This is a genomic window from Paraburkholderia fungorum (genome assembly GCF_046026025.1).
In the GTDB taxonomy this organism is placed as follows: Bacteria; Pseudomonadota; Gammaproteobacteria; order Burkholderiales; family Burkholderiaceae; genus Paraburkholderia; species Paraburkholderia fungorum_E.
In genome coordinates, this window is sequence record NZ_JAQQFL010000016.1 from 114,312 (window position 1) to 170,453 (window position 56,142).

Annotated in this window: 51 protein-coding genes and 1 riboswitch; of the genes, 26 read left to right on the forward strand and 25 right to left on the reverse strand. The window is 63.3% G+C overall.

Translation table 11 applies throughout. The annotated features are described in order from the left end of the window. Window positions 1-297: 297 nt before the first annotated feature. On the forward strand, window positions 298-1,257 hold the full coding sequence (locus PQR67_RS19015) for a peptidoglycan DD-metalloendopeptidase family protein (RefSeq protein ID WP_408462555.1): 960 nt from the start codon (window positions 298-300) through the stop codon (window positions 1,255-1,257). On the opposite strand, the gene PQR67_RS19020 is transcribed toward PQR67_RS19015, so the two are convergent. Further along, on the reverse strand, window positions 1,254-2,075 hold the full coding sequence (locus PQR67_RS19020; RefSeq protein WP_408462558.1) for an alpha/beta fold hydrolase: 822 nt from the start codon (window positions 2,073-2,075) through the stop codon (window positions 1,254-1,256). The genes PQR67_RS19015 and PQR67_RS19020 overlap by 4 nt on opposite strands. A 457-nt stretch (window positions 2,076-2,532) precedes the next feature. After that, window positions 2,533-2,931: a hypothetical protein gene (locus PQR67_RS19025; protein ID WP_408462430.1), complete on the reverse strand. Its 399-nt coding sequence runs from the start codon at window positions 2,929-2,931 to the stop codon at window positions 2,533-2,535. 298 nt (window positions 2,932-3,229) lie between these two features. Here PQR67_RS19025 and PQR67_RS19030 point away from each other — a divergent pair, with 298 nt between their 5' ends. Genes PQR67_RS19030 through PQR67_RS19040 form a run of 3 tightly spaced genes read left to right on the forward strand, consistent with a single transcriptional unit; the run spans window position 3,230 to window position 7,229 of the window. Continuing rightward, window positions 3,230-3,685 (forward strand): (2Fe-2S)-binding protein, encoded by a 456-nt coding sequence (locus tag PQR67_RS19030; RefSeq protein WP_408462432.1) that lies wholly within the window; start codon window positions 3,230-3,232, stop codon window positions 3,683-3,685. 1 nt (window position 3,686) lies between these two features. After that, complete coding sequence (locus tag PQR67_RS19035; protein ID WP_408462433.1) at window positions 3,687-5,930, forward strand: xanthine dehydrogenase family protein molybdopterin-binding subunit; 2,244 nt, start codon at window positions 3,687-3,689, stop codon at window positions 5,928-5,930. An 18-nt stretch (window positions 5,931-5,948) separates the two neighbouring features. Next, the gene (locus tag PQR67_RS19040; RefSeq protein ID WP_408462435.1) at window positions 5,949-7,229 is read left to right on the forward strand and encodes a c-type cytochrome; all 1,281 of its coding nucleotides are present in this window, start codon (window positions 5,949-5,951) and stop codon (window positions 7,227-7,229) included. 126 nt (window positions 7,230-7,355) lie between these two features. On the opposite strand, the gene PQR67_RS19045 is transcribed toward PQR67_RS19040, so the two are convergent. The 7 genes from PQR67_RS19045 to PQR67_RS19075 all read right to left on the reverse strand — a co-directional run bounded on the left by PQR67_RS19045 (window position 7,356) and on the right by PQR67_RS19075 (window position 13,888). Further along, window positions 7,356-8,012, reverse strand: coding sequence for an amino acid ABC transporter permease (locus tag PQR67_RS19045; RefSeq protein ID WP_408462437.1), 657 nt, complete (start codon window positions 8,010-8,012; stop codon window positions 7,356-7,358). Window positions 8,013-8,014: 2 nt separating this feature from the next. Then, a complete protein-coding gene (locus PQR67_RS19050) occupies window positions 8,015-8,764 on the reverse strand; it encodes an amino acid ABC transporter permease (RefSeq protein WP_408462439.1) in 750 nt (249 codons plus the stop codon). A 119-nt stretch (window positions 8,765-8,883) separates the two neighbouring features. Then, on the reverse strand, window positions 8,884-9,711 hold the full coding sequence (locus PQR67_RS19055; protein WP_408462441.1) for a transporter substrate-binding domain-containing protein: 828 nt from the start codon (window positions 9,709-9,711) through the stop codon (window positions 8,884-8,886). 53 nt (window positions 9,712-9,764) lie between these two features. Next, a complete protein-coding gene (locus PQR67_RS19060) occupies window positions 9,765-10,838 on the reverse strand; it encodes an ABC transporter ATP-binding protein (RefSeq protein WP_408462443.1) in 1,074 nt (357 codons plus the stop codon). A 49-nt stretch (window positions 10,839-10,887) separates the two neighbouring features. Continuing rightward, window positions 10,888-11,787: an ABC transporter permease gene (locus tag PQR67_RS19065; RefSeq protein ID WP_408462445.1), complete on the reverse strand. Its 900-nt coding sequence runs from the start codon at window positions 11,785-11,787 to the stop codon at window positions 10,888-10,890. Further along, a complete protein-coding gene (locus PQR67_RS19070) occupies window positions 11,784-12,797 on the reverse strand; it encodes an ABC transporter permease (protein ID WP_408462447.1) in 1,014 nt (337 codons plus the stop codon). Before PQR67_RS19070 ends, PQR67_RS19065 begins: the two co-directional genes overlap by 4 nt. Further along, window positions 12,794-13,888, reverse strand: coding sequence for an ABC transporter substrate-binding protein (locus tag PQR67_RS19075; protein WP_408462450.1), 1,095 nt, complete (start codon window positions 13,886-13,888; stop codon window positions 12,794-12,796). Before PQR67_RS19075 ends, PQR67_RS19070 begins: the two co-directional genes overlap by 4 nt. 560 nt (window positions 13,889-14,448) lie before the next feature. On the opposite strand from PQR67_RS19075, the gene PQR67_RS19080 reads away from it, so the two are divergent. Next, window positions 14,449-15,342, forward strand: coding sequence for a LysR substrate-binding domain-containing protein (locus PQR67_RS19080; protein ID WP_408462452.1), 894 nt, complete (start codon window positions 14,449-14,451; stop codon window positions 15,340-15,342). A 56-nt stretch (window positions 15,343-15,398) separates the two neighbouring features. Here PQR67_RS19080 and PQR67_RS19085 read toward each other — a convergent pair whose 3' ends face one another. Both PQR67_RS19085 and PQR67_RS19090 read right to left on the reverse strand, forming a co-directional pair. Continuing rightward, window positions 15,399-16,481 (reverse strand): calcium:cation antiporter, encoded by a 1,083-nt coding sequence (locus PQR67_RS19085; RefSeq protein WP_408462455.1) that lies wholly within the window; start codon window positions 16,479-16,481, stop codon window positions 15,399-15,401. A 345-nt stretch (window positions 16,482-16,826) separates the two neighbouring features. After that, complete coding sequence (locus tag PQR67_RS19090) at window positions 16,827-17,192, reverse strand: BON domain-containing protein (RefSeq protein ID WP_408462458.1); 366 nt, start codon at window positions 17,190-17,192, stop codon at window positions 16,827-16,829. Window positions 17,193-17,584: 392 nt separating this feature from the next. On the opposite strand from PQR67_RS19090, the gene PQR67_RS19095 reads away from it, so the two are divergent. Both PQR67_RS19095 and PQR67_RS19100 read left to right on the forward strand, forming a co-directional pair. After that, window positions 17,585-18,232, forward strand: a complete 648-nt coding sequence (locus PQR67_RS19095; RefSeq protein WP_408462561.1) for a DNA-3-methyladenine glycosylase — start codon at window positions 17,585-17,587, stop codon at window positions 18,230-18,232. Between the two features lie 274 nt (window positions 18,233-18,506). Beyond that, window positions 18,507-18,851 (forward strand): DUF4148 domain-containing protein, encoded by a 345-nt coding sequence (locus PQR67_RS19100; protein ID WP_408462461.1) that lies wholly within the window; start codon window positions 18,507-18,509, stop codon window positions 18,849-18,851. Between the two features lie 311 nt (window positions 18,852-19,162). Here PQR67_RS19100 and PQR67_RS19105 read toward each other — a convergent pair whose 3' ends face one another. Beyond that, the gene (locus tag PQR67_RS19105) at window positions 19,163-19,606 is read right to left on the reverse strand and encodes a CBS domain-containing protein (protein WP_408462463.1); all 444 of its coding nucleotides are present in this window, start codon (window positions 19,604-19,606) and stop codon (window positions 19,163-19,165) included. 289 nt (window positions 19,607-19,895) lie between these two features. On the opposite strand from PQR67_RS19105, the gene ribA reads away from it, so the two are divergent. Next, a complete protein-coding gene (gene ribA, locus PQR67_RS19110) occupies window positions 19,896-20,546 on the forward strand; it encodes a GTP cyclohydrolase II (protein WP_153142376.1) in 651 nt (216 codons plus the stop codon). Between the two features lie 57 nt (window positions 20,547-20,603). Here ribA and PQR67_RS19115 read toward each other — a convergent pair whose 3' ends face one another. The 3 genes from PQR67_RS19115 to PQR67_RS19125 all read right to left on the reverse strand — a co-directional run bounded on the left by PQR67_RS19115 (window position 20,604) and on the right by PQR67_RS19125 (window position 22,362). Then, on the reverse strand, window positions 20,604-21,017 hold the full coding sequence (locus tag PQR67_RS19115; protein ID WP_408462466.1) for an SRPBCC family protein: 414 nt from the start codon (window positions 21,015-21,017) through the stop codon (window positions 20,604-20,606). A 194-nt stretch (window positions 21,018-21,211) separates the two neighbouring features. Next, entirely contained in the window at window positions 21,212-21,421 is a 210-nt protein-coding gene (locus PQR67_RS19120; RefSeq protein WP_408462469.1) for a hypothetical protein, read from the reverse strand. Window positions 21,422-21,447: 26 nt separating this feature from the next. Beyond that, complete coding sequence (locus PQR67_RS19125) at window positions 21,448-22,362, reverse strand: NAD(P)H-binding protein (RefSeq protein WP_408462471.1); 915 nt, start codon at window positions 22,360-22,362, stop codon at window positions 21,448-21,450. Window positions 22,363-22,568: 206 nt separating this feature from the next. Between PQR67_RS19125 and PQR67_RS19130 the strand changes: the two genes are divergently transcribed. The 3 genes from PQR67_RS19130 (at window position 22,569) to PQR67_RS19140 (ending at window position 25,775) form a co-directional block, all read left to right on the forward strand. Then, entirely contained in the window at window positions 22,569-23,504 is a 936-nt protein-coding gene (locus tag PQR67_RS19130) for an AraC family transcriptional regulator (protein ID WP_408462473.1), read from the forward strand. Between the two features lie 101 nt (window positions 23,505-23,605). Beyond that, window positions 23,606-24,700, forward strand: coding sequence for a triacylglycerol lipase (locus tag PQR67_RS19135; RefSeq protein ID WP_408462475.1), 1,095 nt, complete (start codon window positions 23,606-23,608; stop codon window positions 24,698-24,700). 4 nt (window positions 24,701-24,704) lie between these two features. Continuing rightward, entirely contained in the window at window positions 24,705-25,775 is a 1,071-nt protein-coding gene (locus tag PQR67_RS19140) for a lipase secretion chaperone (RefSeq protein ID WP_408462477.1), read from the forward strand. 23 nt (window positions 25,776-25,798) lie between these two features. Here the strand turns inward: PQR67_RS19140 and PQR67_RS19145 are convergent, their stop codons facing one another. The 3 genes from PQR67_RS19145 to PQR67_RS19155 all read right to left on the reverse strand — a co-directional run bounded on the left by PQR67_RS19145 (window position 25,799) and on the right by PQR67_RS19155 (window position 28,013). After that, window positions 25,799-26,626 carry an anti-sigma factor family protein gene (locus PQR67_RS19145; protein WP_408462480.1) on the reverse strand — a complete coding sequence of 276 codons (828 nt, stop codon included), beginning with the start codon at window positions 26,624-26,626 and terminating at the stop codon, window positions 25,799-25,801. Beyond that, a complete protein-coding gene (locus PQR67_RS19150) occupies window positions 26,623-27,141 on the reverse strand; it encodes a sigma-70 family RNA polymerase sigma factor (RefSeq protein WP_408462482.1) in 519 nt (172 codons plus the stop codon). The genes PQR67_RS19145 and PQR67_RS19150 overlap by 4 nt, the downstream gene beginning before the upstream one ends. Window positions 27,142-27,287: 146 nt before the next feature. Continuing rightward, a complete protein-coding gene (locus PQR67_RS19155; RefSeq protein WP_408462485.1) occupies window positions 27,288-28,013 on the reverse strand; it encodes an anti-sigma factor family protein in 726 nt (241 codons plus the stop codon). A 181-nt stretch (window positions 28,014-28,194) separates the two neighbouring features. On the opposite strand from PQR67_RS19155, the gene PQR67_RS19160 reads away from it, so the two are divergent. From PQR67_RS19160 to PQR67_RS19170, 3 genes are all read left to right on the forward strand, one after another. Continuing rightward, window positions 28,195-28,464, forward strand: a complete 270-nt coding sequence (locus tag PQR67_RS19160) for a DUF4148 domain-containing protein (protein WP_408462487.1) — start codon at window positions 28,195-28,197, stop codon at window positions 28,462-28,464. 114 nt (window positions 28,465-28,578) lie between these two features. Next, the gene (locus tag PQR67_RS19165; protein ID WP_408462490.1) at window positions 28,579-29,670 is read left to right on the forward strand and encodes a catalase family peroxidase; all 1,092 of its coding nucleotides are present in this window, start codon (window positions 28,579-28,581) and stop codon (window positions 29,668-29,670) included. Continuing rightward, window positions 29,667-30,206, forward strand: a complete 540-nt coding sequence (locus tag PQR67_RS19170) for a cytochrome b (RefSeq protein ID WP_408462492.1) — start codon at window positions 29,667-29,669, stop codon at window positions 30,204-30,206. Before PQR67_RS19165 ends, PQR67_RS19170 begins: the two co-directional genes overlap by 4 nt. Here the strand turns inward: PQR67_RS19170 and PQR67_RS19175 are convergent. Further along, on the reverse strand, window positions 30,203-32,707 hold the full coding sequence (locus PQR67_RS19175) for a GcvT family protein (RefSeq protein WP_408462494.1): 2,505 nt from the start codon (window positions 32,705-32,707) through the stop codon (window positions 30,203-30,205). The genes PQR67_RS19170 and PQR67_RS19175 overlap by 4 nt on opposite strands. A 166-nt stretch (window positions 32,708-32,873) precedes the next feature. Between PQR67_RS19175 and PQR67_RS19180 the strand changes: the two genes are divergently transcribed. From PQR67_RS19180 to PQR67_RS19215, 8 genes are all read left to right on the forward strand, one after another. Beyond that, window positions 32,874-33,170 (forward strand): type II toxin-antitoxin system MqsR family toxin, encoded by a 297-nt coding sequence (locus PQR67_RS19180; RefSeq protein ID WP_408462497.1) that lies wholly within the window; start codon window positions 32,874-32,876, stop codon window positions 33,168-33,170. Between the two features lie 2 nt (window positions 33,171-33,172). Further along, window positions 33,173-33,574, forward strand: coding sequence for a type II toxin-antitoxin system MqsA family antitoxin (locus PQR67_RS19185; protein ID WP_408462564.1), 402 nt, complete (start codon window positions 33,173-33,175; stop codon window positions 33,572-33,574). A gap of 104 nt (window positions 33,575-33,678) precedes the next feature. Further along, entirely contained in the window at window positions 33,679-34,458 is a 780-nt protein-coding gene (locus PQR67_RS19190) for a DeoR/GlpR family DNA-binding transcription regulator (RefSeq protein ID WP_408462499.1), read from the forward strand. 200 nt (window positions 34,459-34,658) lie between these two features. Beyond that, window positions 34,659-38,168, forward strand: a complete 3,510-nt coding sequence (locus PQR67_RS19195; protein ID WP_408462502.1) for a DEAD/DEAH box helicase — start codon at window positions 34,659-34,661, stop codon at window positions 38,166-38,168. A 604-nt stretch (window positions 38,169-38,772) separates the two neighbouring features. Further along, window positions 38,773-39,510, forward strand: coding sequence for a response regulator transcription factor (locus PQR67_RS19200; protein WP_408462505.1), 738 nt, complete (start codon window positions 38,773-38,775; stop codon window positions 39,508-39,510). Next, window positions 39,507-40,961, forward strand: coding sequence for a FecR domain-containing protein (locus PQR67_RS19205; protein ID WP_408462508.1), 1,455 nt, complete (start codon window positions 39,507-39,509; stop codon window positions 40,959-40,961). Before PQR67_RS19200 ends, PQR67_RS19205 begins: the two co-directional genes overlap by 4 nt. A 66-nt stretch (window positions 40,962-41,027) precedes the next feature. Further along, entirely contained in the window at window positions 41,028-43,550 is a 2,523-nt protein-coding gene (locus PQR67_RS19210; RefSeq protein WP_408462511.1) for a CHASE2 domain-containing protein, read from the forward strand. A gap of 35 nt (window positions 43,551-43,585) precedes the next feature. Further along, complete coding sequence (locus PQR67_RS19215; protein ID WP_408462566.1) at window positions 43,586-44,194, forward strand: DUF4136 domain-containing protein; 609 nt, start codon at window positions 43,586-43,588, stop codon at window positions 44,192-44,194. 49 nt (window positions 44,195-44,243) lie between these two features. On the opposite strand, the gene bluB is transcribed toward PQR67_RS19215, so the two are convergent. The 4 genes from bluB to PQR67_RS19235 are packed head-to-tail and all read right to left on the reverse strand — an operon-like array spanning window position 44,244 to window position 47,237. Further along, complete coding sequence (gene bluB / locus PQR67_RS19220; RefSeq protein ID WP_408462514.1) at window positions 44,244-44,903, reverse strand: 5,6-dimethylbenzimidazole synthase; 660 nt, start codon at window positions 44,901-44,903, stop codon at window positions 44,244-44,246. Continuing rightward, window positions 44,887-46,185: a cobyrinic acid a,c-diamide synthase CobB gene (locus PQR67_RS19225; protein ID WP_408462517.1), complete on the reverse strand. Its 1,299-nt coding sequence runs from the start codon at window positions 46,183-46,185 to the stop codon at window positions 44,887-44,889. The genes bluB and PQR67_RS19225 overlap by 17 nt, the downstream gene beginning before the upstream one ends. A 3-nt stretch (window positions 46,186-46,188) precedes the next feature. Then, a complete protein-coding gene (gene cobO, locus PQR67_RS19230) occupies window positions 46,189-46,791 on the reverse strand; it encodes a cob(I)yrinic acid a,c-diamide adenosyltransferase (protein ID WP_408462520.1) in 603 nt (200 codons plus the stop codon). 47 nt (window positions 46,792-46,838) lie between these two features. After that, window positions 46,839-47,237: a cobalamin biosynthesis protein gene (locus PQR67_RS19235; RefSeq protein ID WP_408462523.1), complete on the reverse strand. Its 399-nt coding sequence runs from the start codon at window positions 47,235-47,237 to the stop codon at window positions 46,839-46,841. Between the two features lie 150 nt (window positions 47,238-47,387). Continuing rightward, window positions 47,388-47,667, forward strand: a riboswitch (cobalamin riboswitch). Window positions 47,668-47,865: 198 nt separating this feature from the next. On the opposite strand from PQR67_RS19235, the gene cobW reads away from it, so the two are divergent. The 4 genes from cobW to PQR67_RS19255 all read left to right on the forward strand — a co-directional run bounded on the left by cobW (window position 47,866) and on the right by PQR67_RS19255 (window position 54,523). Next, on the forward strand, window positions 47,866-48,966 hold the full coding sequence (gene cobW / locus PQR67_RS19240; RefSeq protein WP_408462526.1) for a cobalamin biosynthesis protein CobW: 1,101 nt from the start codon (window positions 47,866-47,868) through the stop codon (window positions 48,964-48,966). A 6-nt stretch (window positions 48,967-48,972) separates the two neighbouring features. After that, a complete protein-coding gene (gene cobN, locus PQR67_RS19245) occupies window positions 48,973-52,773 on the forward strand; it encodes a cobaltochelatase subunit CobN (RefSeq protein ID WP_408462529.1) in 3,801 nt (1,266 codons plus the stop codon). Continuing rightward, a complete protein-coding gene (locus PQR67_RS19250; protein ID WP_408462532.1) occupies window positions 52,770-53,852 on the forward strand; it encodes a magnesium chelatase ATPase subunit I in 1,083 nt (360 codons plus the stop codon). The genes cobN and PQR67_RS19250 overlap by 4 nt, the downstream gene beginning before the upstream one ends. 80 nt (window positions 53,853-53,932) lie before the next feature. Continuing rightward, entirely contained in the window at window positions 53,933-54,523 is a 591-nt protein-coding gene (locus PQR67_RS19255; protein ID WP_408462535.1) for a vWA domain-containing protein, read from the forward strand. A gap of 35 nt (window positions 54,524-54,558) precedes the next feature. Here the strand turns inward: PQR67_RS19255 and PQR67_RS19260 are convergent, their stop codons facing one another. After that, on the reverse strand, window positions 54,559-55,527 hold the full coding sequence (locus tag PQR67_RS19260) for a flagellar brake protein (protein ID WP_408462537.1): 969 nt from the start codon (window positions 55,525-55,527) through the stop codon (window positions 54,559-54,561). A 419-nt stretch (window positions 55,528-55,946) separates the two neighbouring features. Then, the coding region (locus PQR67_RS19265; protein WP_408462540.1) for a hypothetical protein at window positions 55,947-56,142 on the reverse strand (196 nt) is incomplete at its 5' end.

The following is a 56,142-nucleotide window of genomic DNA, read 5'->3' on the forward strand; positions in this document are numbered from 1 at the left end:
GTACGTAATGTTTGTATCAGAGTGTGTGAGGCGGGGCGTTTTTTGCAAAACGCACTTTACAATTCCGCGTGAATCTTAATCGGCAATCTGGCCCTTTTCGCGGAAGATCGCCTGTTTATCGAGCATCGGGCAGTCGGCAAGGCGAAAGGGATTGGGTTGCATGGCAGGGCATGAGTGAGCGCCGCACGAGGCGGCCTCGCTGTGTCGCGAGAGAAAGCAGCGCTTCGTCAGAACGCGCGCATCGCACGCGATAGGGCGGCACCTGGTCTGCCAATAAAAAAGCAGGAGTCGAATATGTTGGGATTGCGTTTCGACAGAACAATGATGGCCAGTCTGGCCGGCGTGTCGGTTGCGCTGGTGGTCAGCGGTTGTGCGAATGTGGGGCAGCAGGGCGCGGCATCGGCTGCGCCGGTTGCCTCGGCAGCGTCCGGTGTGCCGGCCGTGGCGGCCGCGCCTGGTTCCGATGCGCTCGCGGGCTCGCCGGTCACGCTGGCTGCCGACGGCAGCGTGCCGCTTAAGAAGACCCCGCCGCTGGTTTATCGCGTCAGGCGTGGCGATACCCTGGCGCGCGTCGCCCAGCATCATCATTGCAGTGTCAGGCAGTTGCAGGCGTGGAATGGTCTGAAGTCTTCCGCGCGGTTGAAGCCGGGGCAGGTGCTGCACGTCGCTTCGCCGGAAACGGTGCGGGCGGTTAATCTGGCCAACGCGGCGGCCGCCGCAGCAGCGAAGGCTGCGGCGTCCGCGCCGGCTGCTTCGCTCGCCGCGCAGTCAGCGTCGGCGGGCGCGACAACCGCGCAAGTCGCGGCGCAGTCCGACGCACAATCACCCGCACCCAGCGCGGCCGAGGTGCGCGAAGTCGCGCAGCAGACTTCGCGGCATGCGAACGGCGTATCGCTCGCGTGGCCTGCGGGTGGCCGCGTGGTCGAGGCTTTCCAGCCGGGCGAAACGCGCGGCATCGAAATCGGTGGCAAGCCCGGCGATCCGGTGCGGGCCGCGGCCGACGGCAAGGTGATGTACGCCGGCACGGGTCTGAACAGCTACGGCAGTCTGATCATCGTTCAGCACAACAAGGACTTTCTGACTGCCTACTCGCATAACCGCAAGCTGCTGGTGAAAATTGGCGACATCGTGCGGCAGGGGCAGCAGATTGCCGAAATGGGCGACGAAAATAACTCACGGGTCTCCGTGGGCTTCGAGTTGCGCCGCGACGGCAAGCCGGTCGATCCGATGCCGTACTTGCCGCAAGGCCGCGGTTAGGCGGCGAGCCAGCGCAACGCCGCCGCGACGATCGCTTCGGGCGCGTCTTCCTGCATCAGATGGCCGGCCCGCGGCACCGGCTGAAAGCGCGCGTCGGGTATGACCGCCGCCAGTTGCCGGCCACGTTCGGGCGGAATCCACTGATCGTCTTCGCCCCACAGGATTTGCGTCGGGCAGCGCATCTGCGAATAGCGTGCTTCGACCTCGTCGGTGTAGCGCTGGTCCATTTGGGCGATCTGGCGATAGAACGCGGGTTGTCCGGTTGCGCCGAGCCACGGCGTCACATAAGGCGCGAGTTCCTCGTCCGGAATATCGCGGGCGATCGCGCCACGCACGTACGCCTTCACCACCGCTTCGTGAATATACGCCGGCAGCCCGGCGAAAGCCGCGCCGTGCTCGCGCACGTGCCGCACGAACGGTGACCCCCATGGCGCGACGGCGACCGGATCGATCAGCGTGAGACTGCGATAGTCGCATCCATCGATCAGATGCGCGCGCAAGGAAGTCGCGCCGCCGAAATCGTGCGCGATGACGTCCGGACTCTTCAGTTGCCAATGCGTGAGCAATTCCGCCAGCAGCACGTTCTGCACGCCGAGTGAGACGTCCTCGCCATCACGTTGCTCGGATTGGCCGTAGCCAAGCAGATCGTAGTAATAGACGGTGCGAATTTGCGCGAGATGGGGCGCGATGCGATGCCACACATATGAAGAAAACGGTGTGCCATGAACCAGCACCAGCGGCGGACCGTTGCCGGACACGCGAAAGCGCACGGTTTGATCACGGAACGTATAGCTTTCGGGGAGTGGCCAGTTTTGCATGGCGGTGAGCATCGGGAGAAAGTCTGCTTACCTTAGCAGGGCCCACCCAAGTGTGCTGACCGGCTTGTCGTCGCATCGTCTGACGTGCTTCCTGCAAAAGCTCACCTTTGTTTTATTCAGCAAAGCCAGGCAAATTCAAAAAATTGTGATTCACGGCGTCGCCGGATTGACCGGTGAGCGATGCACTGTTACGAAGCACGCATGAATCACCTTGAAACAAGGGGTTTTTGTATTGGCTGGGTTCGGAAAGCCTGGTAATCGTCGAGCGTACGTCGATTCGCTATTTCATCAGACGACGACTGATCGACCGGAATGCGCGCCTGCCAATGGTGAGCCAATTCGGGAGCCGAAGGCGTAACGCTCACCGGACGTCGTGCTGCCGCACTCAATCACAGCGACGACGTCCAGCCGATTCCGGCGAAAGCCAACGAAACCCCGCAAGGCGCCACGCCGCCGGCTATTTCGATTCAATCCCGCGCAGCAGTTGCGAAACCTGGCCGTGGTGATGCAGGATCGCCGGGTCGGCTTGCAGCAACGGCAAATAGCGCGGCAGGAACGCGTTGTTGGGCTGGTCGGGGGAAAAGAGGCCGGTGACGGCTTCGGCGGCGGCGAGCCGGTCGGCGGCATCCGCTTCCTTGTCGTCGAGAATCTCGTCGACGTTCGCGATGACCGTGGAAAGCGGCGTCAGCCAGCGGAACCCCGAGCCGTTGATGAGCACTTGCAGGAAGGCCGCCGGCGTCGCGGGGCCGAATTCCTTTTCGTAGGCTGCGCGTTCGTGATCGAGAATCGACTTATGCAACGCCAATAGCGGCTTGCGAATCTCCGAAAGGAATTGAATGCATTGCTGGTCGTTCATCTTGCCGCTCCTTCGGGTAGTCATGCCCGATCAAGCCGGGCGATCGTGTCAAGTCGGATCCATGCTATCAAAATCGCCTTGTCTGCGAACTTCTTTATACAAGGCTACAATTTCCAGGCCCCTCCCAGCGCGCTCGCGCTTCGCATCATCTGCTGCGCCCATTGAACTATCGCCGCATCGCGTATTAGCACGGCCTGTCGAATAAACACGGCAAGTCTTTGCGTTTTGGTTCGACGTCTCTGTCCAAACAGTCTGAATGAGCAGTCTGACAAACAATAAACCCCACCCGGAGCCGCCCATGACAACGTTCAATATCAACGGCCAGACTCATACTGTCGACGCACCGCCCGACATGCCCCTGTTATGGGTGTTGCGCGATCTCGTCGGCTTGACCGGCACCAAGTTCGGCTGCGGCATCGCGCAATGCGGCGCGTGCACCGTGCATCTCGATGGCGTCGCGGTGCGCTCGTGCGTGCTGCCGGCAGCGGCTGTCGGCGACCGGAAAATCACCACCATTGAAGCAGTCGGCAGCACGCCGGCCGGGCAAAAGGTGCAGCAGGCCTGGCGTCAACTGGACGTTGTGCAATGCGGCTACTGTCAGTCGGGGCAGGTGATGTCGGCGGCCTCGCTGATCGCGGGCAACCCTGATCCGAGCGATGCGGATATCGACGCCGCCATGGCCGGCAACATCTGCCGCTGTGGGACGTACAACCGCATCCGCGCGGCGATCAAGCAAGCCGCGAAGGGGGCCTGACATGTCCCGGGGATTGCTCGATGCACAAAATGGCGCGCCACCGCCGAAGGGCGGCACGGGCGGCATCACACGCCGTACGTTCCTGAAATTCAGCGTCACGGTAGGCGCGGCAACGGGTGGAGGCTTGCTGCTCGGCTTCAGCATGCCGGCCGTCAGTCAGGACCAGAAGGCCGGCAAAACGGTGATCGGCGGCGATGGCGACGAAGCGCCGCAAAACGGCGTGTTCGCGCCGAACGCCTTTATCCAGATCGACACGGCGGGCAAGGTCACGCTGGTGATTCCGAAGGTCGAAATGGGACAAGGCGTCTACACGTCGATCCCAATGCTCATTGCTGAAGAGCTCGAGGTGCCGCTCGATTCGGTCACGCTCGACCACGCGCCGCCAAACGAAAAACTCTTCATGGACCCGTTGCTCGGCGGCCAGCTCACCGGCGGTTCGACGTCGATCCGTTATGCGTGGGAGCCGATGCGCCGTGCCGGCGCGGCCGCGCGCACCGTCCTGATCAGTGCTGCCGCGCAACAATGGCAAGTCGATCCCGCAAGCTGTCACGCGCAGGCCGGTCAGGTGATTCATACGGCGAGCAACCGCAGCATCGGTTACGGACAGTTGGTGGAAGCCGCGGCGAAGCTGCCCGCGCCGCAGAACGTGCCGTTGAAAGATCCGAAAGATTTCAAGGTGATCGGCACGCCGGTGAAGCGTCTCGATTCGCCGGAAAAGGTCGACGGCACCGCCATGTTCGGACTGGACGTGCGGGTGCCCGACATGGTCTACGCGGCCATTGCGAATTGCCCGGTGTTCGGCGGCACGCTCGCCAGCGTCGACGACACCAACGCGAAGAAGATTCCCGGCGTGCGCCAGGTCGTCAAGCTGGATAACGCGGTCGCCGTGATCGGCGATCACACGTGGGCGGCCAAACGCGGTTTGCAGGCGCTGGATATCAAATGGAACGAAGGCGCGGGCGCGCAGATCGGCATGAAGCAGATCGTCGACGATCTCGCCAGTGCCTCGCAGCGCAATGGCGCGGTGGCGCGTAAAGAGGGCGATGTGAACAACGCGTTTTCAAACGCGAAGACACGCGTCGACGCCGTATACCAGCAACCGTTCCTTGCGCACGCCACGATGGAACCGATCAACTGCACGGTGCACGTGCGGCCCGACGGCTGCGAAATCTGGCTCGGCTCGCAAGTGCCGACGCGGGTGGTGGACGCGGCGGTTGCCGTCACCGGCCTGCCCGCGGACAAGATTGTCGTGCACAACCATCTGATCGGCGGCGGCTTTGGGCGGCGGCTCGAATTCGACATGGTCACGCAGTCGGTCAAGATCGGCAAACAGGTGTCGACGCCGGTGAAGGTGCTGTGGACGCGCGAAGAAGATATTCAGCATGACATGTACCGGCCGTACTACTACGACAAGATTTCCGCCGGGCTCGATGCGAACGGCAAACCGATCGCGTGGCAGCACCGGATTGTCGGCTCGTCGATCATGGCGCGTTTCGCGCCGCCCGCGTTCCAGCACGGACTCGATCCCGATGCCGTGGAAGTCGCGGCTGACCTGCCCTACGACCTGCCGAATCAACTGGTCGACTATGTGCGCCAGGAACCGCATGCCGTTCCCACCGCATTCTGGCGCGGCGTGGGACCAACGCGCGGCACCTTCGTGGTCGAGAGTTTTATCGACGAACTCGCCGCGCAGGCGAAAGTCGATCCGGTCAAGTACCGCCAGGATCTGCTGGGCAAAACGCCGCGCGCGCTGAACGTGCTCAATACCGCCACGCAGGCGGCGAACTGGGGCAGTACGGTGCCGAAGGGACAAGGGCGCGGCGTGTCGGTGATGCATGCGTTTGGCAGCTTCTTTTCGATCGTCGTCGACGTTGCCGTCGACCAGGGCGAGGTGGCGGTCAAGCGCGTCGTGTGCGCGGTCGATTGCGGGATGGTGGTGAATCCGAACACGATCGAAGCACAGGTGCAAGGCGGCATCATCTTCGGCATCACGGCCGCGCTCTATAGCCAGATCACGATCAAGGACGGCCGTGTGGAGCAGAACAACTTCACCGACTACCGGATGCTGCGGATCGATCAAACGCCGCCTATCGAGGTGCATATCGTGAAGAGCAGCGAGGCGCCGGGCGGCATCGGCGAGCCGGGCACGGCGGCGCTCGCGCCCGCTCTGACGAACGCGATTTACGCGGCCACCGGCAAGCGGCTGCGGCAATTGCCGGTCGGCAGTCAACTGCAAACCGCCTGAGCCTGACTGGAGCCCAACATGAACAACACACTCAAGGGTTTCGGCGCGGCGCTGTGCGTGACGTTGCCGTTCCTGACGCAAAGCCCGGCGCAAGCGGCCGATCAGGCATTGGTGCAGCGCGGCGCCTATCTGGCGAAGGTCGGCGATTGCGTTGCGTGCCATACGGCGCCGAAGGGCAAACCGTTCGCGGGCGGCCTGGCGATGACCACGCCAATGGGCCAGATCTACACCACCAACATCACGCCCGACCAGCAAACCGGCATCGGCAACTACACGGAAGAGGATTTTGCGAATGCGATGCGCGAAGGCGTCGCGAAAGATGGTCACAACCTGTATCCGGCCATGCCGTATCCGTCCTATGCAAAGGTCAACGACGACGACATGAAAGCGCTGTACGCGTACTTCATGAGCGGGGTCGCGCCGGTGCAGCAGGCGAACCGCGAGCCGGACATCAAATGGCCGTTGAACATGCGCTGGCCGTTGAAGTTCTGGAACATGGTGTTCCTGGAGAAAGGTGTCTATCAGGACAAACCGGGCAAGGATGTGGCGTGGAATCGTGGCGCGTATCTCATCCAGGGCCTGGGGCACTGCGGCTCGTGCCATACGCCGCGCGGCATCGCGTTCCAGGAGAAGGCGCTGGATGAAACGGGCAGCATGTTCCTGACCGGCGGCCTGCTCGACGGCTGGTTCGCGGCGAATCTGACGGGCGAACACAACGTCGGCCTCGGCCGCTGGAACGATCAGGATCTGCAGGCGTTCCTGAAGACCGGCGCCAATCGCCATGCCTCGGCGTTCGGTTCGATGACCAGTGTCATCAACAACAGCACGCAGGGCATGAACGACACCGACATCGCCGCGATGTCCGCGTACCTGAAATCGCTGCCGCCGGCAGGCGGTAATGGTGCGCCGCCTTATACGTACGATCCGCAAGCGACGAAGGTGTCGTTGAACCGTCCCGCGAACAATGCCGGCGCGCGCGTTTATACGGCGTATTGCATGCATTGCCATGGCGTCGATGGACGCGGCTTTGCGCCGATGCTGGCGCCGTTGGCGGGGAATCCGAACGTGCTGGAGAAGGACCCGTCCTCGCTGATCAACGTGACGTTGAACGGCACCGGGGATCTGGTGATCGGCGGCATTCCCGCGCCGTATCCCATGCCGAACTACGCGCCGGTGCTCAACGACCAGCAGATCGCCGACGTGCTGAGCTTTGTGCGCGCCGGGTGGAATAACGGTGGACCGGCGGTCACGGCGGCCGACGTGGCAAAGCTGCGCAAGTCGACCCAGGCGGCGAAGTAGTCAAATCGCTGTGGCAATGAAAAAAGCGGCAACCGTGCAAAACGGTTGCCGCTTTTCATGAATACGCGTGAGGGCCGCTAAGCGCTCTGCGCGGCGCTCAATGAAGCAAAAACATCCAACGGCAAATCAGCGGTGCTGCCCCACCTTCTGCCGCCTCTCCAGCACGCGCGCGTACCACGTCAACGGGAAACACATGGCGAAGTAAATCATTGCGACCATGCCGTAGATCGGAAACGGGCGAAAGGCGGCGTTGGTGATCATCGTGCCGGTCTTGGTCAATTCCGTGAAGCCGATGATCGACGCGAGCGCCGTGCTCTTTACCACCTGCACGAGGAAGCCGACCGTCGGCGCCACGGCGATCTTCAACGCCTGCGGCCAGATGATGTAGCGCAGTTGCTGGCTGAACGTCATGCCGAGACTCGCCCCCGCGGACCACTGGCCACGCGGCACCGCTTCCACGCAGCCACGCCAGATATCGACCAGATACGCGCTGGTATACAGCGTCAGCGTGACGGTTGCCGCGACCCAGGGCGAGACGTCGACGCCCAGCAAAGGCAGGCCGAAGAACGCCAGAAACAGTTGCATCAGGAGCGGCGTGCCCTGAAACACTTCGACGTACACCACCACGATCCGCCGCAGCCACGGCAGAGGCGATACGCGCATCGCGAGCAGGATCAGCCCGACCATGCCGCCGCCGACAAACGCGATCAGCGACAGCAACACCGTCCAGCGGGCGGCGAGCAACAGATTGCGGGCGATGTCCCACAGCGTGAAGTCGACCATGATCAACGCTCCGTTGGCAGAGTGCGGGCGCCGCGCCACATCAGGCGGCTGCGCCAGTTACGCGGCGCGCTGTCACCGCCGCCGCGCGCCACGCGGCCCGCAAAGAGGTTGCGGCCGAGCCGGTTCATGAGTTGCCGCAACAGGATCGACAACACCAGATACGTCGCGGTGATGATCACGTAGCTTTCGAACGAGCGGAAATTGCGCGACTGGATGAAGTTGGCCGCGTAGGTCAGATCGGGCACGGAGATCTGCGAGACCACCGCCGAGCCGAGCATCACGATCAGCACCTGGCTCAACAAGGAAGGAAACACGTTGGCGAGCGCCTGGGGCAGCACGACGTAGCGAAACACCTGGCGCCCATGCAGGCCGAGCGCCTGCGCCGCCTGCACCTGGCCGCGCGAGATCGAATCGATCCCGGCGCGCACGATTTCGATTGCGTAGGCGCCGAGGTTGACGGTCATCGCCAGAATCGCAGCCTGCACTTCGTCGATATGAATACCGAGGCTCGGCAGGCCGAAGAAAATGAAGAACAACTGCACGATGAAGGGCGTATTGCGGATCAACTCGACATAGGTCGCGATCACCGCGCGCGCCCACTTCGGGCCGGCCACCGCGATGCTCGCGCCGCCAATGCCGACGAGGCCGCCGAGCACGGTGGAGACGGCGGTCAGCCCCAGCGTGACAGCGACGCCGCGCGCGAGCAGCCCCGCATACAGGCCGAAGCCGCTGAAATCGAACGCATAGGTCATGGCGTGGCGCTCATCCTGAGGTCAAACTCCGGCACGAACGTCCGAAGGAAGTCCCCTTGGAGGATGCCCCGAAGGATCCCCCTTTGGGGACCGGCTCGGCCAGTCCGCGCAATAAAGGTTTAGAGGTCGGCCGGCAGCGGCGCACGCAGCCATTTCTGCGAAATCGCATTCATGGTGCCGTCCTTGCGGGCCTTGGCAATCGTTTCGTCGACTTTCTGCTTCAGACGCGGCTCGTTCTTGTTCAAACCGACGTGATCCGGCGAGCTGAACAGCGAGAACTTCTGCTCGGGATCGTTCGCGGGATGACGCGCAAGAATGGTGGCGCCGACGTCGTTGCCGACTACCATCAACTGTACCTGACCAGAAAGAAACGCCGAAATTGCGCCGTTAGGATCGTCGAATCTTTTTATGGTCGCGCTGGCCGGCGCGATCTTGCTGACGCTCAGGTCTTCCAGGGTGCCGCGCGCAACCGAAATCGTTTTGCCGGCGAGGTCGGCGGCGTTCTTCACGGGCAGCGACTTGGGACCGAAGACGGCGAGGTAGTAGGGCGCGTAAGGCTGCGAGAAATCGATCACCTTTTCGCGCTCGGGTGTCTGGCCGACTGAAAGCAGCATGTCAGCCTTGTGGTCAGCCAGATAGGCCATCCGGTTGTCGCCCGTCACCTGCACGAGTTCGACCTTCGCGTTGAGCGCCTTGCCGATCAGGTTGGCCACGTCGATGTCATAGCCCATCGGCTTCATGTCCGGGCCGATCGAGCCGAACGGCGGGTAGTCCTCGAATACGCCGATGCGCACGGTCCCCGACTTGGCAATGTTGTCGAGCGCGTCGGCATGCGCGGCCGGCGACGCAAAGGCGCACAGCGCGCCGAGGCCGGTGAAGGCGAGCGTCGCGGCAAGGGTGGCGAAGACGCGGCGCGTGTTCGATTGGGCAACTTGGGGCTGATTCATGGTCTTTCCTCTGTCGAAAACTCGTTATTGGAATGGGCTTCAGGGTGAGCGTTTCAATGCGCCGCGCGGGCCGCGATCAGTTTGCACGCGTGCGGTGGCAGTTCCGCGAAGACCGGCATGCCGAGCATCAGTCCCGGCGTTTCGCGCGGCGTGGTCGCGGCAGTCAGGGTGAAACCCGCACAGTCGATCGTGGCCTCAAGCGACGCCCCCACATCGCGAATAAATGTCACCGTGCCCGCGAGGCGGTTCGGCCCGGCCTCGGCGGACGCCGATTTGACGCACACGTCTTCCGGCCGGATCAGCAGGCGGATATCGTTGCCGGACTCCGGCACGCGCGCCGGTTGCGCAACCGCAATGCGCCTTCCGCCCGGCAGGCTGACACCGCCCGCGCCGTCGTAGCTGACCGGCAGGATATTACCGAGCCCGATGAAGTCAGCGACAAATTCGCTCACCGGGTCGCGATAAATATCGAGCGGTTTGCCGACTTGCGCAATCCGGCCTTTCTCCATCACCACGATTTCGTCGGCCATGGTCATCGCTTCGCGCTGGTCGTGCGTCACCATGATCGTCGTGATGCCGAGACGCTGTTGCAGCAGGCGGATTTCGACCTGCATTGCTTCGCGCAGCTTGGCGTCGAGCGCGGAAAGCGGTTCGTCGAGCAGCAGCAGTTTCGGCTGCGACGCGATCGCGCGCGCAATCGCCACGCGTTGCCGCTGGCCGCCGGAGAGCTGCGTGACCGGCCGGTTCGCCATATGCGGCAACTGGATCAGCTCCAGCAATTCGGCCACACGGCGCGCTTGCGCGTCTTTCGCGGTCTTGCGCAGCTTGAGCGGATAGGCGACGTTCTGCGCGACCGTCATATGCGGAAACAGCGCGAGCGACTGGAACACCATGCCGAAGTCGCGCTGGTTGGCGGGCAGATGCGTGATGTCTCGGCCGGCAAAATCGATGCGGCCCGAGCTCGGCGTTTCCAGCCCGGCGATCATCCGCAACAGCGTGGTCTTGCCGCAGCCGGACGGCCCGAGAAAGCACACCAGCTTGCCGTCGGGCACGCTCAGATCGACACGGTCGACGGCGTGGGCTGCGTTAAAACGCTTGGTCACGGCCTGCAAGGTCAGATGGGTCATCGAATGCTCCAGCAAAAAGGCATCGTCGCAGCGCGAATCGGAAGGATGGTCAAAGCGCCACGCCTTCGTCGCCGATCAGTTTCTCGAGCAGCCAGATCAGCGCGAAGTCGATCGCGACGATGAATACGGCGAAACAGAACACGGTCGGATCGAGCGACGACACCGTGCGGCTGTAGAGCCACACCGGCAGCGTCATCGTGTCGATGCCGTACAGAAAGAAGGTCACCGTGAATTCGTTGAACGAGACGATGAACGCGAACAGCATGCCGGCAAGAATGCCGGGGCGCATGAGCGGCAGGATCACGTCGATCAGCGCGCGGCTCGGGCTCGCGCCCATCACGCAGGCCGCTTCCTCGAACTCCGGGCCGATCGAGGCCACCGATGCCGCGCAATTTTTCACGGTGAACGGCAGCGCCAGAATCACGTGCGCGATGATCAGGCGGAATACGCCGAGTTCGACCGGCAGCACGTTGAATACCAGCAACAGCGACAAGCCGAGCATCACCAGCGGATAGACGAGCGGCAGCGCCACCAGTTGTTCGACCGCGGGTTTGCCGCGAAAGCGGTAGCGGCTCAGTGCGTAGGCGGCGGGCACCGAGACGAGCGTGGCGATGAGCATCGTCGAGAGCGCGACGATCAGGCTCGTGCTGAGCGCGGCGCCCATCGAGAGCGAGTCGCTCGCGTCCGGCGAGACGAAGCTGTGCCACGCCGCGCGGTACCAATGCAGGCCGTAGGCGTGTGGTGGAAATTCGAGCGTGTCGGCCGCGCTGAACGACATCGTGATCATCGTCAGGATCGGCAGCGCGGCGAGGAACAGCACGACGGCGGCGAGCAGCGCGGTGGCCTTGCCGAGCTGGCCAGGCATGGTGGTTGGCAAACGCGGCAAACCCGGCAGAAGCGGTGAACGCGGTGGACGCGTCAGGCGCGGAGTCTGGATCGGCGTGCTCATGCGTGAGGCTCCTCGGCAAGACGTTGTGTACGGCGCACGAGGCGCTGCGACAGCGCCATGACGGTGAGCGTCGCGATCATCAAGACGACACCCGATGCGGACGCGGCGGGCCAGTTCAGCAAGGGTGCGACCTGATCGTGGACCAGCACGGCGAGCATCGGCACACGGCGTCCGCCGAGCAGCAGAGGCACGGCGAATGCGCTCGCGTTGTACGCGAACACCAGCAGGGCGCCGGACACGAGACCCGGCATGGCGAGCGGCAGCAACACGTGTCGCAGCGTTTGCCAACGCGTCGCGCCGAGCGTGGCCGCGGCTTCTTCGTACGAGCTCGAGACCGCGCGCATCGCGCTCGACAAGGGCAGCACGGCCAGCGGAAACGCCGTCTGAATCAAACCGAGCAACACGCCGTGTTCGCGATACAGCCACATCACCGGACGCTCGACGAGACCGCTGCCGAGCAATGCGTGATTGAGCAGGCCTGCCGGACCGAGAATGATCAACCAGCCATAACCTTGCAACAGCAGATTGACGAGCAAGGGCAGCAGCACGCCCGCCAGCAACAGCCGCCGCGCGAGCCGCGACTGGGTGCGGGCCATTGCCAACGCGACGGGAATCGCCAGCAGCACGGCGCAGACCATGCTCTGGAACGCGAGCTTCAGCGTGAGCCACAACGACTTCAGGAAATAGCCGTCGAGAAGATCGGCATAGTTCTGCAGCGTGAAGCCGTGCCATTCGTTGCCCTGGGTGCCAAAGCTCATCCGCAGCACGACGAGCGCTGCCGCGCCGAGTAGGGCGAGAAATAGCAGGATCGGCGCGAGCAGAAGCCAGGGGCGCGCCTTCGCGAGCGCGGTGGACGCCGCTTCGTGCGGTTGGTCCGCTTCCTCCGGTGCGCCGGACGAAGCGCCGGGCGAGCCGGAGGCCGCGCCCGGCGTATCGCCCGACGCCGCGTCGGAGGCCGCGTCCGCCGCAGGCGAAGCACGCCGCGAAAAGCGCGCGAGCATCGCGGTCATGCCGAGAAAATTTCGGTGTAGCGCTTGATCCACGCGGGCTGCACGACAGCGAGCGCCTTGTCGTCATGCAGGATCGCTTTCTCGGCGATCTGTTGCGGGCTCGGTACGAACGCACGGCTCTCGGCGGGAATCACGGCTTTCGAATTGACCGGCCCGTTCAGCACGTCGGCCGCCATGCGGCCTTGCACGCCGGCGTCGAGCGAGTGGTTGATGAAGGCGTGGATCAGATCGCTGTCGGCGGGATGCGACTTCGGGATCACCGTGAACATCAGTTGCGTGGCGAAGCCTTCCTTCATGCCGTAGGTCACGCCCATTTTGTATTCGGGCTTGCGGATCTGGTCGGGGAAAAAGGCCGGCGAATAGATGCCGCCGATATCGAGCGAACCGGTGCGGAACAGATCGGCCACCTGATTCGGGTTCTCGCCGAGCGTCATCACGCGGTCTTTCAGTTGCATCAGCTTCCTGAAACCGGGTTCGATGTTCTGCTGCGAGCCGCCATTCATTTTCGCGGTGATGATCGCGAGGTCCACCGCTTCGGCCCATTCGGGCGGCGGCAGGAACAGGCGTCCGGCGTACTTCGGGTCCCACAGTGCTTCGTACGAAGACGGCGCGGTCTTGACCGTCGACGTGTTGTAGATCAACCCGTCCGACCACAGCAGATAGCCCACGCCAAAGCCATTCGCGCCCGTGCGGTATTGCGCCGCGACGTCCTTCAAATTCGGCAGCTTGTCGAGATCTGGCTTCATCAACAGGCCCGCGTCACCGAGACCCGCCGCGCCGACGCCGGCCAGCGTGATGACGTCGTACGTGGGGCGATCGCCCGCGGCCTTGACCTTGGCGACCATGCCCGAGGTGCCGTCGGCGCGGTCGGCGATGACCTTCGCGCCGGTCTTCGCCATAAACGTGGCGGCAATGTTACGCAACGCGGCGGCGCCGGTGTCGTCCGACCAGGTCAGCAGACGCAGCGTCTTGCCGGAGAAGTTATGCTCCTGGGCGCGCAGATTGATGAACGGCATCGGCAAGGTGGACGCCGCGAGTGCCGCGCCGATCGTCTTGATGGCCTGCCTTCTACCCCGTTTGATTTCCTGCATGGCGGTCTCCTGTGTTGAACGCCGGTTGCCTGGTGATATTCGCTCTGCCCACTGCCACTGCATCGCCTATTTGCGCTGCGTGTCATACCCAAATCAGTGCCCAACCTCACGCGATACCGGATGCGCTGCGTGTTGATGCACTCTAGGTTTGCCAAAATCCCCCAACAAACGAAATATGCGCATGGAGGGCATGACGGAATCTCATGGGCCGTGTCGCGCGATGCTAGCGGTGGCTCTGCTGCGATCCGTGGGAACGCCAATCCAGTGGCGTATCGGGGTTAACGTCCATGATTTTTCTGCGCAAATGGGTTGGCAGGAGGTATGAGGAAAGCTCGGTTCTGGTGCGGTGCCCGGCGGGATATGCCCTGAGTCGGTGCAAACGATCGCGCTTACGCCACAATTGATCGTCGCGCCATGAGGGAAATGCATGTGCGTTTGCTTGTGCGCAACTCGTGCGAGAACTTCTGATCGCGTATCCTGTGGACTCAACGGGCGTGATGGCGCCTATCGCGTGCATGCGCACGCAATGATTTTTTCTGATCCCGGACAGGACTACTCCGATGCGACGTCTCCCGCCGCTCAACGCGCTGCAGATCTTCGAAACCGTCGCGCGGCATCGCAGCTTTACGCGTGCCGCGGATCACTTATGCCTGACGCAAGGCGCGGTGAGCCGGCAAATCATCGCGCTCGAGGACTATTACAAGTTTCCGCTCTTCAAACGTCACGCCAAAGGCCTGACGCTGACCGCCGAAGGTGAATTGCTGCTGCCCGCCGTGAAGGAGAGCTTCGCGCGTATCGAGGAGATTTCGCTGCGCCTGACCCGGCAACGCACCGATCTCGCGCTGAAGGTGCCGACCTGCGTGATGCGCTGGATGTTGCCGAAGATCATGCGCTTCCAGGCCGAATATCCCGAGTTGCACGTTCAGATCACCACGACCTGGCAGCACGATGTCGACTTCCAGCTCGAGCCGTTCGATGCGGCGATCATCTATGGTTCGTCGCCGGGCGTGGGCGTGCAGGCGGTGTCCTTGTTCGAGGAGCGTCTGACGCCGGTGTGTGCGCCCGATCTGCTGAAAGACAAACCGCTCGACGAGATCGCGGACCTGGCGCGCCACACGCTGCTGCATCCGACGCGCGACCATCGCGACTGGAAGATGTGGCTCGCCAAGGTGAGCGAGGTGGATACCGTGAAGGCGCAAGCTATCGACGCGGAGCACGGCCCGAGCTTCGACACGCTCGACATGGCGACCAACGCGGCTTTGCAGGGTTTCGGCGTCGCCATCAGCGACCTTGCCTTGATCGACGAAGACGTTGCGGCGAGGCGCCTCGTGCGGCCGTTCGATACGGTGCTCAAGACCGGCTGGCGCTATTACTTCGTGTATCCGGATTCAGTCGCGCATCAGCAGAAGCTGAATCTGTTTCGCGACTGGATTGCGGCGCATTGGGAAGAATAAGAGAAGTAGGACGCGTGCGTTGTCCGGGGGAGAACGCCGCTCACTTGAACCCGCCATCAGGGCGCGAAAGACAGAAACAGATACGCCGCGAACAACGACAGATGGACGGCGCCTTGCAGGATCGTCGTGCGTCCGGAACTCAGCGTCAGGGTGCCGACCACCAGGGTGAGCATCAGCAAGACGGTTTCCTTGCCGTCGATACCGAGGATGAGCGGCTGGGCGGTCCACAAAAACACCGCGGCGACGGTTGGAATGGTCAAGCCGATACTGGCCAGCGCCGAACCGAGCGCGAGATTCAGGCTGTTCTGCAAGCGATCGGCCCGCGCCGCGCGCACCGCGGCGAGCCCTTCGGGCAGCAGCACCAGCGCGGCAATGATAATGCCGACCACCGCCGGCGGCGCGCCAGCGTTTTTCACCGTCGTTTCCACCACGGGCGAGAGCACTTTCGCCAGCAACACGACCGCGACCAGGCACACTACCAGCAAGCCACCGCTCGTCAGCGCCACGCCGAGACTCGGCGGGGCGGCATGGACGTCCTCGTCGGGCACGTCCGCAAGAAAGTAGTCGCGATGCCGCACGGTCTGGACGAACACGAATACCCCGTACAACACCAGCGAGGACACGCCCGCGAACGCCAGTTGCGATGACGACAAAACTGGACCCACGCTGGTCGTCGTGTAGTTCGGCATTACCAGAGTCAACACGGACAACGACGCAAGCACCGCCAGCGCGGCTGCGGCGCCACGACTCTGAAAGTCCTGCTCGCGATGCCGGATGCCGCCCACCAGCAGGCAAATGCCCACGATCCCATTGCAGACGATCATGACCGCGGCGAACACTGTGTCGCGCGCGAGGCCGGCTTTTTCCGGCCCGGACGTCAACATCACCGAAACGATTAGCGCGACTTCGATCACGGTCACGGCCACTGCCAGCACCAGCGTGCCGAACGGCTCGCCGACGCGATGTGCCACGACTTCCGCATGATGTACCGCCGTGAACACGGCAGCGCACAGCGCAACCCCGATCAGCGCGAGCAGCAGCCCGTTGCCCGGCAGGACGTAGGCGGCGCCCAGCACGATCCAGGCGACGAAGGGCGCGGCAATGGTCCAGCGGGGCAAGGCGGTTGCGGGCGCGGTCATTCGGGACTTCCTTTCGTTGCGGGTTTGTGTGGCGGGTTTTTGCGGCTTGAACCGGACCGGCGCGATGCAGGCAGACGGGCGCCGGCAAGACTTGCGAGCGAGCGTGGGTGCTAAACCATCCTGTCAACAACGCGCCCTAACGCATTAAATTATAAAGGATAGTTCGCAGCTGGCGAGGCTTGGTCAGCCTGTGGGACGGATTGCGCCGACGCAGTGGCGAGGGTCCGCAACGGTCGATGTTGACAGCTTCAGGGAAATTCAGGGAGACAGGGGTGTTGCAGTCCGGGCGCGCCGCTTCGTGAGAAGCATTGCGCCCGGGTATAGCGCTAAGGCGGGTAACGCGGTTTACTGTCCGACCGGACGGATCGACAGTGCGTTCTTGACCGATGTTACGCCTGGGACAGCTTGTGCGGCCTGGGTGGCGAGGTCGACTTGCGGCTGCTCAGGCACCGTGCCGGCCAGCGTCACCGCGCCGCTACGCGCACGCACGGTAATGTTGGTCACCGACAGGCCCTTGGTCTTCGACAGCGCGTTGCGCACTTTGCGTCCCAACGCCCGGTCGGCTTTCTTGACCGACTTGGCGCTGGTCGCCGAGGAAGCCGCCGTCGGGGCAGTCGTAGCGGCAGCATCGCTGCTTTGCGCATACCCGTTGATGGACGCCAGAACGATCAGCGCGCCGCCGACCATCTTGATTGCCTGGAATGCTTTCATTCAACTCTCTCCTATTGTCATGAACACGACGGCCCGTGGATGGGCCGTCGTCCTACGCCAGCGGTACTTCGGGATCAAATCTGAATGGAACGGTGCTGCGGATCGTACGACTTCTTGCAAACTGTAAGTTGATCAGGCGCACTTAAACTCACGCATGCCGGCAAGGGCTGTGCTGCAGGCCGGAAACACACGATACTCCAATTAGTGCCATGGTGATTGCGTCGCTGCCCGGAAATGAGGTTTTGGTACAACGAATGGGCCGATGAATGCAGGCCGATGGCGCTTTACCGCTCGATGCGGCGTGGGTGACACGCTTTGGCGTGCCGGCTGGATGCCCGGATCGCCGATCCATCGAACTTTGCGCTTTGCGCTTCACGATCCGTCTGGACTGCATGCCGACTCAACCGCTACCCGTTCGCCCTTTGCGTCGTGACGATTTGCCGCCTGATGCGACCGCGCTGGCGCGCTTCATGGTCGGCAAATACCTGGTGCACGATCTCCCCGAAGGCCGTATGAGCGGCCGGATTGTCGAAACGGAGGCGTATCCGATCGGCGATTCGACCAGTCACGCGTTTATGGGCCGCCGTCCGTATAACGGCTCGATGTTTCTCGCCCCCGGCCATGCGTATATCCGGCTCACGTACGGGCTTTCGTACATGCTGAATATGTCCGCGGAAGCGGAAGAGGTCGGCGCGGGCATTCTGATTCGCGCCATCGAACCGCTGGAAGGTTTGCCTCTGATAGAAGCGCGGCGGCCTGGCGTACCCCTGCGCGACCTCGCGCGCGGCCCCGGCCGGCTCACCATGGCCTTCGGCATCGGTCAGTCATTCGACGGTCGCGATCTTTGCACCGGGCGCGATTTGTGGATCGGCGTGATGGAGACAGGGGATGGTCCGATCGGCGTGACGACGCGCATCGGTTTGTCGCGCGAGATGCATCGGCCGCTACGGTTTTTCGAGCCCGGCAGCGCGTTCGTCAGCGGACCGCGAAAACTGTTGCTGCCGCCGCATGCGGAAGCTTTGACCGGTGCGCCAGATTGACCATTGGCAGCCATGCAATGCGGCAGAACACGCTCGGTAGCGGTGTATTGCAGAAACATCAGACAGAAAGGTTACGATCCCGACAATTATTACGGTAAAGATGGGGCTTCAATGTTGCCTGCTGGTAAGTTCCGCCGCATTCTTGCGTTTTGAACAATTATCTATCTCGCAATCAAGGGTTTTCCCTTGATGATCGGGTGACTAGACTGAAGTCACTCGCTTCTCACATGGTGTGGTAAGCGAAGCAAAAAACCAGGTCTGGAGGTAAGTCATCATGAAATCGCTCATCAAGGCAGTCGCTATTGCAGCCATTCTCGCCGCCCCGGTCGCTTCGTTCGCTCAATCGAGCCAACAACCCGTGACCCGCGCGGAAGTCCGCAGTCAATTGATCCAGTTGGAACAAGCCGGCTATAACCCGGCCGCGAGCAACGACACGAACTATCCGTCCGACATTCAGGCCGCCGAAGGCCGCGTGCAGGCTCAAAACCCGGCCGTCGCGCAGACGCAGGAACCGGTCGCGGATACCAGCGGTTACGGTGGCGCGGTAAGCGGTTCGTCACAAGCGGGTGGCGTGGTCCAGCCGATGTCTGGCCCGAAGTCGGTCTACTTCGGTAACTGAATTGCGCGGCTGCGGCCGATCCGGTCCGCAGCCGGGTGACGCGCGCGGTGCGCGCATCGATTGAGCGCACGTTCGACGATCAGCAAGCAGTCAGCAGTTCGATACGGGTATGGCAATGCGCGTCTTATGCGGCGCGCATTGAAGAAACGGAAACCTCCGCTGCCGCAAGGTAGCTTCGCCCAACCTCTTTCAAGGATTGGGCTTTTTTTGTGCTTCGTTGCGCCCGGCGGCGTGCGATCCGTGACGCCTGAGGCTTGACGCTTGACGCTTGACGCGCGATCGCCGCGAGTTCGCGCGTCGGGCGGCCAAGCTCAGGGCCGTTCGCCGTGGATATAGAACTCGAGTTGCTGGATCGTGAATTGCTGCTCGGCGATGATGTTCTTCACCAGGTCGCCGATCGATACCATGCCCACCAGCCGGTCGTTTTCGATCACCGGCAAGTGGCGCATGCGCCGTTCGGTCATCAGGGCCATGCAGTCTTCGGTGGTCTGGTCGGGCCGCACGAAGCGCACGGCTTTGCTCATGATGTCGCGTACTGGCGTGGCCTTCGACGAGCGGTCCATCAGCACGACTTTGCGCGCATAGTCGCGCTCCGTAATGATCCCGGCGATGCTGTCGCCTTCTGTCACGACCAGTGCGCCAATGCCTTTTTCAGCCATCAGCTTAATCGCGTCGTAGACGGAATCGTTGGCCTCGACAGTAAAGACGGTGGTGTGATTGGGTTTTGTTTTAAGAAGCTGTGCAACGCTTGTCATGGAGCGGCTCCGTTTCGCAGTGCAGCACGCCGATGCGGCGCGCTGTCGTGAGGGACAGGCCATTCCAGTATAGGCGCGACGCGCCGCCGAAGTACTTCGGGAATACCTGTGGCGTGCGGCACGTCTGGCATGGGTTAGCCTCGAGAGCGGCGCGGCGCCACGGCGGTTCCTTGCCCGGCGCATGGACATCCGGGTGCGTCGCGCCGATTAGCGGTAAACTCCAGTCCTTACTTGTCCGTCCTTTATCCCCGGTTTGACCGGGTTCATGTCAGCACCATTGCCCAACGCCATGCTCACGTCTCACGATCCGTCGCCAGCAGCAGACGGCGCAATCAACGGCGAGTGCGTCATCCTCGACGCTACCGCCACGCTCCCTACGCGCTACGGCACGTTCACCTCCTACGTGTTTCGCGTGTGCGAAAGCGGGGCCGAACATCTCGCGCTCGTGATGGGCGACGTCGCCAACAAGTCATCCGTGTTGACACGCTTGCACTCCGAGTGCCTGACGGGCGACGTGCTCGGCTCGTATCGCTGCGATTGCGGCGAGCAGCTCGACCTGGCGCTGCGCTATATCGCGGCCGAAGGCTGCGGCGTATTGCTCTATCTGCGCGGCCACGAAGGGCGCGGTATCGGCCTGTCGAACAAGATTCGCGCGTATGCGCTGCAGGAGCAGGGTCGCGACACCGTCGAGGCCAATCTCGATCTCGGCTTGCCCGATGACTCGCGCGAATACGATTCGGCGGCGGGCATTCTGCGCACGCTCAAGGTGACCTCGGTGCGCCTGATGAGCAACAATCCGGAGAAATTCGACACGCTGTCGAAGCACGGCATTCCGGTCTGCGAGCGGGTCGCGCTGGCGATTCCAATGCGCGAGGAAAACGAGCGCTATATCCGCACCAAACAGTCGAAGTTTGGGCACTACTTCGACGAAAACGAGTAAGCCATGCGTGCGCACCGGCCACCGTTTGCAAACGGTGGCCGGTGCAGTGGCGTTGCTTTACTGCCGCGCCTGAACGAACTTTGCGAAGTTGTTCAATATGGCTTGCCACCCTTGTTGCTGCTGTTCGATGGAATTTTCCGCTTCAGCATCGAACACAACACGAACCGTCACGCCCTTGGCTCCCGGTATGAACTGCACCGAGGCCGTGCGGTCGCCAAACGAGAACTCCAGCAGTTCGTCAGGAACGACCTTGGTATAGGTGCCTTCGAAATCAAAGCCGAAGCTGCCGTCCCTGGCCTCCATGCGCGACGAGAAAATGCCGCCGACGCGCAGATCGACAGTGGATTGGGTTGTGTGCCAATCGTCAGACGCCGTGTTCCACTGTTTGATATCGCTCGGCGTTGTGTAAGCGCTCCAAACCTTGGCGATGGGCGCGTTGACGAGCGATTCGACGGTGATTTTCGTGGTCATGACGTTGCCTTTCGTTTGCCGTTATGAGGTTCAATGAAGTGACGAACGAAATTATCCTTCATGACGCCGGGCAGTTGGCGAATATTGTCCGTAGTCGTGGCTGCGTCGCCCTTGCCACGGACGATACGGCGCATCCACGGCGTACCGGGCCGAGTTAAACCGGGATGCCTGGATCCGCGCCGGGTTGCAGCGAATCAGAATAAACCAAAGTCGTCGTTACTGTCGGGAATCGCGTTGAGCACGTCCTGAAGCGCGCGCCAGCCGACCAGTCCCGCGAGACCTGCCGAGAGCGCGAGGATCGTTGTCCAGTCGCGAGTGTTCGTCGTTCCGTGCGCTTGCAGCGGGCGACGCGCGGCGATTTTGCGCGACTTCACCGATGCGCGCAGCAAAGGGCAGGTATGCATGCCGTTTCTCCTATCGCGAGTGTGGTTTAGCGTCCAGCGGCGGTTGCCGTCGATGTTGCGGCGACCCGCGCCAGGATCGCCGTGAAGACGTCCGCGAGGGCCGTCGAACCGAAGCGCCGCTCGCTGATCTCCGTTTCGACGTCGATGCGGCCCGCGTTGTGCGCGTCGTACAGTTCCATGATGAGACGCGCGTGATTCTCGCCGAGTCCCGCGCCCTGGAGCATCGCGGCCCATCTGCTGCGCGGCACTTCGTGGGCCGTAATCTGACGCTGCGTCAACGCACCGAGCGTGTGCGCAAGGTCCAGCGCGTTGACGCGCGCTTCGCCTTCGATACTGACTATGCGTGGCGTCGTCTTCGCTGGTCTGTCATCGAGCAGCAGTTCGGCGGCCAGCAGGCCGACGTCTTCCGCGGCGACGCTCGGAAACAGCTTGACCAACGGATGATGCAGGCTTGGCAGCACGCCTCTCGCGAGCGCGACAGGTAAGACGCGGGCCCAGTTGTGCATGTGTTCCGCGGCGCGCAGAAACGTCAATTGCGAGGCAACGTGCGCGAGCTGCGTTTCGAGTGTGTGAAACAGCGTTGTAATGCCCGTGCCGCTCGCGTGTTCCGCGCCGTAGTCGGAGAGCGCGAGCAGGCGTTGCGGCGGGTTGGCGCGCAATGCGTTCGCGCTCACGTCGATCATGCGCCGCATCGTGGTTGCGGGGTCGGCGTCGGCGCGCGGCACCGGACACAGTATCTGCACCGCGTAGGCGCCTTCGATGGCGCGCGCGACCGAGGCGGGGTCGAGCAGATCGGCAATGGCGATTTCGCAGCCGATTTCCGCTAGCACCGCACCTTGCTGCCCGTTGCGGACCACCGCGCGCACTTCACGGCCCGCCCGGCGTAACGCCGCGGCACTTACTCTGCCTACATTGCCTGCTGCTCCAAAGATCACGAACACGTTCAGCTCCTTGCTGGATCGGTATGTCGCCATCTTAGGGAGATGGGGGTAGAGAAACGCGCGGGCGAGGATCGTGATGCGCAGATTCGGATGACTGTTTTCTTTGCGGCGACGCAGCATGCGTATCGAGGCGGCTCGCGCTCAAGCAAAGCCACGAAAAACGCAGCACAATGCACACACGTTGGCCGCTATCCACGAGGGAAGCAATGAATGCCGTGACACCGATACTGCAACCGCACAGTGGTTCCCGCGTCGCATTGCGCTCCAGCAAGGCGCTCGGCTGGCAGGGTTTTGGCGCGGAGCTGGTGAACGTGGCAGCCGGGCTGCACCGGATTCCGGCGCTCAAGCATCATCGCGTGGGTGTGCATGTCGGCGCGCCGGTCAAGGCGCGTTGCATGTGCAACGAGAAGCGCTATTCGCGGATTCAGGCGCATGGCGACGCCGATGTGATTCCCGCGGGTGTCGACGGGCAGTGGACCGATGAGTCCGCCTGCACGATTTTCAGTATCTGGATCGGCGAGGACTTCGCGCAGCGCACCGTCGAACAACTGGAGTTGAAGACGAGCGAAGCCCGGCTTCGTCCACAGTTCCAGATGCGCGATCCGCGCTTTCAGCATCTGGCCTGGGCATTACGCGCCGAACTCGAAGCGGACGATGCGTCTGATCCGCTCTACGCTGAGAGCCTGTGCACGGCGATGGTGGTGCGGCTGGTCGGCAGCGCGCCGGTACTCGAGAGGCTCGAAAACAAACGCCGTACGCTTGCGCCGAAGACTGCGGCGCGCGTGATCGAGTTTATCGAGGCGCATCTGGATCAGCGCCTGACGCTTGACGAACTGGCCGCGCACGCCGAGTTGAGCGTGCCGCATTTCAAGGTGCTGTTTCGGGAAACGCTCGGCATGCCGGTGCATCAGTATGTGGTGCAGCGAAGAGTCGAACGGGCGAGGGCGTTGTTGCTTCATGGCAGGTTGAGCGCGAGCCAGATCGCGCTGGAGACGGGGTTTGCCCATCAGAGCCATATGGCCCATTGGATGGGGCGGTTGTTGGGGGTGACGCCGCGGGAGCTGGTTAAGTCAAGTGCGAATCCGGGCCGTGTTATCGAACTCGACCCCCTCAATGCCCGCCGCATCGCAACGCTGCGATAGCCCTTGAACCCGCACCACCATAACCAGTTTGGAGTTCCCGCTCTATTGCCCTAAACCGATTTCCATAGCTAAATGCGGACTTCGCAACCGGAGGCCGTCACATGTCGAAATCGAAGGGTTCTCGCATCGTCGCCTGGGCAATCGCTGCTGCTGTTGCCAACGCGCCGCTCGCCGTGCTTCTGACATTCGCCACTTCGGCCGGCATCGATCGCGCGGTTGCGGCGACGTCGAACACCAGCAGCGACGATTACGCGGCAACCCGCTATCCGATCATTCTCGTCCATGGCCTCACGGGCACCGATAAGTATCTCGGCGTGCTCGACTACTGGTACGGCATTCAGTCGGACCTCCAGCAGCACGGCGCAACCGTGTATGTGGCGAATCTCTCGGGCTTTCAAAGCGACGACGGTCCGAACGGCCGGGGCGAACAGTTGCTCGCCTACGTGAAGCAGGTTCTCGCGGCAACCGGCGCGCAGAAGGTGAACCTGATCGGCCACAGCCAGGGCGGCTTGACCTCGCGCTACGTTGCGGCGGTGGCGCCGGAACTCGTCGCGTCCGTGACCACGATCGGCACGCCGCATCGCGGCTCGGAGTTCGCCGACTTCGTGCAGGATGTACTGAAAAAGGACCCAACCGGTCTTTCGACACCGATCATCGGCGCCTTTGCGAATATATTCGGCATCCTGACGAGTAGCAATCACAACACCAACCAGGACGCAGTCGCCGCGCTGCAAACGCTGACCACGGCGAACGCCGCAGCCTACAATTTGCGCTATCCGAGCGCGGGTCTTGGCGCACCGGGTTCGTGTCAAACGGGCGCGGCGACGGAAACCGTCAACGGCAACACGCATTTGTTGTACTCGTGGGCGGGCAGTGCGATTCAGCCGACCTCGGTGTTTGGCATTCCAGGCGCCACCGACACCAGTGTTGCGCTAATCGATTCCGCCGACGTCCTCGATCCGTCGACACTCGTTCTGTACGGCACCGGCGCGATCATGCTGACCCGCCAGTCAGGGCAGAACGACGGCCTCGTCTCCGTGTGCAGCGCCCTCTACGGCAAAGTGCTCGGCACCAGCTACAAGTGGAACCACCTCGACGAAATCAACCAGTTACTCGGCGTGCGCGGCGCGAATGCCGCGGACCCGGTCGCGGTGATCCGCACGCAGGCGAATCGATTGAAGACGCAGGGCGTGTGAACGGATGCTGCGATCGGACCGGCAGCGGGGCAGTGCACGGAGTCAGTGGTTGGCGTTCGTTGCAGTGGGTGCGGTGTCGGCGGGCGTTGCGTTCTGGCTGAACCGCACGCCGCCCGCGCATGATGCGTCAGCACTCAACGCGGGGAATGCAGCGAGTTCTGCGCAACCGGTGCTCGCCTTGAGCAAAGACCCGGCCACCGACCTGTCGATTGCCGGCACCTTGCCCGCTTCGCTCGACGGTTCGTCGCCACCCCGTTTGCCAACCGATGGCCACGGCCGTCTCGCGCGCACGCGTGCGGTCCGCGACTTCTTCGATTACTTCCTGACGACGCAAAACGAAATCTCCGTCGCGACGCTCGACGCGTTGGTGCATCGTCAGATCGCAGCACAACTCGACGGCACACCGGCTGCCGCCGAAGCGCTGAGCGTCTGGCAGCGCTATAACGCTTACCTCAAGGCGCTCGCACAACTGCCGGAAAGCGCTCCGACACCAAACCAAAGCCAGAATCAGGGCGGCGCAAAGCTGAACGTCGAAGCGCTGCAACTCGCGCTCGATCAGCGCGACGCGCTAGGCGCCCGATTGATGGGCGAATGGAACGAGCCGTTCTTCGGCGTTGAATCGCAACAACAGCACACGGATTTGGCGCGCTTGCGCATCGCCTCGGATAGCGCGTTAAGCGACGCGCAAAAAGCGGCGCGTCTCGCCGCGCTGGACGCGACGCTGCCGCCGGAAATACGCGCGGCCCATGAGCGTGCCCGCCAGCAGCAGGCCGCGCTCGACGCGATCGCTCAGGCGCAGAAGCAGGGTGGCTCGCTCGATGCGATGCGTGCGCAGATCACGCAAACGCTTGGCCCTGAAGCGGCGGAGCGCGTCGTGCAAATGCAGCAAGCCGACGACGCCTGGCAGTCCCGCTATGCGGACTACGCGAACCAGCGCGAGCAGATCGACAAGCAGGATTTGCCGCCCCAGCAACGCGACGCGCAGATCGCGCAACTGCGTCAGCAGTTCTTCAGCAATCCGGGCGACGCCATGCGCGCGGCGTCGCTCGATCGCGGCAGCGGTTCAGCAAATTGAACCCGCGATCGCGGCCCGGCCCGTCAACCCGGCGCCACGCCCGTCAACTGCGAATAAACATCATGCGAGAGTTGCAATAACACCTTGCGATCGATCCCACCTGACACGGCATAGCCAAAGTCGCCGTCCACCCAGTAGAACACGTTCACCGGGCCATCCTGATACAGCTTGAACGCCGTGGTATTCGAGTTCGCCTGCCGATGCGAAATGCACAGCGTCACGCGTTCGCCGTTTGGCCCGCGATACATGAATTGCGCAGTCGGACCATCGGTGCCCGGCAGCAGGCGGCCGCCCGACAGGTTGAAGCCGCTTTTCGCCAGCATCGGCGGATGCACGTTGGTGCCGAGCCGGTTGGACAGCCATTGCACGAAATCCTGTTCGTGATCCGCGGTCATGTCGGCCGGACGGTCCACGGCGGGCATATAGACCACATGTGCCACCGCGGCTTGCCGCGCGAACATCTCCGCGCTGTTCGCACTGACCGGGCGCGTGTCGGAGTGACTGGCGACCGGCGCCACGACGTCCTGCCCCATATGCGTGCCCATGCCGATGCCCACGCCCATCACCAGCGCCGCCGCCATGCCGGCAAACTGCGGCCAATTGGCCGCAATGCGCGAGCGGCGCTTGCCGGCCGCAGCCGTCTGCAGACGTTTGGGCACGGGCTCGCTCAGCACGCGGTCATAGCGCCCATGGAACATGTTGTTCAGCGAGAAATAGTCGCTGACGCGCGCGGCCAGCTCGGGGCTCTGTTCGAGCGCGCGCTCCACCTCGACGCGCCGTTCGTCGGACAGCGTGCCGTCCACGTAGGCGTGCAGGTCTTCTTCGCCGATCGGCGTGTGTTGGTCGCTCATCGCACCACCTGTAATTTTGCACCGGGCTGCGTGCCCGCCATCAAGGCCCGAAGCCGCTCGCGTCCGCGTGAGAGGCGCGACATCACCGTGCCAAGCGGAATATTCAGGGCGAGGGCCACGTCGGCATAGCTCATTTCCTCGAGACCGATTAGCAGCACGACCTCGCGCTGTTCCAAGGGCAGGCGCTGCAGCGCGTAGTCGAGGTCGCGCATTTCTAGCGAACGGGTTTGATCGGACGGCACGGCAAATTCGCTTTCATGCACACTATCGTCGTCGACCGCGACGTGGATGGCGCGTGCGGAAGCCTTGCGCGCCTGATTGGCGAACACGTTATGCATGATCGTGAACAGCCACGCGCGTAGATCGGTGCCGGGCTGGAACATGCCGGTGCGGCCGAGCGCGCGTTCGAGTGTGTCCTGCACCAGATCGTCGGCGAGATCGCGATTGTTGATCAGCGCTCGCGCATAGCGCCGCAAACGCGGCACATGCTCCATCAACTCGTCACGGACATCCATTTTTTATCCCAATCGTGGGGCTGCTCGTGGGGCGCCGGATGGGCGTCCGTCGATTGAACCGCCACGCGTATTCGAAGTGTGAACACGCGTGGGCGCATTTTATTCCGTAGTTTTTTGCAGCGTCGCGAGAAAAACCACCGGAGGGCTTACCGCATGGTCATCGCATCGGCGGCACGCATCAGACGACGAGTGCGGGCGTTACCCGCGACCACGAAGTGCTGGCGCTGCGCCGTCCAGGTCAGCAAGCGGATCTCGCCGATGCGGCGTGCGGCCCACTGCGGCTGCGCCTGTGCAAACAGTGCCAGGGTGGAAATCACCACGACGGGCTGGTTGTCTTCGTTCAGATAGACGAATTCGTTGGCGCGTTGGAACGGGCCGAGCGATAGGACCCTTTGATCCACGAGTCGTAAGCCGACCGCTGCGAGCGTCGGTGCGGATTCGCTGGTTCGCGTCGGCGACGCGGCGGAATACGGTGCGGCGGCGATTTCCGCCAGCGCCATCACGGCGGCATTGTTGAGCGCCTGCCGGGACACCTGGGTGGCGGCCAACCAGCCGCTTATGGCCGCGAACGTCAGAACGAGCGCCGCGAGCGCATGGACCACCTTGCCCGGACGCTTCGCGGTCATCAACTGGCGAAACGCGCCGCGCCACCCTTGCGCACGGTTCGAAACGGGTTCATCGGTTGTCTGGAAGGCTTGTTGCATCCGCGCGTTCAGCCTGCCGTAGAACGCCACCCGGCGCGCTTCCGCCGGATCCTTGCCCAGATAGTCCTGCAAGAACGCGGCACGCTCCGGCGTCAGTGTGCCATCGGCATAAGCCTGAATGTCTGCTTCGGAAAGCGGCGGGTCGGAAGGGGCGTCGATTGAGGTCATGGTGGCGGCGTTCGTCGGATTTCAGCTAACGGATTGCAGCTAACCATCGGCAAACACGCATTGAGGCGAGTTTATTCCCGGTTCGAAGTTTGTTTTTTTCGAAGCGTCAAGGCAGGAATAAAAACCGCCGACCGGTGGTTTTCCCTCATGCGAACCCGCACAAAACTCTCTGGAGTTCATCATGAAGAAGATCGCTTTTGCCGCATTGTCCGTCGTCATTCTTGCCGCTTCGTCGAGCGTCTTTGCCGAAGGCAAGACACGTGCTCAGGTGTACCAGGAATTGATCGAAGCTCAACAGAACGGCCTTGACTACGTTACTGACGCATCGTATCCGGACGTGAGTCCCGTCTTTGCACAGCAGGTCGAACACAACAAGGAAGCATACGCCGCAAAGGCGGCCGCCGCGAACCACATGGCGAGCGGCAGCGCGGCAGCAGGTAACGCCAATTGAAGGGAACACTATCCGGCGCGCGTTGCGAACGGGCGCGCCGGATATCGGATGGAATAGATCGCTGCATTGGGTGTTCACCAATGAGTACATCCTTCCGGGCGTCAAGGAGTCGTCGTGACAAAACCATCCGTTCCCAATGCTGGACCCCTATGCGTGCCATGCCGGCTCGCCGCGATCGGCGCGGTCGTTGCGGCTCTTGCCGGCGGCTTCGCCTATACCGCGGGCTGGCTGACGCCCGCGCGGCTCACTGCGTCGCGTTTCATCAACACGTTCGAAGCAGTGGCCGGTCAGCCGCATCCGGGCTACCGCCGCAATCATGCAAAGGGCTTGTGCGTGGAGGGCTATTTCGACAGTAACGGCAACGGCGCGATGCTGTCGCGTGCTTCGGTGTTCGCCGTTGGCCGCACGCCGGTCACGGGGCGTTTTGCAGTACCGGGTGGCAATCCGTCCGCACCCGACACGAGCTCTCCGGTGCGCAGTATGGCCTTGCTGTTTCAATTGCAGAATGGCGAGCAGTGGCGTACGGGAATGAATTCGACGCCCGTTTTTGCCGTGCATACGCCGGAACAGTTCTATCAGCAACTGGTTGCGGCGAAACCCGATGCCGCAACTGGCAAACCGGACCCGGCAAAGCTGAAAACCTTTTACGACACGAATCCGGAGACGAGGCCATTTCAGGCCTGGGTGAAAGCGCATCCACCCTCATCGAGTCTGGCGAACGCCGCGTACTACAGCATCAACGCATTCTGGTTTGCCGATCGTGCTGGCGATACTCGCGCCGTGCGTTGGGCAATGGTGCCTGAAACACCGTATGCGCCGATTACAGACGCGCAAAAGACTGAGAAGAATTTCCTTGCGGCTGACCTCGACCAGCGCCTGCAAAGCGGACCCTTGCGTTGGCATCTGATCCTGACGGTCGCGCAGCCGGGCGACCCCGTCGACGACGCAACGATGCAATGGCCCGACGATCGCCAGCATATCGATGCCGGCACGCTGGTGATCGATCGTTCGACGCCGCAGGAAGACGGTGCGTGCCGCGATGTCAATTTCGACCCGACCATCTTGCCCGCGGGCATCCGGCCTTCGAACGATCCCTTGCTCGCGGCACGCTCGGCTGCTTACGCGCTGTCCTATAAGCGTCGCACGCTCGAAGAGACGCTGCATCCCGCGATCCACCAAACGCAGACAAACGGAGGCCGGTCATGAAGCAGCGGCAAGCACATTTCAGTCCGCTCGCGCGAGCCCTGCATTGGACGATGGCGCCGTTGATCGTCGCGATGCTGTTCATCGGGGTGGGGATGGTTGCGACGGTGTCGCATGCGCATAACACGCTGATCGCGATTCACAAGCCGCTTGGCATTGCTTTGCTGCTGCTGGTGATATTGCGCGCGAGTGTGCGTATCAGGCGCGGCACGCCGCCGTTGCCGCGCGACATGCCGGTGCCGCAACGCATCGCCGCCAGGCTGTCGCATCTCGTCCTCTATGCGCTGATGGCGGCCATGCCGGTAATCGGCTGGGCGATGTTGTCCGCATCCGGATATCCGGTCACGCTATATGGCTCGCTGCATTTGCCGCCGATCGCGCCGCATAACGTCGAACTGTTCGCAGTACTGCGCGCGTTGCACACATGGCTCGCATTCGCTCTGTTTGCCACCGTGCTGCTGCACCTCGCGGCGGCGCTGTTTCATGGCTTGATCCGCCGCGACGGGGTGTTCTCGAGTATGGCGCGCGGCGGGCGTTAGCCCTTCACCCGCTCCGAGCGCGGATCGTAAGGTGCCTTCAGATGCACGGTCGCCGGCAGCAGATCGCCGGCGACGTCGATCATGTATTGACCGCCGTTCAGGTACGCCGCGTCGGCGACGCCGTCCGGATTGTTGATATAGCCCATCGCCACCGGACAGCCGAGCGTGTGTCCGAACGCCGCCGAAGTGACGAAGCCGACCGGCTTGCCGTCGCGAAGAATGGCTTCGCCGCCCCACAACATGCGATCGGCGGCGCCATCGGCGGTGAGCACCACCATGCGGCGGCGCACCGGTTCGGCGCGCAATTTCAACAACGCATCGCGGCCGCGGAATACGATGTCCTTGTCGAGCTTGCACGCGAACGACAAACCCGCTTCGAACGGATTCGTATCCGGCGTCAGTTCGCGGCCCCACGCGCGATAACCTTTCTCGATGCGCAAAGAATCGATCGCGTAGTAGCCCGCGTTGACGAGACCGAACGCTTTGCCCGCAGCGTGCAGGGTCTCGTAGACACCTACCGCGAATTCCACCGGCACGTACAACTCCCAGCCGAGTTCGCCCACGTAGGTAAGACGCGTGGCGCGCACCGTCGCATAGCCAAGATCGACCTCGCGGCTCTGGCCGAACGCAAACGCCTCATTGCTCCAGTCGGCTTTCGACACGCTTTGCAGCAATGCGCGCGAGCGCGGGCCCATCACGGCGAGCACGGCGTATTGACCGGTGACGTCGACCAGCGTGCAGTGTTTGTCGTGCGGAATCGCTTTTTCGATGGTGTCGAAATCGCGCGTGGTTTGCGCGGTGCCGGTGACGAGCAGATATTGATCGTCGGCGAGACGCGTCAGCGTGAAGTCCGATTCGTAAGTGCCGCGTTCGTTGAGCATGCCCGTGTAGACGGTGGTGCCGGGCAGCACGGCGACGTCGTTGGCGACGATGCCTTGCAGCACGCTCTCTGCATCGCGTCCTTTGACGAGAAATTTGGAGAACGACGTCATGTCGAATAGCGCGACGCCTTCGCGACACGCGCGATGTTCGGCGCCGCTCCACGGCAGCCAGTTTTGCTGGCCGAACGCGTAGTCGATCCGTGCCTCGGCGGGTGTCGGCGCGAAAAAATTGGCGCGCTCCCAGCCCATCTTGCTGCCGAAAGAGGCGCCGTCTTCACGCAACAGGGAATACAGCGGGGAGCGGCGAAATGGCCGTGCGCTGTCCAGTTCGCGATTTGGCCAGGGCATCGCATAGTGCAGGCCAAGCGTTTCCTTCACGCGATCGTGCAGCCACGTGTCGTTACCGTTAAAGCGCGCAAAGCGGCGGATGTCGACCGGCCACAGGTCCATCGTCGGCTCGCCCGCGACGATCCATTCGGCGAGCGCCATGCCCGCACCGCCGGCCGACGCAATCCCCATCGAGTTGAAACCCGCACCGACATAAAAGCGCCGCAACTCCGGCGCTTCGCCGAGCATGAAGTTGTTGTCCGGCGTGAACGATTCCGGGCCGTTGTAGAACTGCCTGACCTGCGCGGTTTCGAGCGCGGGCACGCGCTGCAGCGCATTTTCCATCAGGATTTCGAACTGATCCCAATCGTCGGGCAACAACTGGAATTCGAAATTGTCCGGGATGCCGTTCATGCCCCAAGGCTTCGCGTTCGGCTCGAAACCGCCCATCACAAGACCGCCCACTTCTTCCTTGAAATAGATGAAGCCGTCCGGGTCGCGCATCACGGGCAGGTCCGGATGCACGCCGGCAATACGTTCGGTGACGATGTAGTAGTGCTCGGCCGAGTGCAGCGGCACGGTCACGCCGCACAGGCGGCCAACCGCCTTGGCCCATTGGCCCGCGCAATTCACGACGATATCGGCGCGGATTGTGCCTTCCGCTCCCTCCTTGTTGCGCCACGCGAGGCCGCTCACTTCGCGTGCGCCGGTGGTGCCGTTGGCCTTGTCTTCGAGCGCGGTACGCGTATGGATCGCCGTGACGCGCGTGTTCTCGACGATGCGCGCGCCGCGTGTGCGGGCGCCGCGCGCGAGGGCCTGGGTTAGATCAGTGGGATTCGCTTTGCCGTCGCCGGGTAGCCAGACGGCGCCGAGCAGGTCGTCGGTACGCATCACCGGCCATAGATCGCCGGCCTCCTGCGGGCTGATCACGTCGCACGTCACGCCATAGGCGCGCGCGACGGCGGCGGTGCGCTTGAGTTGCGTCATCCGCTCGGCCGTGCGGGCCACCGAAAGCGAGCCGCATTGCTTCCAGCCGGTCGCAAGACCCGTGTCGGCTTCGAGGTCGGCATAGAGCGCGGTCGAATAGCGGATCAGTCTGGTCATGCTTTCCTGCGCGCGCAGTTGACCGACGAGGCCAGCCGCGTGCCACGTCGTACCACACGACAGTTGACCCTGTTCGAGCAGCACCACATCGGTCCAACCCAGTTTGGTGAGGTGATAGGCGACCGAACAGCCAATAATGCCGCCCCCGATGATGACGACACGGGCATGGGTGGGGATGGATGTGGACATGTGTGGAAATTGGTTGAATTAACGCGTGTAGATTGCAACAAATCTTGGCAAAAAGCAACGATCGATTTGCCTCGCGAGCGATCAAAGGATGCGGCGGATACATCGGCAACCGACCGTAGCGCTATCTTTTAATAACCAAGTAGGTTAATATCAATCGGAGGCGAGATTGGAAAAAAGTACGCCTCATTGCAAGTTGGCGGATGTCCAAAGCCTCGTGCGCGCGGGGAAAACCAGAATCACGAAATCGGCCGTGATTGGAGCTGCGGCACTTGGCCTCGGGCCTGCAGCAATCATCGAGACTTTGATGTTGCTTGATCGCGGGAATTTTCGAAAAAGCATGACCACGTACGCGGACCATCGGGTCTGGCAGGACGTCTACTGTGCCGTCACGGAAGCAGGCATGGTCTATCTGAAATTGACGGTGATCGAAGACGTCCTCGTCGTGTCATTCAAGGAGTGGTGAGCATGAAATGCCCAAACTGCGGAGCGGCAGAGTTGGTGCGCGATACGCGCAATATGCGCTATGTCTACAAGGGTGAGACGGCTGTCTTCGAGGCCGTCACGGGCGACTATTGTCCGGCGTGCGACGAGGCGGTGCTCGACATGGACGAAGCAACGCGCACGGGCCAAATGATGCTGGCCTTCAATAAGGAGGTGAATGCCTCGCAAGTGGATCCCGCATTCATTGCCGCCGTGCGTAAGAAACTTGATCTGGACCAGCGCGAGGCGGCGGAAATTTTTGGCGGCGGGGTGAACGCCTTTTCACGGTACGAAAATGGCAAGACCCGGCCACCGCTCGCACTTATCAAATTGTTGAAGGTGCTGGATCGGCATCCGGAGTTGCTGGCGGAAGTGAGGGCGAGCTGAGCTTTGTTTTTCGGGTTGTGGGTTTGTATGGAAATGCGTTGAGTTTTCTTGGCGAATGATGAGGGTGTTTGTTAGACTGGGCGCTGCCATCCCGATCCCCACCTATGTTCTCCACTCAGCGCCAAGCCGAAATCCTGCGACTCGTCCGCGAGCAGCGCACCTGCACGATCACCGATCTGGCCGGCCGTTTCGAGGTTTCCGACGAGACCATCCGCCGCAATATCAAGCCGCTGATCGCCGACGGCCTGCTCATCAAGGTTCACGGCGGCATCATGCTGCCCGAGCGTCTCGACGAGCCGCCGTTCCAGCGGCGCATGGTGGCAAGCCGCGAGGGTAAGCAGGCGATTGGTGCGCGCATGTGTGAACTGGTGCGGGACGGTGACTCGCTGATCCTCGAGGGCGGCACCACCTGCCTGCATATCGCTCAGGCGCTGGCCGCGCGCTCGCAGCTCACGGTGGTTACCAACTCCATTGAAGTCGCTCGCGTGCTGGCGCCACGCAACGGCAACCGGGTCTTTATCGCGGGGGGCGAGCTGCGCCCCGACGATTCCGCCGCCTTCGGCGACAGCGTGCTGGCGTTCCTGCGCCAATTCCATGTGCGTTACGCAATCGTTTCGGTCACCGCGATCGACATGCAGGGTCGTTTCATGGACGCGTTGCCCGCCGACGTCGCGTTTTCGCTCGCCGCCTTTGCGCAGGCCGAGCGGCGCGTGGTCGCGGCGGATCATGCGAAATTCGGCCATAGCGCGCTGGTGCACGCTTTCGGCGCGGACGCGGTCGATCTGCTGGTGACCGACGAGGCGCCGGCGCCGGCGCTCGCTCAGGTGTTCGCGGCGGCGGACCTCGAAGTTCGTGTCGGAGCGCCCATCGATCCCTCGTTCTAAGCGATTCCACGCCATCGGCCTCGCGCGCCGCATTCAAAACGGTCTCCACTGCCCATTGCCGCCAACGCGTAAAATGGCCGGTTACCACGGGCAATCATGCCTGGCCGCGACCGCGCCGGCACGCGTGATACACCGCCTGCCGCGGCGTTTGCCGCGCCCGCGCACGGTTGCCCCCGCCGGCTTGAATAGGATGGGCCCTGATGTCGTCAGTTTTCTTCGATCGGGAAAGGATTACGGAATGGCTGGGTGACCAGACTGTCGCCAAGGCGCGCTCAGTCGGCGCCGTCACGAATGTGAAATGGGCCGGCGCCACGCTCAGCGGCTATGTGCAAGGCACCCGCGTGCTGCCGTACCACACGCGGGTGCGGTTTCGCACCGATGGCGGCAGACCGTGGGCGCAGAGCGACTGCAGTTGTCCGGTCGGGCGCAACTGCAAGCATGTCGCCGCGCTGCTGCTCGCCGAGCTCGAGTATCACGACGAGATGGACCACATCACCAACGTCGACGCCGACGCCGATGGACACCCGTTCGCCGGTTACCCGCCATCCGCGCAGTCGCCGTCCGGAACGACCGCGCAGTCGCCGTCGGGCGTACGGCCGGAACTGGTCAGTTGGCTGGAGCGTTTTCGCGCGCGCGCCGAGGCCGCCGATGCGGTCGCCCAGAAGGCGTCTGCCGCGCGCACCCAAACGCTGGCTTACCTGCTGAACTGGTCCAGGTTCCATATGCGCCATGAGGTTGTCCTGTACCGGGCGCGCTGTACGCCGGACGGCAGCATCGTCGAAGTCGACGAGCCCTGGGGCAACGTGGAAGCGGCCCTGCTCAAGCAACCCAGGTTCGTCTCCGACGAAGACCTGTCGATCCTGCGCGGCCTGTGGCTCGGCCGTTCCCGCGAGGATTTCGGCCAGTTCGTGCTGCGCGGCACGAGCGGTGCGGAGATGCTGCAAAAATTGATCCTCACGGGGCGCCTGTTCTTCGAGCTCGCGCCGGCACCGGGGCATGAGGGGCCGACGCCGCTGTCGCGCGGCGCCGAGCGGCCCGGCCGGATCGAATGGGAGCCGCTCGCGGACGAACGCCTGCGGCCCGTGCTGTGCACCGAACCGCGCGCCACCATGGTGTTGCCCACGGAGCCGGTCTGGTACGTGGACGGCGTCGCCAATGAGGCGGGCATCGTCGAGTCGTCGCTGCCGTTCCAGCAGTTGCCCGATTACCTCGCCATGCCGCCGATCTCGCTCGCCGAAGCGCCGCTCGTTGCTTCGGTGCTGCGTGAAATTGCCCCCGACTTGCCGCTGCCGCCCACGCACGAAGCGTCTTCGATTCGCGTGATCGACGTCGATCCCGTGCCGGTGCTCACGCTCAATAGCCACGCGCTGCCGTCGACCACCAAGGCGGGGCAGCGCAAGTCCGAGGCTGTTGAACTGGCCGGCGTCAGCTTCGATTACGACGGCGTCAGCATCAATGTAGACAGCAGCGTCACGCTCGTGCCGATGCCGGGCGGCGACGTCATCCATATCCGCCGGCGCTACGACGCAGAAAAAAAACGCTTGCTCGAACTGCGCAAGACCGGGCTGCAAAAAGTCCCGACCAGCCGGGTGGCCGCCTCGCGGCTTTTGCCCGATACGATGCTCGGCCTGCCCGATGCCGAATCCTGGTCCGCCTTTGTCAACGACGCGGTGCCGGACCTCGTGAACCAAGGCTGGCGCGTGACGATGGCGCCGGCGTTCCGCTACAACATCATCGAGATCGACGCGATTGACGGCACCGCGCAGCAGGCGGGCGACGGCTGGTTCGATCTGGAGATGGGCATCCGCATCGGTGAGCGCAATGTACGGCTCGAGCCGCTGCTCGCCGACCTGTTCCGGCGCGACCGGCGCTGGCTTGGCGGCGCGCTGGAAGCCATTGCCGACAACGAACCGATTGAGCTGAAGACGGAAGAAAACAAACGCCTGCGTCTGCGCGCCGACCGCCTGAAGCCGGTGGTGCGCGTGCTGGTCGACCTGTTCGACGCGCTGGGCGGCACGCTGGCGGAAGGCGCGCCGCTGCGCGTGCCCTCGGTCGATGCGGGCCGGCTCGAAGCATTGAACAGCACGGGCCGCTGGCAATTCCAGGGCGACGATTCGATTCGCCAGTTGGCGCAGCGTCTGCAGGCCGGTCCGGGCTTGCACGAGGTGCCGGTGCCGCGTGGTCTGAAGGCGGAGCTGCGCGCGTATCAGCATCAGGGTCTCAACTGGATGCAGTTTCTGCGCGAACACGATCTGGCCGGCGTGCTCGCCGACGACATGGGCCTCGGCAAGACCGTGCAGACGCTCGCGCACATCCTCGCGGAGAAGGAAGCCGGGCGGCTCAAGCGTCCCGCGCTGATCGTCGTGCCGACCACGCTCGTGCACAACTGGCGCGAGGAGGCGCGCCGCTTCGCGCCGGAACTGAAAGTGCTGGTGCTCAACGGCCCGCAGCGCAAGGAGCGTTTCGAGCAGATCGGTGAGCACGAACTGATTCTCACGACATACGCGCTGCTGTGGCGCGATCAGAAGGTGCTCGCCGAGCACGACTATCACTTGCTGATTCTCGACGAGGCGCAGTACGTCAAGAATGCATCGACCAAAGCGGCGCAGGCGATCCGCGGATTGCGCGCGCGGCATCGGCTGTGTTTGACGGGAACGCCGCTGGAGAATCACCTCGGCGAACTGTGGTCGCAGTTCGATTTTCTGTTGCCGGGTTTTCTCGGCAGCCAGAAGGATTTCACCAAACGCTGGCGCAATCCGATCGAGAAAAACGGCGATGGCGTGCGCCGCGCGCTGCTGGCGCGCCGCATCCGGCCATTCATGCTGCGCCGTCGTAAAGACGAGGTCGCCAAGGAGTTGCCGGCCAAGACCACCATCATCTGCTCGGTCGATCTGGAAGGCGCGCAGCGCGACCTCTACGAAACGGTGCGTACGGCGATGCAGGAGCGGGTGCGGGCGGCGGTCAGCGCGCAGGGTCTTGCGCGCAGCCACATTATCGTGCTCGATGCTTTGCTGAAGCTGCGGCAGGTCTGTTGCGATCCGCGTCTCGTACGGAAAATCCAGGTGGACGGGAATCAGGGCGAAGCAGGCGAGAAACCAGGCGAAAAGCGCGCCAAAACGGAAAGAGCCGGAAAAACGGAAAGAGCCGGAAAAACGGAAAAAGCCCCACGCGTCATGCCCTCGGCCAAACTCGATTTGCTGCTGTCGATGTTGCCCGAATTGATCGAAGAAGGACGGCGCGTGCTGCTGTTCTCGCAGTTCACCGGCATGTTGGCGCTGATTGCCGAAGCACTGGAGGAGGCCGCGATCCCCTATGTGATCCTGACCGGCGACACGGCGGACCGTGTTACGCCGGTCGAGCGTTTCCAGCGAGGCGAGGTGCCGCTGTTCCTGATCAGCCTGAAGGCGGGCGGCGTGGGCCTGAATCTGACCGCTGCCGACACGGTGATTCACTACGACCCGTGGTGGAACCCCGCTGCCGAGAATCAGGCGACCGACCGCGCGCATCGACTGGGGCAGGACAAGCCGGTGTTCGTCTACAAGATGATTGCCGCGGGCAGCATCGAAGAAAAAATCGTGGAGTTGCAGGAACAGAAGGCGGGACTCGCCGACAGCATTCTTTCCGAAGATGCCGCCGGCGCCGCGAAGTTCTCGGACGACGATCTCGACGCGCTATTCGCACCGATGCCGGAGATTGAAGGCGGGCGGTAAGGGTTTGGGGCCGGCGCACCCATCCGGAAGCGCCGGCTTTCCTGCCAATGAGTCAAAGGCCAGGTTTCAACCAATCGATCTAACAATTCTTAAACGATTTATTTTGAGACTGTTCCTATACTGACTCGCAAATTGTCAAATCGCTGGGGGCGGGGCCACCTACGACGAAGAGCAGGCGGGGCCAATCACAATTACTGTGCGGGCGAGACCAACCGACCCAACTGACGACCCACCGAGGTCGATTTCAATAACGGGCGGAACCTGAGAGACTTTTGGGGAATATCCCATTGAACGGTTCGCAATGACGGAACCGAGTCGGCCGGATAGCCGCATGCTTGCATCCGGGAAAGAGCAGGGTCGTTTTCGATTATGATGATCTATCCCTTCGATAATGAGCGCGCTAAAGCCAAAAATGCGCGCTAATTTCGAGACAGCAAGACGGCAGAAGCGAACGGGGTGCGAGGCAAGGGACCATTAATCGAAAAAAAATGCAGCCGAAGATGAAAACAGGAAGCTGGATCGTCGGTGTTCGCGCCGTCATCCCGGTCATCTGCCGGCTCACCGGCCATTAGTTACTACGGACCATGTCGCGTTGCGGGGTTTTATGAGAATTGCAGTTCTGGATGACGATTCGGCGCAAGCCGATCTTGTTTGCCAAACGCTGTCGGCGGCCGGGCATGTCTGTCACGCTTTCGGGGCGGGCCGTGAACTGGTGCGGCAATTGCGGCGCCAGACATTCGACCTTCTGGTGCTCGACTGGAACGTGCCCGACATGTCGGGCGAAGAGGTCTTGCGCTGGGTGCGCGAAAGCCTCTCCGAGCGCTTGCCGGTCCTGTTCATGACGAGCCGTGGCCGCGAAACCGATATCACCTCGATCCTCAACACCGGCGCCGACGACTACGTCGTCAAACCGGTCTCCGCGGCGGTCCTGCTGGCGCGCGTCGGCTCGTTGCTGCGCCGCGCCTATCACCTGAAGCCGCCGGCGTCGAAAGAAGTCTTCGGCGAATTCGAATTCGATCTGGGCGCGAAGCACGTGGTGGTGCGCGGCGCGACCGTCGCGGTGACGCAGAAGGAATTCGAGCTTGCGCTGCTGCTGTTCCAGCACTTGAGCCGGCCGTTGTCGCGCGCGCATATCCTCGATGTGATCTGGAAGCAGGCCACGGATATCCCCTCGCGCACCATGGACACGCACGTGTCGATGTTGCGCAGCAAGCTTGGCTTGCGCCCGGAGCAAGGCTATCGTCTGACACCGATCTACGGCTATGGGTACCGGCTCGAGCGGATCGAGTCCGGTTCGCCGCCGACGATGGCCGAACAGCGCCCCGAAGCGGGGGACGCGTGACGCTTGCTTTCGATGCGGTAGCGCCCGGTCGCGCAGGCTTACCGGGGCGCCGCGCGGGCGCGCTGCTGGCAGCGGCCGGCCTGATCGCGATGACGTGCTTCGCGCCGGCATCGGCGGATGCGCAATCTTCCCGCGCGCCGAAGCAACGCACCCGTACGACTGCGCCGGCCTATGTGTCTTACGTGACCCACGAGGGCGATACGTTGTATGAAATCGCCGGCCGTTATCTGCGCGACGCCGGCGATTGGGCCATGTTGAGCCGTTTGAATCATGTGCCCGCGCCGCGCCGCATGCCGGCCGGGATCGCGCTGCGTCTGCCGGCCGACAGGCTCAAACAGGATTCCGAGTCGGCCCGCGTGATCGCGACGAGCGGTCCGGCCGAACACGCGTTCGGCAAGAATCCCTACACGCCGCTCACGGCGGGCACAACGCTCGGCGAGGGCGATCGCATCCGCACCGGTCACAATGGCTTTGTCACGCTGGAGCTGCCGGACGGCTCGCACGTCACGGTGGCGCCGGACGGCCTGCTCGATATCGACAAGCTGCGGCGCACCGTGCTGACCGGCTCGGGCGATCGCGTGCTCGGTCTGCGGCGTGGTGAAGTCGCCAGCGAAGTCACGCATGCCACCAAAAAGGATGACCGCTTCCAGATCCGTTCACCGTCGGTGGTAGCGGGCGTGCGCGGTACGCGTTTCAAGGTCGTCTACGACGGCGACGCGCAAACCACCGCGGTGGAAGTGCTGGACGGCGCGGTCGGTGTCGACCCGGCCGCAGTCGGCGGCGAGGCCTACGCGCCGCCACCCGGCGTGCCGCTGCAGGCGTCCGCGCAACTCGTCAAGGCGCGCTTTGGCAGTGTCACGCGCGCAGGCAGTGCGATTGGCGCGCCGGTGGAACTGCTGGCCGCGCCTGCGCTCGTCGACCCGGCCAAAGTGCAGGACGGCAAAACGGTCGCTTTCGATCTCGCACCCGCCGCGCGCGCCGTGGCCTATCGCGTGCAGATTGCGCGCGATGCCGATCAGCTCGACCTGATCCGCGATCTGCGCGTGAGTGCGCCGCACGCGGACTTCGGCGAACTGGCAGACGGCACGTATTTCGTGCGTATTGCCGCGATCGACGCGAACGGACTTGAGGGCCTGCCCCAGGTATACGGTTTCGAGCGGCGTCAACTGGGTCTCGCTGCGTCAGCGGGTTTGCGTGCCGGCAGCCGCGACTACGAGTTCCGCTGGTTCGTCAGCCGTTCCACGGTCGAAACGCGCTTTCGCTTCGTGCTGGCCACGACCGCCGATCTACGCCATCCGCTCGTCGACCGGACCGATTTGACGGGCGGCGAGGTCGTGGTAAGCGACCTGCCGGGCGGCGTCTACTACTGGACGATCGTCGCCGAGCAGTTCGAAAACGGCCGCTTCTATGAGAAGAGCAGTTCGGTCCGCTCGTTTACGCTTGCACGCTGACGCTGGTAGATTCACGGGACCGCGCCGGCAACCCGCCGGTCCCTTAGCCCTCGACCCCGTCACGCCTTGCCGAACCCACACACGCGTCTGAGCCTCGATCCGCGCGCCCGTCTCGGGCGGCGCGCCGGGCGCCGCTTCCTGCTCGAATGGGCGGGCATCGGTTGCCTCGGCATTGCGGTGATTCTGCTCAGCTCGCTCGGCCATCTGACCGCCAGCGTCGACAACCTGGTCTACGACCGCTTTCTGAGCCTGCGCGCGCAACCGCTGCTGCGCGACATCGTGGTGGTTGAAATCGACAACGCCAGCGTCGCGCAGCTCGGCCGCTGGCCATGGCCGCGCAGCGTCCACGCGAAGCTGCTCGAACAGATCGCGAAGGCGAAGCCCGCCGCGGTGATCTACGACGTGCTGTTCACCGAAACCAATCCGGAAGACGCCCAACTCACCCGCGCGATCGCCCTGAGCCCTACCTATCTGCCCATGCTGCTTACGCCGCCGGACAGCGGCGGCCGGCGCGTCGTGGTCGAGCCGGTGGCGCCGCTCGCGCACGCGGCGGCCGGCATGGGGCATATCAATCTTGAAGTCGACAACGACGGCATCGTGCGCAGCGTCGCCCGGTTCGAGGGCGACGCGGACTCGCGCTGGCCGCAATTGATGGTGCCGGTTGCACGGGACGTCGAGCGTGGCAGGCTGCGTGTGGACGACTGGCCGCGCAGGCAGTCGTCCGGCGAGGCGGTGAACTCATCCGGCGACGAGGGGAGTGACGACGGCGAAGGCCGCTTCCTGATCCCCTTCGGTCCGAATGCGGAGCACTACGCGAAGCTGAGTTTCGCCAGTGTGCTCGCGGGCGACGTCCCCGCGGACAAGCTGCGCGGGCGCATCGTGTTGATCGGCGTGACCGCGTCCGGTCTGTACGACCGCTTTGCGACGCCGGTGTCCGGCGAGTTGGGGCCGTTACCTGGCGTCTATATCCACGCCAACGTGCTCGATACGCTGCTGACCGGCCGCGAGCTCGAGCCCGCCGAACCATGGGTGCTGTTCGCGGTATCGCTGGCGCCGCTCGCGGCGCTGCTCGCCGGCTTTCTGGTGTTGTCGCCGCGCCGCTCGCTGCTGCTGACCGTCGCGTTGGGCATGGTCGCCACCGCGGGCAGCGCGGTCCTGTTGTACGGCGCGCGGCTGTGGATGTCGCCGGTGCCGGCGATCTTCAGTCTGATCGTGGTGTATCCGATCTGGAACTGGCGGCGCCTCGAAATGACGATGGCTTATCTGCGCGAAGAGTTGCAGCGCCTCGCCGACGAGCCTCACCTTCTGCCCGAAACGCCCCAGCGCCGCCGCGAGTTCAGTGGCGATGTGCTGGAGCAGCATATGGCGCTGATGGCGCAGGCCGCGCAGCGCGTGCAGGACATGAAGCGCTTTGTGTGGGACAGCCTCGACAGCATGCCCGAGCCGATCCTGGTGAGCGACGTGCAAGGGATCGTGCTGATCGCGAACCATGCCGCGAAGGCGCATTTCGCGCGCCTCGGCGCGCCGCTGCCGGAAGACCGGCCGATGCGCGAGGTGCTGGGCGGGCTGACGCTGGTCAAGACCATCGACAGCGGCGCGGCGTCGGACGCCGAAAACAATCTGCTGGCGCATGCCCAATGGCCGGCGCTGCTCGACCCCGCGCGCCGCGAGTTCGCCGCGCTGATGGCGCAAGGTGTCGAGGTGCGCGATGCCCATGAGCGCGACCATCTGCTGCGCTACGCGAACTGTACGAACGAGCAAGGCGAGACCACCGGCTGGATCGCGGGTCTGGTCGACGTGTCGGCCTTGCATGCGGCCGAGCGCCAACGGGAAGACGCGTTGCGGTTGCTCTCGCACGACATGCGCTCGCCCCAGGCGTCGATTCTGGCGCTGGTGGAGATCGAACGGGCGCGTAGCGAGCCGGTGCTTGCGCGCGGCCTGCTGGAGCGCATCGAGCGCTATGCGCAGCGTGCGCTGACGCTCGCCGACGACTTTGTCCAACTCGCGCGCGCCGAATCGCAAACGTATGTGCTCGAACCGGTGAGCATGACCGAGCTGATGATCGACGCCAGCGACGAGGTCTGGCCGCAGGCCCACGCCAAACGCATCACGCTGCAAACCGATACGGACGGCGAGGCGGCCGGTGGGGAAGACGACGGTCACTGGATCTGCGCCGACCGCTCGCTGATGACGCGCGCGCTCGTCAACATTCTGAACAACGCGGTCAAGTACAGTCCGCCGGACACACGCATCACGTACAGTCTGACGAGCCTCAACGCAGCAGGCGGGCACGTCCGGGCGGGCGCGCCCGGCGCGGTAAAGCGTGTGTCGTGTACGATTCGCGACGAAGGCTATGGCATTTCCAGGGAGCAGCAGGCGAATCTGTTCGAGCGCTTCCGGCGTTTTCACGAGACGGAGCGGCCGGAAGTGGGCGGTGCGGGATTGGGCATGGCGTTCGTTAAAACCGTCGTGACGCGCCATGGCGGCGATGTCGAGGTGGTCAGCGCACCGGGCGAGGGTACGGCTTTCACGATTCTCCTGCCGGCACTCGACGACGCGCAGTCCGATTACGCCGCAGCCGCGCGCTGATAGCCTATGAACCCTCACCTTATTGAAGCGAGAAGCTGGTGAAAGCGATATTGATCTGTGCCGTGCTGGCCGCGGCGAGTCTGACCGGATGCGCGGGTCTGAACGCCGACGTGCACACAGCAAATCCTTCGGCCGTGCTGCAGGGCGAGCGCACCTATACGATTACGCGCCTGCCTTCGCAGGACGCCAGCGGGGATCATCCGCAATTTGAAACCATGCTGCGTGACGAGCTGGCGAAGAACGGCTTCGTCGATACGGCGGGCAAGTCCGCGCACTATTTATTGTCGATTGCGTATGACACACGGCCGGCCACGGTCGCCGTGGGCACGAAGGATTGCGCGCCGGGTGCGTGCGAACGCTCGCCCGAACCGCCGTTTTCACTGTTCGGCGGACGCGCTTATCAGCACACGTTGACGCTACGATTTTTCGAGCGATCGAGCGGACGGGAAGTCTACAAAGTGAGCGCGGCCAGCAGCGATCGCGATGCCGATCCCTTGCACGCCATGCCCGTGCTCGTGAAGAGCGCGTTGGCCAGAGTTCCCTTCGATGCGCCGCAGGACTGGCGCGTGAAACTGCGCGCCGAAACGACGGGCGGCGTGCCGGGGGTGGTTTCGCTTAAACCGGTTCAGCCTCTTCAGCCGTAAAGCGCTCGCCGACGTCCGCGAACGCCCCCAAACGCCCCAAACACCCGTTTCATTCAGGCGCTTTATCGTCGTCCGGCCAGCGGTTTTCGAACACGCAATCGGCGAGCGGCAGGCGGCTCGCCCAGCGCTCGGTTTCCAGCATGGGCTCGCAGTAGAACTGATCGACGTGGCCGAGACACAGAATCGCCACGGGCCGCGCACCCTCGGGCATATGCAGCAACCGGCGGACCGCGTCGACGTCGAATAGCGACACCCAGCCCATCCCCAGACCTTCCGCGCGTGCGGCCAGCCACATGTTCTGGATCGCGCAGGCCACCGAAGCGAGGTCCATTTCAGGCAAGGTGCGGCGTCCGAAGATGTGCCGCTCGCGGCCGTCCATCAGCGCCATCACCAGCAGTTCGCCGCATTCCAGCATGCCTTCCACTTTCAGCTTCATGAACTCTTCGCGACGCTTGCCGAGCGCGTCGGCGGTGGCGAGACGTTCGCTTTCGACGGTTGCGTGCAAGGCTGCGCGCAAAGCCGGGTCGGTGATGCGCGCGATGCGCCACGGCTGCATGAAGCCGACGCTCGGCGCGTGATGCGCCGCGTCGAGCAAGCGTTGCAACACGGCAGGATCGACCGGGTCGCGCACGAAGTGGCGCATGTCGCGCCGTTCGTAAATCGCGCGGTAGACGGCTGCGCGTTCGGAATCGTTAAAAGGCTTCGCCATGGAACAGGGCGGCCGTGAAGGCCGGGTTGGAGGGCCAATAAGCATGCATATAGGTTGCCACGATCGACCCGGCGCGGAACACGGCCTCGCCCGGGGCATCGCCGTGTGGCCGGGTGGCTGAACGCAGCGGCGTGAGCGACGTGCTCAGCTTCGAGTAGTGAAACGTGTGGCCGGTCATCGGACCGTGCAGACTGTCGATCTGTTGCATGCCGAGCGCGGTGAAGCGCGTTTGCATGCTTGCATGGCCGGGCAGCAGACCGAGCATCGGCGTGCTGACGCCGTGTGCGTCGGTGAGGCGCTCGAGCAGGTAAAGCATGCCGCCGCATTCGGCGACGATCGGTTTGCCGGCTGCCGCGTGCGCGCGAATCGTCGCCGCACTGCGCGTGTTGCTCGCCAGCAAGGGCGCATGCAGTTCGGGATAACCGCCTGGCAGGTACAGCGCGTCGGTATGCTCCGGCAGGGCTTCGTCGGCGAGCGGCGAGAAATAGTCGACGTGCGCGCCGAGCGTTTCCAGCAGCGTGACGTTGGCCGGATAGATGAACGAGAACGCGGCATCGCGCGCAATCGCGACGCGCTTGCCTTCCAGAAGACGCGGCAAAACTTCTGGCGCGGGCGAGCCGAATTCGACCGGCGGTGGCAATTCAGTCAGCGCGGTTTGTGCGAGCGCATCGGCGGCGTGCTCCAGACGTGTGTCCAGATCGTCGATCTCCGCGGCCTGATGCAAACCGAGATGGCGATCGGGCAACTCGATACCGTCGTCGCCGGTGAGATGCCCACACCAGCGCAGCGCCGGCGGCAACGCCTCTTCGAGCATTTGCGCGTGCCTGGGCGAGCCGACGCGATTGGCAAGCACGCCATAAAACGGCACTTGCGGCCTGAATTGCGCGAGGCCGAAGGCGACCGCGCCGAAGGTCTGCGCCATGGCTTTCGCCGAAATCACGGCGAGCACCGGCACGCCGAATGTGGTGGCCAGATCGGCGCTGCTCGGCGTGCCGTCGAACAGACCCATCACGCCCTCGATCAGAATCAGATCCGCTTCGGCCGCCGCTTGCGCGAGCAGGTTCCGGCAGGCCGGCTCGCCCACCATCCACAGATCGAGCGACAGTACCGGCGCGCCGCTGGCGCGCTCCAGAATCATCGGATCGAGAAAGTCGGGCCCCGTCTTGAACACGCGCACGCGTCGCCCCAGCCGCCGGTGGTAGCGCGCGAGGCCCGCGGTAATCGTGGTCTTGCCTTGACCCGACGCGGGCGCGCTAATGAACAGGGCGGGGCAGCGAGACACCGCTCAGAACTCCACGCCGCGTTGCGCTTTCACGCCTTGCTCGCGATAAGGGTGCTTGACGATGCGCATCTCGGTGACGAGGTCGGCGGCTTCGATCAGCGCGTCGGGCGCGTGGCGGCCGGTCACCACCACGTGCAGCATCGGCGCGCGCGCGTTCAGCACCGACAGCACCTCGTCGAGCGGCAGGTATTCGTACTTGAGCACGGTGTTCAGTTCGTCGAGGATCACCATCTGATAGTCGCCGCTCTCGATCATTCGGCGCGCTTCGTCCCAGCCTTTGCGCGCAGTGGCGATGTCGGCGTCGCGATTCTGGGTATTCCAGGTGTAGCCGTCGCCCATCGTGACGAAGTCGCATTGGGCGATTGCACCGAGGAAGTCGCGCTCCGAGGTATGCAGCGCGCCTTTGATGAATTGCACGACGCCGAGGCGCATGCCGTGACCAAGCACGCGCACGGCCATGCCGAATGCGGCGGTGGTCTTGCCCTTGCCGGTGCCGGTGTTGACGATCAGCAGACCTTTTTCGACCGTGGCGCCGGCCTGCTTTTTCTCGTGGCCTTCGCGCCGGCGTTCGGTCATGCGCTGATGCGATTCGGGGTCGGTCTTCATGGCAGGTCCTGTTCTTGAGAGTCGTTGTTTGTCGGTTCGCGGGCGCTCTAGGCGGTGCTCTCGGCTATCGCCACCGTGACGCCGTGGTGGATGGTCTTGCGCACGAGCAACCGCGCGTTGCGGGCGCCGGCCCGATCGGATGCGCCCGCTGCGGCGAGCAACGCGCATGGCTCGCAGACGCCGTCGATGCCGAGATGCTCGCGCACGGCCGCCGACGGATCGTCCACGGCTATCGCTGCAATCTGCGCGCGGCTGAACAATTTCAGTGGTAGCGCGTGACGTGCGCAGAATTCGAGCAGGCCGGCTTCGTGGGCTTTGGTGTCGACCGAGGCAATCGCGTCGATTTCATCGAATGCATGCGAATCGAGGGCGGCACGCACAGCCGCTTCGATCTGCTCAGCCGAGCTGTGCAAGCGACAACCGATGCCGATGCTGAGTGTTTTCATTACGAGGTCTGCGAGGGTCGCGGTGGCCGAGGCGGCCTGTAGGGGCGCCCACCAAACGCGCGCATACGATAGCACACGGCAAGCCGCGCCGGCACTGCGCAAAGGCCTGGTTGCAGCCCGCGTTTCCTTGACGGCATGGGGCTGTGGGCCTAAACTCGCACGCACTTTGGTGCTCGTGTGCGCGCTCGTGCGCATGCAGTTAAACGGGAAACAGGGTGCCCACCTGCCACGGACCGGGCCAACCTGTGCTGCCCCCGCAACGGTAAGCGAAAAGCGGTTCCAGATGAATTGTCTGGCGCCGCGGAGCCGGCTTCGATGTCTACGCGCAAGGCCGCGTCGGCATATCACCACTGGGCGAGAAACCACTCGCCCGGGAAGGGGAAGCGGCGCTTTCGCCAGCCCGGATACCGGCCAGACGACGAAGAACGCCCCCGCGGGGATGCGGCGGTGCGTTCATGATCTCATTCCCATTTTCTGTTTTCTGTTGCTCCGGCAACGCCGTTGTTCGTCCCCGTGTTTTGCTATGGTTGCGGCCTGCAAGGCCTGAGCCCCCGCTCGCGTGACCGATGCGGACAAAACGCGCAGACGCCCCGGCGTGAACCTGCAACTCCTACGGATGGACCTCACGATGCAAACTCAAATGCGCAAGATTCCCGTCACCATCGTCACGGGCTTTCTCGGCAGCGGCAAGACCACGCTGTTGCGGCACATTCTTCAGAACGCGGGCGGCAAGCGCATCGCCGTCATCGTCAACGAGTTCGGCGAACTCGGCATCGACGGGGAAATCCTCAAGGGTTGCGGCATCGGTTGCGATGAAAACGGCGTCGAAACCGAAGGCCAACTGTACGAACTCGCCAACGGCTGCCTGTGCTGCACCGTGCAGGAAGAGTTTTTCCCGGTGATGGAAAAGCTGGTTGAGCGCCGGGAGCAGATCGATCACGTGCTGATCGAAACCTCCGGTCTCGCGTTGCCCAAGCCGCTCGTGCAGGCATTCAACTGGCCGCAGATCAAGAATAGCTTTACCGTCGACGCGGTCGTCACCGTGGTTGACGGCCCCGCCGCGGCGAGCGGCCAGTTCGCCGACAATCCGGTCGCGGTGGATGCGCAACGCAAGGCCGATCCGAATCTCGATCACGAATCGCCGCTGCACGAATTGTTCGAGGACCAGTTGTCGGCAGCCGATCTGGTGATTCTGAACAAAACCGATCTGCTCGACGAAGCGCATCAGGCTTCGGTCGAAGCCGTTATCCGCGAAGAAATTCCGCCGCAAGTGAAGATCGTGCGCGCGCAGATGGGCCAGCTCGACCTGCATACGCTGCTGGGTCTCGAAGCGGCTTCGGAGGAAACGATCCACTTGCGTCACGATCACCATGGCTCGGCTGACGACGCCGATCACCACCACGACGAATTCGATTCCGTGGTGGTGCAGGCGAATGTGTCGTCGCGCGAGAATGTGATCGCCGCGTTGCAAGGGCTCGTCGAAACAAACACGATTTACCGCGTCAAGGGTTTCGCGGCATTGCCAGGCGCGGCCATGCGCCTCGTGATCCAGGGCGTGGGCCGTCGTTTCGATAGTTATTTCGACCGCCGCTGGCAGGAAAATGAACTGGGCCAAGGCCTGCAAAGCCGCTTCGTGCTGATTGGCGAAGACCTCGACCAGGCCGCGCTGCAACAGGCATTCGAGGCCGCCCTGGGCGCCGTGGCGAGCCTCCAGCCGCAACAGGCGTAACCGGTCATGCATCTGCTGCGCACCACGCCGGGTGGCTTTGTCGACGATACGCAAGGTGTGATCCGTATCGATCAGCAGCCCGCGGATATCGTGGTGCTCAGCTCCGCCGACACCACGCTGTCGCTGCTCGCGAGCGTGTTTCCTCGTCTGGGCGAGGGGTTTCCGAGCGTGCGGCTTGCGAACGTCACGTATTTGCGGCAGCCGGCTTCGGTCGATTTTTATCTCGAAGACGTGTTGCAGCATGCGCGCGTGGTGGTGGTCGACCATCTCGGCGGCGAGGCCTACTGGCCGTATGGGATCGAACAGGTGGTCGCCCTCGCCGAACGCAAGCAGCAGACACTTGCGATGTTCTCCGGCGATCTGCAGGAAGATCCGAACCTGCTCGCGCGCAGCACCGCCGACGCCGATCTGTGTCATCAGCTATGGCGCTATCTGCGTGAAGGCGGACCGCAGAATGCCGAGGCGTTCCTGCGCTGCATCGCTTACCGCGTGTTCGGCTGGGGGCGCGAGCCTGCGCCGCCGCGCGCATTGCCTGCGGCGACGCTCTATCATCCCGAGCACGATACGCCGACGATGGCTGACTGGCAGGCGCGCTGGTGTAAGGGCGCGCCGGTCGCCGCGATTCTGTTTTACAAGGCGCATCTGCAAGCGGCCAACACCGCGGTGTTCGACGCCCTGATCGACGCGCTCGAAGCACAGGGTATCAATCCGCTGCCGATCGCGATTACCTCTCTGAAAGATGCGATGAGCCGCGATGTCGTGCAGCAGTTGTGCGCGCAACATGAGGTCGCGCTAGTGCTGAATACCACCGCATTCGCCGCGTCCGCTATCGACGACCCCGAGCCGCTTGAACTCGCCGGCGACGCGCCGGTGCTGCAGGTGATCCTGAGCGGCGGCAATCGCGAAGATTGGGTCAAGGACAACCAGGGCCTCAACTCGCGCGATATCGCCATGCATATCGCGCTGCCGGAAGTGGATGGCCGCATCATTACGCGGGCGGTCAGCTTCAAGGGTCTCGCCTACCGTTGTCCGCACACTCAGGTCGATGTGGTCCGTTATCAGGCGGACCTCGAACGGGTCGGCTTTCTCGCCGAACTGAGCCGCCGCTGGTGCCGTCTGCGCACGCTCGATAACGCGCAGAAGAAACTCGCGCTGATCCTCGCCAACTATCCGATGAGCGAAGGGCGGATCGGCAACGGCGTGGGTCTCGATACACCGGCCTCGGTGGTCGGCATTCTGTCGATGTTGCGCGATGAGGGCTATCGCGTCGCCGAGTTGCCCGCCGACGGCGACGCGCTGTTGAAAAAGCTCACCGAAGGCGTGACCAACGATCCGGTCGTGCGCGACTTGCGGCCCGCGTTGCAAAGCCTTGCGCTCGACGACTACCTTCTGTACTTCAATGCGTTGCCTGCGGAAGCCCGGCATGCGCTGAATGCACGCTGGGGCCCGCCCGAGCAGGACCCGACGTTGCGGCGCGGCCGTTTCGTGATCGCGGGTTGGCGCTGCGGACAGGTGTTCGTCGGCATTCAGCCTTCGCGCTCGCGCGAGCAGGGTGACTACGCGAGCTATCACGACGCTGAACTCGTGCCGCCGCATGCGTATCTGGCGTTCTATTTCTGGTTGCGTCATCAGTTTGGCATCGACGCGATCGTGCATGTGGGCAAGCACGGCAACCTCGAATGGCTGCCCGGCAAGAGTGTCGCGTTGAGCGATGCCTGCTGGCCCGATCTGATTCTCGGTCCGATGCCGCATCTGTATCCGTTCATCGTCAACGATCCGGGCGAGGGCAGTCAGGCGAAGCGTCGCGCGCAGGCCGTCATCATCGATCATCTGATGCCGCCGCTCACGCGCGCCGAAACGTACGGGCCATTGCAGGATCTCGAGCGCCAGGTCGACGAATACTATGAAGCGCTGATGGTCGATCCGCGCCGCTCGAAGCTGTTGAGGCGCACGATTCTCGCGACCATCGTCGAGCACAAGCTGCATGACGAACTGAGTCTCGCGGAACCGAACGGTCAGGACGATGAAGATGTGCTGCTGACGCGTGTCGATGCCTGGCTGTGCGAGTTGAAAGAAGCACAGATTCGCGATGGTCTGCACACGTTCGGGCAATCGCCCGGTGGAGCGCAGCGGCGCGATACGTTGCTGGCTTTGGGACGCTTTCCGATAGGCGATGGCCAGGGCGGTAAGGCCGGGTTGATCGATGCGTTGGCGCGCGATCTGCAGATGGATCATCTGTTCGATCCGCTGTCGGTGGATTGGTCCGCGGCGTGGGACGGTCCTCGCCCCGACGTGTTGCAGCGGGTGAGCGATGCGCCCTGGCGGCACTGCGGCGATACCCGCGAACGTCTGGAACTGCTGGCCGCTGAGATGCTGCGTGAAGTATGCGGTGACGAAAGCTCCGATGCGGTGCCCGCAAGCGGGACCTTGCCGCAAGCCGGGCGCGTGATCGAACGCCTGCGCAACGATGTATTGCCGCGGCTCGACGCCTGTGGGCCGCAGGAAATGCGGCATCTGAAGCGCGGCCTTGAAGGGCGATTCGTGCCGCCGGGGCCGAGCGGTTCGCCATCGCGTGGGAGGCCTGATGTGCTGCCCACCGGCCGCAACTTCTATTCGGTGGATACACGCGCCGTTCCGACGCAAGCGGCCTGGTCGCTTGGCTTGAAATCGGCGCAGCAACTGATCGAGCGGCATCTGCAGGAGAAAGGCGACTATCCGCGCGCGATTGGCCTCTCGGTCTGGGGCACCGCAACGATGCGTACCGGCGGCGACGATATCGCCCAGGCGCTTGCCTTACTCGGCGTGCGGCCGAAGTGGGCGCCGGGCAGTCATCGCGTGACCGACTTCGAGATCATGCCGATCGAGGTATTCGACCGGCCACGTATCGACGTCACCTTGCGTGTGTCCGGTTTTTTCCGCGATGCCTTCGCGAACGTGATGCATCTGTTCGATGCCGCCGTGCAAGCGGTGGCCGAACTCGACGAACCCGAAGACCTCAACCCGATTCGCGCGCGCGTGCTGCGCGAACGCGACGCGCTGATTGCACGCGGCATGGACGCCGCCGAAGCACGCAAGCGCGCCGGCTGGCGCGTATTCAGCGCGCGGCCCGGTGCGTATGGCGCGGGCTTGCAGGACATGATCGACTCGCAACAATGGCAAACCGACGCCGATCTCGCGAACGCGTATCAGGCGTGGGGCGGTTACGCGTATACGCAGAAAGGCGCCGGCGAAGAAGCGCGCCACGCGTTCGGCACCCGTCTCGCCACGATGGATGTCGTGCTGCAGAACCAGGATAACCGCGAGCACGACCTGCTCGATTCGAACGACTATTACCAGTTCCAGGGTGGCATGGTCGCGGCGGTGCGGCATCTGACTGGCAATCAGCCTCAGGTCTATCACGCCGATCACAGCAATCCGGCCGCGCCGCGCGTGCGCACACTGCATGAAGAGATCGCACGGGTGATCCGCTCGCGCGTGGTCAATCCGAAATGGCTCGATGGCGTGAAGCGTCACGGCTACAAAGGCGCTGCCGAGATTGCTGCGACGGTCGACTATCTCTACGGCTACGATGCCACCGCGCGCGTGATCGCCGATCATCAATATGCGCTCGTCACCGATGCTTATCTGAACGACGGCGATACACGCGAGTTCTTGCAGCGGCACAATCCGCATGCCTTGCATTCGATCTGCGAGCGTCTGCTCGAAGCGATGCAACGCGGTTTGTGGCAGGCACCCGGCGACTATCGCGCGCGAGTCGAACAGCATCTGCTCGCGAGCGAGCAGCAGATCGAAGGAATGCAAACATGAACGCTGCGATTCAACGGCCCGTTTTCCCCTTTGCCGCACTGATCGGCCAGGCGCCATTGCAGCAGGCGCTGTTGCTGGCGGCCGTCGATCCGGGCCTGGGCGGTGTGCTGGTGAGCGGGCCGCGTGGCACGGCGAAATCGACTGCGGCGCGCGCACTCGCCGAACTGCTGCCCGAAGGGCAATGGGTGAATCTGCCGCTCGGTGCGAGTGAAGACCGGCTGATCGGCACGCTCGATATTGAAACCGTGTTACGCGACGGTTCGGTGCGCTTCTCGCCTGGCTTGCTCGCAAAAGCGCATCGCGGCGTGCTGTATGTCGATGAAGTGAATCTGTTGCCCGATGCGCTCGTCGATGCGTTACTCGATGCCGCTGCGAGTGGCGTGAATACCGTCGAACGCGATGGGGTCTCGCATAGTCACGATGCAAGCTTCGTGCTGATCGGCACCATGAATCCGGAAGAAGGCGAGTTGCGCCCGCAACTGATTGATCGCTTCGGGCTGATGGTCGAATTGCAGAACTGTTTTGAGCCGCAGGTGCGTCAGCAGATCGTCAAGGCACGTCTGGCGTTCGATCTCGATCCGCACGGTTTTCGTGCTCGCTATGCGCAGCAACTGGAAACGTATGTTCAGCGGGTTCGCGCGGCGCGTGAAGCGCTGCCGCAACTGGGCTTCGACGACGCAGTGCATGCGCATGTCAGTGCGCTGTGCATCGACGCGGCGGTCGATGGCTTGCGTGCCGATCTCGTGATGTTGCGCGCGGCGCGAGCGTTGGCGGCGCTGGAGCAGGCGGGCGCGGTCACGACGGAGCATGTCGGGCGCGTCGCCGAGGCGGTGCTCGCGCATCGGCGCCACGATCGCGAGACGCGTGCGGGTGGCGACGCACCTGGGCACGAAGCGCCGCGGCAGACGGCCGACGATGCGGAGGCCGCGCCTTCGCAATCTTCGCGGACGCCGCAATCTTCGCAAGATGCAGCATCAGGAGCGGCTGCCGGCGATGCCGATTGGGGCTACTTGCCACCACAGCCTGCGGGCGTCGCGCAGGTCAAAGGCGTCATAGCGCTCAACGCAAAAAAACGCTGAGCCATCGGAAGGGTGCCGCCGCTGACTCGCGCAGCGGTTTTCGATGGCGGCAAGGCGCTGGCACAGGTTCGCGTGGCCGTTTGCAAGGTGCGCCGGGCAAGCGTATTGCGTGGCTGCCGACACTCACTGCGATGCGTCAGGACACGCTGCGCGCCGAGCATTTGCGTTTCGTGCGCGAGGCGCCACGGGGCGGCGTACTGCATTGTTTCGTGCTCGATTGTTCCGGTTCCATGCTTGGCGGGCAGCGTCTCGCCCTTGCCAAAGGTCTGCTGATTGCGTTGTTCGATCGCGCCAGTGCCGCGCGCGCCGAGGCGGCGCTGGTGTGTTTTGGCGGTGCTGGCGCCGATCTGCGTTTCGGTCCCGCCGTGCCGCGTTGGTGGAACGAACGGTGGCTGAGACCGGTGGGCGGAGGCGGTGGCACGCCGCTGGCGTCCGGCATGCGTGAGGCTGCGCAAGTGCTGGAACGCAGCGCCCGGCGTAAGCCCGCGCAGCAGCGCTGGCTGTGGATTCTGACCGACGGCCGCAGTAGCGATCAGCCGGCGCGGCCGCGTCATGCGCACGAGGTGATATTCGTCGATTTCGAACGGGAGGCGATGCGGCTGGGCCGTTGCCGCGCGCTTGCCGATGCATGGGGCGCGGCACTGCTCACGCCGGACGAGTTGATCGCCTGAGCGGCGCCCGCGCCAAACACGCCTTTTTCGTGCGTTTATTTCAAACCGTTGGACCAGTACTGAACGTCGTCCTGGCGGTCGAACACGAAGACCTTCATCGCCATCTGTTGCACGACGTCGAGTTGGTCGAATTCGAGGCCATGGGTCGAGGATTCGCCCGGATTACTGCCTTTCTGCACATTGCGGATGACGGCAGTCGTTTCGATCTCGGTTGGCAGCACCGCTGATCTGAGGCAAAAAGCGACGCGCAGACGTTCGCCGACTGCACCCAATGTCCACGGGGTGGTCAGCGACATACCCAGTGCACTGATGCTTTTGGCGAGCCCCAGACCTTCATATGAATCGCCCGTTTCGCCGATGCCGAAGCGCACCGCGAGATGCGCATGGACGCGGATCGACTTGCGCTCGCGCAGGCGGCGGATCACGCCGGGTTTCGATAGCACCACGTAATCGAATGGGGCGCGGCACACTGACTCGACCGTGCAGACGAAACGAAACACGGCATGACTTGCTATGGCGACGATCTCGATGTTTTCGCCGAGACGGAGTGGCAGGATGCGGCCATCTTGCAGCGGTGGTGTGACGAAGAGCGCGTGGTTGGGCGCGAAGCCGATGATGCGGCACGGATGCATCGGGGCGCCGCTGCCGAGTTGGGAACGCACACCTATTAATGCACCTATCGTCAGGTGCATGTCTTTCAGGGTGAGGTTGTCGGTGGTGTCGGCTGGGTGATCGGTTGAGGGTTCCGGTTGCGTGGTCGTGTCCAGCAAGTCGCCGCGGTGCGGGTGGAAGTTGTCGAACAGGAATTTGCGCTCGTCCGTGGTTGCCAGGAGTGTGCCGCTCGCGAAGAGGAGGGTGCCGGCGGAGTCGACGATTGGCCAGTCGAGAGGGATGCCGACGGGGACTGCTTCCAGCGTCAGGAGCGGTGATGGCGAGGCTGGTGTTGGGGGCGTGGGTTGCGATTCTGCTTGGGCCTCTGTTTGATCTTCTGCTGGCTTTTCCATGGTCGGTTGCGAAATATGTGGCTGGATTACTTGTTTACGGCTGGGGTGGTGGGGGCTTTAGGGTTTTGGGGGTTTTGTTGCTTTTTTATGTGGTTTGCATGATGGGGGTTCTCTGGGCGGCTCTCGTTGTTTTGTTAGTGGTCTATTGGCGTTGCCCCTGTGCTTGATGTGGCTTCTTTGGCCTTTCCTTGTTTTGTTAGTGGTTTATTAGCGTTGCCCCTGTGCGGGGCGGCACTCACTTCTCTTTGCCGGCCGCAAAGAGAAGTAAGCAAGAGAAAGCGGCTTCACACCGCAAGCTCATAAGCGGGTCCCCCGCGCAGCCACGGTAGTGGTGCATCTGGAATCCGTGTTCTCGCACATTCCGCCCTGGTGACAAGGCACTCATACTTCCGGCGGCGCTGCGCGCGCCGACGCGCAGTTCATAAAACTACTCCGTGGCGGTTGTGTTGGTGGTGTTGGCGCTCTCGCTCTCGCTTGCAAAGAATCGCAATCACTGGTATCTGCTGAAAATTAACTCGGATACCTAAGCATTTTTCTGTGCCTAAATAAATGGCAGCTTCGGCGTTCCTCAACTTTTTGAAAAAAATTGCACAAGAGGGATTGACGACATGCCGA

Excerpts from the sequence above, each read along its gene's own strand:
- PQR67_RS19020 (WP_408462558.1), bottom strand. The coding sequence starts at position 2,075 with ATGCAAAACTGGCCACTCCCCGAAAGCTATACGTTCCGTGATCAAACC.
- PQR67_RS19025 (WP_408462430.1), bottom strand. The coding sequence starts at position 2,931 with ATGAACGACCAGCAATGCATTCAATTCCTTTCGGAGATTCGCAAGCCG.
- PQR67_RS19030 (WP_408462432.1), top strand. The coding sequence starts at position 3,230 with ATGACAACGTTCAATATCAACGGCCAGACTCATACTGTCGACGCACCG.
- PQR67_RS19035 (WP_408462433.1), top strand. The coding sequence starts at position 3,687 with ATGTCCCGGGGATTGCTCGATGCACAAAATGGCGCGCCACCGCCGAAG.
- PQR67_RS19040 (WP_408462435.1), top strand. The coding sequence starts at position 5,949 with ATGAACAACACACTCAAGGGTTTCGGCGCGGCGCTGTGCGTGACGTTG.
- PQR67_RS19045 (WP_408462437.1), bottom strand. The coding sequence starts at position 8,012 with ATGGTCGACTTCACGCTGTGGGACATCGCCCGCAATCTGTTGCTCGCC.
- PQR67_RS19050 (WP_408462439.1), bottom strand. The coding sequence starts at position 8,764 with ATGACCTATGCGTTCGATTTCAGCGGCTTCGGCCTGTATGCGGGGCTG.
- PQR67_RS19055 (WP_408462441.1), bottom strand. The coding sequence starts at position 9,711 with ATGAATCAGCCCCAAGTTGCCCAATCGAACACGCGCCGCGTCTTCGCC.
- PQR67_RS19060 (WP_408462443.1), bottom strand. The coding sequence starts at position 10,838 with ATGACCCATCTGACCTTGCAGGCCGTGACCAAGCGTTTTAACGCAGCC.
- PQR67_RS19065 (WP_408462445.1), bottom strand. The coding sequence starts at position 11,787 with ATGAGCACGCCGATCCAGACTCCGCGCCTGACGCGTCCACCGCGTTCA.
- PQR67_RS19070 (WP_408462447.1), bottom strand. The coding sequence starts at position 12,797 with ATGACCGCGATGCTCGCGCGCTTTTCGCGGCGTGCTTCGCCTGCGGCG.
- PQR67_RS19075 (WP_408462450.1), bottom strand. The coding sequence starts at position 13,888 with ATGCAGGAAATCAAACGGGGTAGAAGGCAGGCCATCAAGACGATCGGC.
- PQR67_RS19080 (WP_408462452.1), top strand. The coding sequence starts at position 14,449 with ATGCGACGTCTCCCGCCGCTCAACGCGCTGCAGATCTTCGAAACCGTC.
- PQR67_RS19085 (WP_408462455.1), bottom strand. The coding sequence starts at position 16,481 with ATGACCGCGCCCGCAACCGCCTTGCCCCGCTGGACCATTGCCGCGCCC.
- PQR67_RS19090 (WP_408462458.1), bottom strand. The coding sequence starts at position 17,192 with ATGAAAGCATTCCAGGCAATCAAGATGGTCGGCGGCGCGCTGATCGTT.
- PQR67_RS19095 (WP_408462561.1), top strand. The coding sequence starts at position 17,585 with ATGCCGACTCAACCGCTACCCGTTCGCCCTTTGCGTCGTGACGATTTG.
- PQR67_RS19100 (WP_408462461.1), top strand. The coding sequence starts at position 18,507 with ATGAAATCGCTCATCAAGGCAGTCGCTATTGCAGCCATTCTCGCCGCC.
- PQR67_RS19105 (WP_408462463.1), bottom strand. The coding sequence starts at position 19,606 with ATGACAAGCGTTGCACAGCTTCTTAAAACAAAACCCAATCACACCACC.
- ribA (WP_153142376.1), top strand. The coding sequence starts at position 19,896 with ATGCTCACGTCTCACGATCCGTCGCCAGCAGCAGACGGCGCAATCAAC.
- PQR67_RS19115 (WP_408462466.1), bottom strand. The coding sequence starts at position 21,017 with ATGACCACGAAAATCACCGTCGAATCGCTCGTCAACGCGCCCATCGCC.
- PQR67_RS19120 (WP_408462469.1), bottom strand. The coding sequence starts at position 21,421 with ATGCATACCTGCCCTTTGCTGCGCGCATCGGTGAAGTCGCGCAAAATC.
- PQR67_RS19130 (WP_408462473.1), top strand. The coding sequence starts at position 22,569 with ATGAATGCCGTGACACCGATACTGCAACCGCACAGTGGTTCCCGCGTC.
- PQR67_RS19135 (WP_408462475.1), top strand. The coding sequence starts at position 23,606 with ATGTCGAAATCGAAGGGTTCTCGCATCGTCGCCTGGGCAATCGCTGCT.
- PQR67_RS19140 (WP_408462477.1), top strand. The coding sequence starts at position 24,705 with ATGCTGCGATCGGACCGGCAGCGGGGCAGTGCACGGAGTCAGTGGTTG.
- PQR67_RS19145 (WP_408462480.1), bottom strand. The coding sequence starts at position 26,626 with ATGAGCGACCAACACACGCCGATCGGCGAAGAAGACCTGCACGCCTAC.
- PQR67_RS19150 (WP_408462482.1), bottom strand. The coding sequence starts at position 27,141 with ATGGATGTCCGTGACGAGTTGATGGAGCATGTGCCGCGTTTGCGGCGC.
- PQR67_RS19155 (WP_408462485.1), bottom strand. The coding sequence starts at position 28,013 with ATGACCTCAATCGACGCCCCTTCCGACCCGCCGCTTTCCGAAGCAGAC.
- PQR67_RS19160 (WP_408462487.1), top strand. The coding sequence starts at position 28,195 with ATGAAGAAGATCGCTTTTGCCGCATTGTCCGTCGTCATTCTTGCCGCT.
- PQR67_RS19170 (WP_408462492.1), top strand. The coding sequence starts at position 29,667 with ATGAAGCAGCGGCAAGCACATTTCAGTCCGCTCGCGCGAGCCCTGCAT.
- PQR67_RS19175 (WP_408462494.1), bottom strand. The coding sequence starts at position 32,707 with ATGTCCACATCCATCCCCACCCATGCCCGTGTCGTCATCATCGGGGGC.
- PQR67_RS19185 (WP_408462564.1), top strand. The coding sequence starts at position 33,173 with ATGAAATGCCCAAACTGCGGAGCGGCAGAGTTGGTGCGCGATACGCGC.
- PQR67_RS19190 (WP_408462499.1), top strand. The coding sequence starts at position 33,679 with ATGTTCTCCACTCAGCGCCAAGCCGAAATCCTGCGACTCGTCCGCGAG.
- PQR67_RS19195 (WP_408462502.1), top strand. The coding sequence starts at position 34,659 with ATGTCGTCAGTTTTCTTCGATCGGGAAAGGATTACGGAATGGCTGGGT.
- PQR67_RS19200 (WP_408462505.1), top strand. The coding sequence starts at position 38,773 with ATGAGAATTGCAGTTCTGGATGACGATTCGGCGCAAGCCGATCTTGTT.
- bluB (WP_408462514.1), bottom strand. The coding sequence starts at position 44,903 with ATGGCGAAGCCTTTTAACGATTCCGAACGCGCAGCCGTCTACCGCGCG.
- cobO (WP_408462520.1), bottom strand. The coding sequence starts at position 46,791 with ATGAAGACCGACCCCGAATCGCATCAGCGCATGACCGAACGCCGGCGC.
- PQR67_RS19235 (WP_408462523.1), bottom strand. The coding sequence starts at position 47,237 with ATGAAAACACTCAGCATCGGCATCGGTTGTCGCTTGCACAGCTCGGCT.
- cobW (WP_408462526.1), top strand. The coding sequence starts at position 47,866 with ATGCAAACTCAAATGCGCAAGATTCCCGTCACCATCGTCACGGGCTTT.
- cobN (WP_408462529.1), top strand. The coding sequence starts at position 48,973 with ATGCATCTGCTGCGCACCACGCCGGGTGGCTTTGTCGACGATACGCAA.
- PQR67_RS19250 (WP_408462532.1), top strand. The coding sequence starts at position 52,770 with ATGAACGCTGCGATTCAACGGCCCGTTTTCCCCTTTGCCGCACTGATC.
- PQR67_RS19260 (WP_408462537.1), bottom strand. The coding sequence starts at position 55,527 with ATGGAAAAGCCAGCAGAAGATCAAACAGAGGCCCAAGCAGAATCGCAA.